Here is a 57,493-nt window from a genome sequence, read left to right as displayed (position 1 = left end):
TTACCGCCTGCGTACCTTAACTCAGGCGCATCTGTGGCTCTCTCCCTTAAACGATGAGACCACGCAGCAGATGGATAAACTGTGGCTGGCGCTGGCGGGGGCAAAACGGGCTCATGCCCCTGAGCTCGAGATTAACCATCGCCCGCTGCAAACCCTGGGTGTCGAAAATCAAACCCTGGCCGTCTCCTTTGCAACGCTCTGTGTGGATGCCCGCAGCCAGCATGACTACATCGCGCTCTCGCGTTTGTTCCATACCGTGATGCTGCTCAACGTGCCGGTCATGACGCCGCTGATGGAAAGCGAAGCGCGCCGCTTCATTGCGCTGGTCGATGAGTTCTATGAGCGTCACGTGAAGCTTGTGGTCAGCGCCGAGGTACCTTTATATGAGGTGTATAAAGGCGAGCGGCTGAAGTTTGAGTTCCAGCGCTGTCTGTCGCGCCTGCAGGAGATGCAAAGCGAGGAGTATCTTAAGCTTCAGCATATGCCATAAATGCGACCTTCTCCCCGTGGGAGAGGGGCTGGGGGTGAGGGCGGCAGACCGCAAAAACCTTACCCCCGAAAAACCCGCCTCGAATCACATTTAAGGGTCGATCTTTGACCTCAACTTCTCTATAATCTTGCGACCCCACGTTACGAGAAGGTTTTTTTCCCGAAACTTTCTATGTGTCGGCATTAGCTATTCGAAGGGGTAGGTTTGCCGGACTTTGTCGTGTGAACCTCAACTGACTAAACGTTTGGGTGTTCACCAACGTGTAACTTATTATTTGGGTAAGCTTTTAATGAAAACTTTTACAGCTAAACCAGAAACCGTACAGCGCGACTGGTATGTTGTTGACGCGACCGGTAAAACTCTGGGCCGTCTGGCTACTGAACTGGCTCGTCGCCTGCGCGGTAAGCATAAAGCGGAATACACTCCGCACGTTGATACGGGTGATTACATCATCGTTCTGAACGCAGATAAAGTTGCTGTAACCGGCAACAAGCGTACAGACAAAATGTACTACCATCACACTGGCCACATCGGTGGTATCAAAGAAGCGACCTTTGAAGAGATGATTGCTCGCCGTCCTGAGCGTGTGATTGAAATCGCGGTTAAAGGCATGCTGCCAAAAGGCCCGCTGGGTCGTGCTATGTTCCGTAAACTGAAAGTTTACGCAGGTAACGAGCACAACCACGCGGCACAGCAACCGCAAGTTCTTGACATCTAATCGGGATTATAGGCAATGGCTGAAAATCAATACTACGGCACTGGTCGCCGCAAAAGTTCCGCAGCTCGCGTGTTCATCAAACCGGGCAGTGGTAAAATCGTAATCAACCAACGTTCTCTGGAACAGTACTTCGGTCGTGAAACTGCCCGCATGGTAGTTCGCCAGCCGCTGGAACTGGTTGATATGGTAGAAAAACTGGATCTGTACATCACCGTTAAAGGTGGTGGTATCTCCGGTCAGGCAGGTGCGATCCGTCACGGTATCACCCGCGCTCTGATGGAGTACGACGAATCCCTGCGTTCTGAACTGCGTAAAGCTGGCTTCGTTACTCGTGACGCTCGTCAGGTTGAACGTAAGAAAGTGGGTCTGCGTAAAGCACGTCGTCGTCCACAGTTCTCCAAACGTTAATCCTTTTCTGCTTACGCAGAAACGATTGGCGAAAAACCCGCTTCGGCGGGTTTTTTTTTATGGATAATGTGCAGGTTATCCACAGCATCACTGCATATATCTTCTCTTTTTCCACATTTCCAGAATCCCCTCACCACAAAGCCATCAAAATCTGGTAAACTATCATCCAATTTTCTGCCCAAATATCGGTGAATACTCGTTTTTTGTTCGATTCTTGAACAATGTGTTTTCTCTGGGATGGGCGATACAACATCTGGCTGGCCCTGTTTGGGCTGGTAGCAGTAAAAATTCTGAATATACCTGGAGGTTTTCATGGCTGTCGCTGCCAACAAACGTTCGGTAATGACGCTGTTTTCTGGTCCTACTGACATTTATAGCCATCAGGTTCGTATCGTGCTGGCCGAGAAAGGTGTCAGTTTTGAGATCGAGCATGTGGAAAAGGATAACCCGCCTCAGGATCTGATCGATCTCAACCCGAGCCAAAGCGTACCGACGCTGGTGGATCGCGAGCTGACCCTGTGGGAATCCCGTATCATTATGGAATATCTGGATGAGCGTTTCCCGCATCCACCACTGATGCCTGTTTACCCTGTTGCACGTGGTGAAAGCCGCCTGTACATGCAGCGTATCGAAAAAGACTGGTACACGCTGATGAACGTTATCGTCAACGGCTCCTCTTCTGAAGCAGACGCTGCACGTAAGCAACTGCGTGAAGAGCTGCTGGCGATTGCCCCTGTGTTTGGTCAGAAACCATTCTTCCTGAGCGATGAGTTCAGCCTGGTAGATTGCTACCTGGCGCCATTGCTGTGGCGTCTGCCAACCCTGGGCGTAGAGTTCAGCGGTCCGGGCGCGAAAGAGCTGAAGGGCTACATGACTCGCGTATTTGAACGCGATTCTTTCCTGGCATCTTTAACTGAACCGGAACGTGAAATGCGTCTCGGCCGAGGCTAATGACTGTGGAAATGTCACAACTTACCCCACGCCGTCCGTATCTGCTGCGCGCCTTCTATGAATGGCTGCTGGATAACCAGCTCACGCCGCACCTGGTTGTGGATGTGACGTTGCCGGGCGTGCAGGTTCCTATGGAATATGCACGTGACGGGCAGATCGTACTGAACATCGCGCCGCGCGCGGTGGGTAACCTTGAACTGGCCAACGACGAAGTGCGCTTTAACGCGCGTTTCGGCGGTGTGCCGCGTCAGGTTTCTGTACCGCTGGCTGCGGTGCTGGCGATTTATGCGCGTGAAAACGGTGCAGGCACCATGTTTGAGCCGGAAGCGGCTTATGACGAGGATGTTGTCGGCCTGAATGACGAAAACGGCGCTTCGGAAAACGAAAGCGAAACGCTGATGTCGGTCATTGAGGGGGACAAGCCCGATCACAATGACGATCCTGATGACGATCCGCCGCCGCGCGGAGGCCGTCCGGCACTGCGCGTTGTGAAGTAGTAAAAGCATTTTTATCGACTATCCAGTTAGTTATTCAGACTAGCTGGATTTTTTTTATGTCTTTTTATGTCAAAACGTTTAATAAAGTAAATTATATACATCCCTTCTTTTTTGCCTGCCCCCACCGTTCGGATAATTTCAAGCTATATCTCCGCTGAATATAATATGTCGTTTTAAAGCTATATGCACTCTTATAAATAAATATCACTTATTGATAACGTTATTCTAAATCCATAAATTAATTTTTCTAAATTGCTTGTATTTATAAAGATTATATTATCTACGCATGCTCTCAAGCATGACGATAAACAGTATGGGGTAAATTTATTTATCCCTGCTGTATTTAATATTGCAATTACTCATATGTTAAGGAATAACAAGTGAAAAAGGTTTTACTCGCTACTGCGCTCTCTCTCTGTGTGACATCCGCTTTTGCGGCTAACCCGACTGCCGTTCTGAAAGTTAAAGGTACGCTGACTAATTCAGCCTGTACGCCTCAGTTAAGCAACGGCGGAACGGTTGACTACGGCACAGTTAGTTTGGGTGGTTTAAGCTCAACGGCAGTTAACCAGCTGGGCCAGAAAGACATCGATCTGACTATTACCTGCACCGCAGCAACAAAAGTGTCCTGGAATATGATTGACGATCGCGCTGATTCTAACGCGAAACTCACCGTTGAGAATGGCATGTTTGGTGGTGGTTCTAATTCGTCTGAAAGCCAGACTTACGGTGTAGGTAAAACAACAGGTGCCACACCAGTGAACATCGGAACTTACTCGCTGTTCGTTAAAACTGACAGCGTAATGGCTGACGGCGCTAAAGTTGACCCAATTTACCAGCAGAATGCTACGGGTAACTGGTCGAAGAGCACCAACGGTACAACTCAGGGCGATAACTATCGTGATTTCACCGTTGCAACTGTTGGCACCCTGGCTCCACTGGCGTTCCAGACCGCAATCTTCCCACTGGTGACCTCTCTGGCGATCCAGGATACCACCACGCTGGCGATCACTGATGACACCCAGCTTGATGGTCAGGTGACTATCAGCCTGCGTTATCTGTAAGACTTTTAATCGAGTAAACGTAATTTAATTAACCGGAGAGTAAATGCGCTGCATTTACTCTCTTTTTAACGGCGCGATAAACATGGACTGTTCTGTTGTTGCTTTCAAGGAGATATTATTATGCATTGTTTAAAATCTACTTTATTTAACACGCTGATTACTGCCGCGTTATTATCTGCCAGTGTTGCTGTACATGCAGAAGGCATGGTGCCTGAAACCAGTCTATTAATCATTGATGAAGCGACGCACAGTGGAACGATTAACGTCAAGAATACCGATTCGCATCCTTCACTTTTATATACAAATGTCGTTGACCTGCCGGACGATATCGGTCTTAAGCTTATTGCAACGCAGCCGGTGGTACGTCTTGAGCCAGGTCAGACGCAGCAGCTGCGCTTTATTCTTCAGAACAAACAGCCATTGGATGTAGAGCATTATAAACGCGTCACATTCGACGGTATTCCGCCTAAAAACGATGATAAAAAAATAAAGATTGGCATTAACATTCGCCAGGATATCCCCGTGCTTATTCGTCCGGCATCCCTGGGTGTGGTCACTGATGCCTGGAAGTTCCTGAAGTGGTCCTCAAACGGCACATCCGTCACCGTAAACAATCCCAGCAAATATGTGGTCCGTCTTGGGCAGAACGTGATGCTGCTGCCTTCAGGGGTGAGTGCCTCTCTGTCCAAAACCTACATTCTTCCTGGCGAAACGCTAACGGCTGATATGAGTAAGAAAGTCAGTGGTGACAGCAGCGTTAAGTTTTTCCCGGCCAGCCGCTATGGCGTTGAGGTCCCGAGCTTTACGTCGGAATTAAATAAATAAAATAGGGATATGACGGTGAGTAAACAAAGCCGCCTTGCACTTTGTGTCCGCGCCATTCTTTGCGGCACATTACCTCTGGTGTTACTTGATTCAACATCCGTTCTGGCGAGGGAGGTCACCTTCGACACGGGGATAATGCAAACGCTGGGGTTGAATAAAGATCTCAACCATTACTTCGCAGAAGCACCGCGCTTTTTACCCGGAACCCACTCCGTTTCGGTGAAGGTTAACGGGAAAGAGCGGGGAATGGCTGCAGTTCGTTTCAACAAAGACGGCATGCTTTGCTTTGATAACGATCTTATGGAGTTTGCTGGGCTGATGCCTGTGTCAATAAAGTCCGGTGAGGAGTGTCATGATATTCGGGATAACTATCCTAAAGCCGTCATCAACGCCTTGCCTAACCAGGAGGCCGTTGAACTCTATCTACCAGCTGAAGCGGTGAACAGTCTGTCGTCGGATATCAAAAACTTTCAGCATGGCGGAACGGCGGCGCTGCTGAACTATTCATTGTTCAGCACCCATAACGACTATGGTGACAATGACAGCAGCCGCTACTCTCAGGCCAGCCTGGAAGCCGGATTCAACACGATGGACTGGGCGCTGCGCAGTCGTTATATCCTGACGGATGACGACGGTAGCCGAAATGCCGAAAGCATTTACACCTATGCAGAGCATGTCTTTACCGCGCAAAAAATGACGATGCAGGTGGGTGAAATCAACGCCATGTCCAACGTGTTGAGCGGGGTGCCGATTACCGGCGTTCAGTTTATGCCGACCAGCGGTCTGGCGAGAGCAAGCTCTGGCGTGAGCGTTTCCGGTATTGCCCAGTCTTCCCAGGCACGTGTCGAAATCCGCCAGAACGGTCAACTGGTCTTCAGTACCCTTGTGCCAGCCGGCCCCTTCACGCTGGATGACGTGCCCGTGGTTCGCAACAATGTAGATCTGGACGTCTCGGTGGTGGAATCCGACGGCGCGACTAACCGTTTCATCGTCCCGGCGTCTCAGGTAAGGGCGCGCAACCTTTCACGCCCGCAGGGTCTAACCCTTTCTGTAGGTCAGGTGCGCAGCATCGACAGCGACTATAACGATCCGCTGGTGATGAACATCTCTGACGGCTGGCGTGTCTCTCCGTGGATGAATCTCCTGGCTTCAGGTGCCGCTGCGGAAAACTATCAGGCGGCAGGCGGCAGGACAGAGTTCCTGATAAGCGATGACTGGACCCTTTCAACGGGTGCGGCAGTCAGCAATGCGAGCTTTGGTGACAGCAGCAGCGGGGTAAAAACCGAGCTGCAAAGTGATTACATCCTGAACGAGTACGTCGGTTTTTCAGGCAGTGCGACGCATTACAGCGGAGAGTATCGCGAACTGGCTGATGCGATGGACGATGATTATCAGGGATATGACAACACCTATTCCGGCAACGTTCGCTTCTCCTCCCCTCTGGCGGGGGTGTTTAGCGCAGGGTTCAACTACAACCAGACCAGCGGTGACGGTGAAGATTCACGTTACCTCTTGCTGTCATGGGGCAAGACCTTTACGTACGCGTCAGTATCCATGAACTGGCAAAGTGCGGTCGGTAATGTCGATGACGATCAGGACAATGAGATGTTCTACGTCAACGTGAGCATCCCGCTCGGCGGCAGTCAGTCCATCAGTACCTATATGCGTAAACAGGGTGATAGCACCTCCTATGGCGCGTCTAACAGCGGCTCGCTGGGAGACAACACGAACTATTACATCTCAGCCGATCGCGATCAGGATTCGAAAGACAACAGCTTCAACGGCAACATCAACACTAACCTGCGCTATACGCAACTGAGCGTGGGGGGCGGAACCAGTGGGGATAATCAGCGGAACTACAATGCGACATTGTCGGGTGGCGTGGCCATGCATAAAGAGGGTGTGACTTTCTCGCCGTATACGATTCAGGACACCTTCGCGATTGCCAGACTGAGCGAGAAGAAGAGCGGTGTTGAAATCTCCACTCCGCAAGGTACCGTCTGGACCGATCCATGGGGCCAGGCCGTGGTACCTTCACTCAACGAATGGCATAACTCCCGCATAGAAATTGATGCTAATAAGCTGCCGCAGAGTATGACGCTGGCTAACGGCACGAAATATATTGCCGCAGGCCATGCCTCGGTCAGCGAGATTGATTTCAAAGTACTCAACAGCCGCCGCGTCATGCTAAGCGTTAAGCAGGCTGACGGTCAGCCCCTGAGTAAAGGGATCTCGATTGTTGATGAGAAAGGTAACTATATCGTGACCACGGTTGATGATGGCCACGTCTTTATTAACGATGCCGATCAGCTGAGCGCGCTCTACGCGCTAGACGGTGACAATAACCGACTGTGTAAGATTGATTACACCCTGGCTGATAAGCGTGACGAAAATGCCTTCTATGAAGAAGTGAACGGAGTCTGCCGATGAACAGTCGACACTTATCGGGCTTAGTGGCCTTGCTGATGCTCGGCGTGACAGGAATAACCCATGCTGAGGAGTGCCAGCTCAGCCTCTCACAGCCGGTGGTGGATTATCATGAGATGCGCCGGGATACGGTCGAAACGACGCAGCAGGACTGGCATAAAATGGCCGATCGTGACATCACGGTAAACGTTTTTTGCCCTCAGTCTCAGCAGATGGCGGTGATACTGCGCGGTACAGCGGGAGATAAGGGGCGGTTTCTTTTTGGGCAGTCCGGCGGTGTCGCAGTCAAAATTGACAACATGACCGTCGATGGCAAAAGTTACATCGTGGGTAAAACGGTCGATCAGCTGAATTTTACGCCGGAAAACGGTACACCGACGCCGTTCTATCTGCGTAATAACGAGGCGGTGATTGCGCTTGAGAATAACCAGGTCCCTTCCGGCCAGCAGATGAGTTTCAACGTAACGCTCTCACCGGTTCTCAATGAAAGCGCGTTCAGCCATCTGACAGATCAAACCACGCTGGAAAGTGATTTGACCTGGAGCTTATTGACGAAGTAACCCTTCTTTTTGCGGCACCACAGAAAAGCGGAGCTGCAGGGGGAAAATCAACGGTGGTTAACCGCATAAAAAAAGCCGGATGGTATTTGCCATCCGGCTTATTTCTTACACTTCCAGGTAGTTCAGAATACCGTCAGCGGCTTTACGGCCTTCGGCAATCGCGGTAACGACCAGATCGGAACCGCGAACGATATCACCGCCAGCAAAGATTTTCGGGTTGCTGGTCTGGAACGCGTTTTCGTTGCCTTCCGGCGCAATAACACGACCCTGAGAGTCCAGCTCTACGCTGTGCTTCGCCAGCCACTCCATGCTGTGAGGACGGAAACCGAACGCCATTACTACGGCATCGGCCGGGATCACATGCTCGGAACCTGCCACGATCTCTGCGCGACGACGACCTTTCGCATCCGGCGCACCCATCTCAGTGCGCGCCATTTTCACGCCGCTCACTTTGCCGTTGGCATTCACTTCAATACCCAGAGGCTGGATGTTGAACTGGAATTCCACGCCCTCTTCACGCGCGTTTTTCACTTCGCGTTTAGAGCCCGGCATGTTCTCTTCGTCACGGCGATAGGCGCAGATCACGTGTGCCGCATTCTGGCGAATGGAGGTACGCACGCAGTCCATCGCGGTATCACCCCCGCCCAGCACCACCACGCGTTTGCCTTCCATGCTGACATACGGCTCATCGGCGGTTTCGCCATAGCCCATGATCTGTTTGGTATTGGCAATCAGGAACGGCAGTGCGTCGAATACGCCCGGCGCATCTTCATTTTCCAGACCACCACGCATGGACTGATAGGTTCCCACGCCCAGGAAGACGGCGTCGTAATCCTTCAGCAGGTCGTCGAGCTGCACGTCGCGACCCACTTCCACGTTCAGTTTGAACTCGATGCCCATACCGGTGAAGATTTCACGGCGGCGGGTCATGACCTCTTTTTCCAGCTTGAAGGCCGGAATTCCGAAGGTCAGCAGACCGCCGATTTCCGGATGGCGGTCAAAGACCACCGCCTTCACGCCGTTACGGGTCAGAACGTCCGCACAGGCCAGGCCCGCCGGGCCCGCACCGATGATCGCCACACGTTTGTCGGTTTGCTTCACGCCGGTCATATCCGGACGCCAGCCCATTTCGAAGGCTTTATCGTTGATATAGCGTTCGATATTACCGATGGTCACCGCGCCAAATTCGTCGTTCAGCGTACAGGAACCTTCACAGAGACGGTCCTGAGGACACACGCGGCCGCACACTTCCGGCAGGGTGTTTGTCTGGTGAGACAGCTCGGCAGCTTCAAAAATACGTCCTTCGTTGGCCAGTTTCAGCCAGTTCGGGATGTAGTTATGGACCGGACATTTCCATTCGCAGTAAGGGTTACCGCAGGACAGGCAGCGGTCTGCCTGTGCTTTGGCCTGGCCTTCTGAAAACGGCTCATAGATTTCTACAAATTCAATTTTACGGATCTTCAGCGGTTTCTTTGGCGGATCAACACGCTGCAGGTCGATAAACTGGTATACGTTCTGGCTCATCTGAATTCCTTACTGCGCCTGCACACGCAGCTCTGCTGCGCTACGACTACGGTGACCCAACAGGGCTTTAACATCGCTGGACTTCGGTTTAACCAGCGCGAATTTCGCAGAGAACGCCGGCCAGTTGGCCAGGATCTCTTCGCCGCGCGAAGAACCGGTATGCTGCACGTGTTCGGTAATCAAACCGCGCAGGTGTTCTTCGTGGATAGCCAGCGTTTCAACGTCCAGCACTTCCACCAGTTCAGGGTTCACGCGTTTGCGGAACTCACCGTCTTCATCCAGGACGTAAGCAAAACCGCCCGTCATGCCTGCGCCAAAGTTCACGCCGGTTTTACCCAGGACGCACACAATCCCGCCCGTCATGTATTCACAACCGTTATCACCGATACCTTCAACCACGGTGATGGCACCGGAGTTACGTACGGCGAAACGTTCACCTGCACGACCCGCTGCAAACAGACGACCACCGGTCGCGCCGTACAGACAGGTGTTACCGATGATGCTGGCATCGCAGCTACGGAAGGCAGAACCGACCGGCGGACGCACCGCCAGCAGACCACCCGCCATGCCTTTACCGACATAGTCGTTGGCATCACCGGTCAGATACAGTTCAACGCCGCCGGCGTTCCACACGCCGAAGCTCTGACCCGCGGTACCGCTGAAGTGCGCGGTAATCGGGTCGGCCGCCAGGCCCTGGTCACCGTGCGTTTGCGCGATGTAACCGGAAAGCGATGCACCGACAGAACGATCAGTGTTGCGAATATCAAACCAGAACGTTTTGCTCTGCTTGTCATCCACGTACGGCTTCGCTTGCTGCAGCAGCTGCGCGTTCAGCACGCCATTGTCGAACGGCGGGTTGTTCTCGGTGCAGTAGACCGCTTTGCCAGGATGTGGCTCGGCAGTTTCCAGCAACTTAGACAGATCCAGCTTCTGCTGTTTGGCTGTGAAACCTTCCAGCTCTTTGAGCAGGTCGGTACGGCCAATCAGATCCACCAGGCGTTTCACGCCCAGCTGTGCCATCAGCTCACGGGTTTCGCGGGCGATGAAATCAAAGTAGTTCGTCACTTTGAACGGCAGGCCGTGGTAATGGTTCTTACGCAGCTTCTCGTCCTGAGTTGCAACACCGGTTGCACAGTTGTTCAGGTGGCAAATACGCAGGTATTTACAGCCGAGCGCGACCATAGGGCCCGTGCCGAAACCAAAGCTTTCCGCACCCAGAATCGCCGCCTTGATAATGTCGAGGCCGGTTTTCAGGCCGCCATCCACCTGCAGACGGATCTTATGACGCAGACCGTTAGCCACCAGCGCCTGCTGGGTTTCCACCAGGCCAAGCTCCCACGGACAGCCCGCGTATTTCACGGAGGAGAGTGGGCTTGCCCCGGTACCACCGTCATAACCGGCGATGGTGATCAGGTCCGCATAGGCTTTTGCCACACCGGTCGCGATGGTGCCAACGCCCGGTTCGGAAACCAGCTTAACGGAGATCATCGCTTTCGGGTTGACCTGTTTCAGGTCGAAAATCAGCTGCGCCAGATCCTCGATAGAATAAATATCGTGATGCGGTGGCGGAGAAATCAGCGTCACACCCGGTACGGAGTAGCGTAATTTGGCGATATACGGCGTGACTTTATCACCCGGTAACTGGCCGCCTTCGCCCGGTTTTGCACCCTGAGCGACTTTAATCTGAATCACGTCGGCGTTGACCAGATACGCTGGCGTGACGCCAAAGCGACCGGATGCAACCTGCTTGATACGTGAGACTTTGTTGGTGCCATACCGGGCAGGGTCTTCACCACCTTCACCGGAGTTTGAATTGCCGCCGATGCTGTTCATCGCTTCAGCCAGCGCTTCGTGAGCTTCCGGGCTGAGCGCACCGATGGACATTGCCGCGGTGTCAAAGCGTTTAAACAGTTCAGTGGCAGGCTCAACGTCGTCAATGCTGACGGCTTCATCACCCGGGTTCAGCGCCAGCAGGTCGCGCAGCGTCGCCGCCGGACGGCTGTTCACCAGTTCAGCATACTGCTGGTAATCGCTGTACTCGCCGCTCTGAACGGCCTGTTGCAGCGTACGCACCACGTCCGGGTTATAAGCGTGATATTCACCGCCGTGGACATACTTCAGCAGACCACCTTGATCCAGCGGCTTACGTGCCAGCCAGGCGCGTTTCGACAGGTTCATCAGATCCTGCTGGAAGTCAGCGAATCCGGCACCGCCGATACGGCTGATAACACCCTGGAAGCAAAGTGTCGCCACGTCGTCATGCAGACCGACCGCTTCAAACAGCTTCGAGCAGCGGTAGGAGGCGATGGTCGAGATGCCCATTTTGGACATGATTTTGTACAGGCCTTTGTTGATGCCGTTACGGTAGTTCAGCATCACCGTGCGGTAATCTTTGTCGATAGCACGGGTATCCACGAGACGCGCCAGCGTTTCGTAGGCCAGGTACGGGTAAATAGCCGTCGCACCAAAGCCTAACAGCACGGCAAAGTGGTGCGGATCGCGGGCGCTGGCGGTTTCAACAATGATGTTGGCGTCGCAGCGCAGGCTCTTATCGACCAGACGCGTCTGGATAGCACCTACCGCCATTGGGGCCGGTACCGGCAGACGGTTTTTCGCAATATTGCGGTCAGAGAGCACCAGCAGAACGGTACCGTTACGCACCATCTGTTCCGCTTTGTCACACAGCGCATTCACCGTCTCTTCGAGGGTCGCTTCGGTCACGTCGAAAGTGATATCGAGCGTGTCGGCGCGGTAGTGATCCTCTTTCAGGGTGGTGAGCTGTTTGAAATCAGAGTACAGCAGGATCGGCGATTTAAAGGTCAGGCGGTGCGCCTGGCCTTCAGCTTCGCAGAAGACGTTCATCTCGCGACCGATGCTGGTGGCCAGTGACATCACGTGTGCTTCACGCAGCGGATCGATTGGCGGGTTGGTCACCTGCGCAAACTGCTGACGGAAGTAATCATAAATGATGCGTGGCTGGCTGGAGAGCACGGCAAACGGGGTATCGTCACCCATGGAGCCGACCGCTTCCTGGCCATTTTCACCGAGTACGCGGATCACGGAATCCAGCTCTTCGGCGCTGTAGTTAAACTGTTTCTGGAAGCTGGCGAGCGTATCGTCGTCCAGCTCACGACTGCCCACTTCTTCATCCGGCAGATCTTCGAATGGCACCAGGCGACGAACGTTTTTCTCCATCCACTCTTTGTACGGATGGCGGCTCTTCAGATCGTTATCGGTTTCAGCAGAGTGCAGAATGCGCCCACCGCGGGTGTCGATAACCATCAGCTCGCCCGGGCCAACGCGGCCTTTCTCAACCACTTCGTCAGGCTGGTAATCCCAGATACCGACTTCAGAGGCGCAGGTGATGAGCTTATCTTTGGTGATGACGTAGCGTGCCGGACGCAGACCGTTACGGTCCAGGTTACAGGCAGCAAAGCGACCGTCGGACATAACGATGCCCGCCGGGCCATCCCACGGCTCCATGTGCATGGAGTTAAAGTCGAAGAACGCGCGCAGCTCTGGATCCATATCCGGGTTGTTCTGCCATGCCGGTGGCACGAGCAGACGCATGGCGCGCACGATATCCATACCGCCTGCCAGCAGCAGCTCCAGCATGTTATCCATGGAGCTGGAGTCAGAGCCGGTTTCGTTAACGAACGGCGCGGCATCGTGCAGGTCAGGGATCAGTGGCGTCTGGAACTTATAGGTACGAGCACGCGCCCACTGGCGGTTACCGGTAATGGTATTGATCTCGCCGTTGTGCGCCAGGTAGCGGAACGGCTGTGCCAGCGGCCAGCGAGGGACGGTGTTGGTGGAGAAGCGCTGGTGGAAGAGGCAGATGGCCGATTCCAGACGCAGGTCCGCCAGGTCCAGGTAGAAGCGCGGCAGGTCAGCCGGCATACACAGACCTTTATAGATGTTCACCAGGTTAGAGAGGCTACAGACGTAGAACTCCTTGTCGTCCTGGAGACGTTTTTCAATGCGACGACGGGCGATAAACAGACGGCGTTCCATATCACGCGGACGCCAGCCCGCAGGGGCATTAACAAAAATCTGTTCAATTCGAGGCAGCGAGGAGAGGGCGATTTCGCCGAGTACCCCTTCGTTGGTTGGCACATCGCGCCAGCCAACAATAGACAGGGTTTCACGTTGAAGTTCTTCTTCGACGATGCGGCGTGAGGCGGCAGCTTTTTCAGGATCCTGATTCAGGAACAGCATACCGACAGCGTAGTTTTTGGCTAAACGCCAGCCGCGCTCTTCCGCAACGATACGGAAGAAACGATCCGGTTTTTGCAGCAGCAGACCGCAACCGTCGCCGGTTTTACCATCAGCAAGGATGGCACCACGGTGCTGCATGCGGGCCAGTGCGTGAATAGCAGTACGCACTACCTTGTGGCTAGGTTCGCCTTCTATGTGGGCGATCAGGCCGAAACCACAGTTATCCTTCTCAAGGGATTTATCGTACAACATATCAGTGAACCTCCCCAGGCTCGTCGGGCTTCCCACTGAACCGTGGCGCACAGGCACAGAAAGAGCATGGCGACGGGGTTTGCGTTTCATACGCGTACCTCGCATTCGCCCTCTTTTTCATCCTTTCGCGCAGGTAAACAAGTTTGAGGACTTGCTTCAGAGGGAATCTCAATTACTGCATAAATATGATGAGCAGGCTGCTCATCCAGAAAGCTTCCAGCGGATTTCCAACTTATCGGGAATTGGTACACAGGTCAAATGGCAATCTTATTTATACAAAAATGTGCTAAAGAGCTATTAACTATTTGTATATAAAAGAAATTCAACTCTATTTACAACGTTTGTAAGCTGTGGTGAGACGCAGCGGAGTGTGATCTGACTCACTATATGAAAGCGGTATTATCGATGTAGCGTGCTGAATAGCCGTTTTTTAGCAGAATAATTCTCTACGATGAAATGCAAACCCGCATAAAGTCACTGTTTTTCAGTGCTGACGCTATAAGTGAAAAAAACAATCAGAACATAAGGAAAAGTAATCACAACTGGCGTGAATGAAATTGCAGTAATCCTGAGTATTTATTCATAGAGATAAAGGCCGTCCAGGGCGATTGATCCAGGTCATCGCCGACAGAGGCTAAAAATGGCAGGCTTGTCCCCTTTCTTTGGGACGGTCTACCAGATTATGCAGTTACAGAAATTAGTCAATATGTTTGGTGGGGATCTTTTGCAGCGTTACGGGCAAAAGGTTCACAAGCTGACGCTGCATGGCGGTTTTAGCTGCCCGAACCGTGACGGGACGATCGGGCGCGGGGGCTGTACTTTCTGTAATGTGGCGTCTTTTGCTGACGAAGCGCAGCAGCATCATTCCATCGTCGAACAGCTGTCCCATCAGGCGAGTCTGGTCAACCGTGCGAAACAGTATCTGGCCTATTTCCAGGCCTACACCAGCACATGGGCGGAAGTACAGGTCTTGCGCTCCATGTATCAGCAGGCGGTAAGTCAGGCCAGTATCGTAGGGCTGTGTGTGGGCACCCGCCCGGACTGCGTGCCGGAAGCGGTACTGGACCTGCTCAGCGAGTACAAGGAGCAAGGGTATGAGATCTGGCTGGAGCTGGGCCTGCAAAGTGCGCACGACAAAACTCTGCACCGCATCAACCGTGGACATGATTTCGCCTGTTACCAGCGCACCACACGTCTCGCGCGTGAGCGTGGGCTAAAGGTGTGCTCGCACCTGATTGTCGGCCTGCCTGGCGAAGGGCAGCAGCACGGTCTTGAGACACTGGAAAAGGTGGTCGAGACCGGTGTGGACGGAATTAAGCTGCATCCACTGCACATCGTAAAGGGCAGTATCATGGCCAAAGCCTGGGAAGCCGGGCGCTTAACCGGTATTGAGCTTGATGCGTATACGATGACGGCGGGGGAGATGATTCGGCACACCCCGCCGGAGATTGTCTACCACCGCATCTCCGCCAGCGCCCGCCGTCCAACGCTTCTTGCACCGCTCTGGTGTGAGAACCGCTGGACGGGGATGGTGGAAATCGACCGTTATCTGCAAGAGCACGGCGTACAGGGGTCGGCGCTTGGTCGCCCCTGGGTTCCCCGCTTACCGGCGACGACCGCCTAACAGGCTCCCCAGCATGCCGCGTACAATCTGATTCGTGACCTGACGCGCTGCACTTTTCGCCATGGTCTGCACGACGCCATCGCGTTTGCCGCCGCGTGGTCCGGTTGTACCAAACAGGATATCCTTAAGCCCGCCCAGGATGCCGTCGTCCACGGCAACAGACTGGCCTTTGGCGGCAGGCGCGTCCTGGGATTCGGTGGTGGCCTGTACCCCTTTTTGCAGCATCTCGAATGCCGACTCGCGATCCACGTCGTCCTCATACTTACCATACAGCGGGGAGCGGTTAATCAGGCCGTTGCGTTCATCGTCCGTCACGGGTCCCATCCGGGAGCAAGGGGCAATCACCATTGCGCGCTCCACAACGGACGGGCTGCCTTTTGCATCCAGGAAAGAGATAAGCGCTTCACCGGTGCCCAACGCCTGGATGGCCGCTTCGGTATCAAATGCCGGGTTCGCTCGCATGGTTTGTGCGGCGGCTTTAACGGCCTTCTGATCTTTCGGCGTAAAGGCGCGCAGGGCATGCTGTACGCGGTTGCCAAGCTGTCCCAGCACGTTGTCAGGAATATCGGACGGGTTTTGCGAAACAAACCAGACGCCGACGCCTTTAGAGCGGATCAGGCGGATCACCTGTTCAATCTTATCCAGAAGAACCTGTGGCGCATCGTTAAACAGCAGGTGCGCTTCGTCGAAGAAGAAGACCAGCTTGGGTTTGTCGAGATCGCCGGCTTCAGGTAACTGCTCGTACAGTTCAGAGAGCATCCACAGCAGGCTGGCGGCGTAGAGCTTCGGCATCTGGTAAAGCTTCTCTGAGCTCAGAATATTGATGATGCCTTTCCCGTTGCTGTCGGTGCGCATCCAGTCCTTGATATCCAGCATCGGCTCGCCAAAGAAATGTTCGGCACCCTGTTGCTCCAGGGTCAGTAACCCGCGCTGGATGGCCCCGACGGAGGCGCTGCTGATATTACCGTACTGGTTCTGGAACGATTTGGCGTTATCACCGATGTACTGGGTAATGGCCCGCAGATCTTTGAAATCAAGCAGCAGAAGACCCTGGTCGTCGGCAATACGGAAGATGATGTTCAGCACACCGGACTGCACGTCGTTGAGGTTGAGCAGACGAGCCAGCAGCAGCGGACCGAGATCAGAGACGGTTGCACGTACCGGGTGACCTTTCTCACCAAAGATATCCCATAACACGACCGGATTGTTGTGCGGTGTCCAGTCCGTGATGCCGATATTTTTGAGTCGGTCGAGCAGTTTTTCGGACGGAGTGCCTTCCTGAGCCACACCGGTTAAATCGCCTTTTACATCGGCCATAAAGACCGGTACGCCAATCTCTGAAAGCGACTCTGCCAGCTTCTGCAGGGTCACGGTTTTCCCCGTCCCGGTGGCCCCGGTGATGAGACCGTGGCGGTTGGCCATCGCGGGCAGTAAAAACAGCTCTTTGTCCAGCGTGCGGGCAATTAACAATGGTGTACTCATAATGCGCTTCCTCTCTTAGTCCTCGGTCGAGTATAGGCAACCTGACGGCAAAATGGCTGAGTAAATTGCTGACTTTGCGGCGCATTATCCAGCGCGGACTATGCTTTTGCATACGGTTCACAAAATTTTGGAAAACTATGTCCAGATTCTTCTTTAACGATCGCAAACAGCTGGTCAACGACGCCATCGAAGGCATACTGATTTCGGCACCACACGCTAATCTCGTCAAACTTGATATCGACCCGGCCATTCGGGTGGTGGCGCGCAGCGACTGGGATAAAAGCCGGGTGGCGGTTATTTCAGGCGGTGGCTCTGGTCACGAACCTGCACACGCCGGGTTTGTCGGCAAAGGGATGCTCACGGCAGCGGTGTGCGGGGATCTTTTTGCTTCGCCGAGCGTTGATGCGGTGCTGAACGCCATTGTGGCGGTAACGGGCGATCGGGGTTGTCTGCTGATCGTGAAAAATTACACCGGCGACCGGCTTAATTTCGGCCTGGCGGCAGAAAAAGCCAAGCGCTATGGCCTGAAGGTCGAGATGGTCATTGTCGCCGATGATATTGCCCTGCCGGATAACAAACAGCCGCGCGGTATCGCCGGTACGGCACTGGTTCATAAAATCGCGGGCTATGCGGCAGAGCACGGCAAATCACTGACCGAGGTGCGCGATATCGCGCAACAGGCTTGCGATAATCTCTGGAGCCTGGGCGTGGCAATGCAAACCTGTAACCTGCCGGGCAGTGATGATGAAGAGGGGCGGATCAAGCAGGGGCACGTGGAGCTGGGGCTTGGGATCCACGGGGAGCCTGGTGCCTCGGTTGTCGATACGCAAAACAGCAAAGCCATCATCGACACGCTGGTCGAGCCGCTCAAAGCGCAGGCCGGTAACGGGCGTTTTGCGGTGCTTATCAATAACCTCGGCGGCGTGTCGGCGCTGGAGATGGCGTTGCTCACCAAAGAGCTCGCCCACTCGGCGCTGAAAGAGAATATCGCTTATCTGATTGGTCCGGCACCGCTGGTGAGTGCCCTGGATATGAAAGGCTTTTCGCTGACGTTGCTGAAGCTTAACGATCTGTTCGAAAAAGCTCTCCATGAAGAGGTGGAGACGTTGGGCTGGCAGAAGCCGGTGGCGTTTGCGCCGCTGCGCGTGCAGGAACATAGCGCGATCCATGACCGCGTGGAATATACCGCCTCGGACAATCCACGGGTCGCAGAGATCGTCTCCACGGTCACGCAGATGCTGATCCAGCTGGAAAACCGCCTCAATGCGCTGGATGCCAAAGTGGGTGATGGCGATACGGGCTCTACCTTTGCGCAAGGGGCGCGGGATATTGCGCAGCGTCTGGAGAAGAAACAGCTTCCGCTAAATGATGTGTCGACGCTGTTGCTGCTGGTTGGCGAGCGGCTGGCAACGGTTATGGGGGGCTCAAGCGGTGTGCTGATGTCGATCTTCTTTACCGCTGCCGGGCAGACGTTGCATGACGGTCAGCCGTTGCCGGAAGCGCTCTTAAGCGGGCTGGCGCAGATGAAGCAGTATGGTGGGGCAGATCTTGGCGATCGCACCTTGATCGATGCCCTGCAACCGGCGCTGGAGGCATTGCAGAAAGGCGACCTTCAGGCTGCTGCGCAGGCTGCGAACGCGGGCGCTGAGGCGACAGCGAATATGGTGAAAGCGGGTGCCGGACGTTCGTCGTATGTCAACAAAGAGAACCTGGAGGGGGTGACCGACCCGGGGGCCGTGGCGGTGGCAGAGGTGTTCAAGGCAATGACCGCAGCAAAACGGTAGCGTTTTGAGTATTACACCCTCTCCCGACGGGAGAGGGTAGAGATGCGTGCAATCAGGCCGCACGCACCCCGCGCGTTCACATCAAAAATCCGCTTTCAACACCACGCGATAACGGGCTTTACCGTCACGCACATGCTGGATAGCTTCGTTGATTTTAGACATCGGATACAGTTCGGTGGTGGGCGCCACTTTAGTGCGTCCGGCAAACTTCATCAGTTTGCGCAATTCGAACGGCGTACCGGTTGCGGAACCGGAGACGCTGCGATCCCCCCCGATCAGCGTAAACGCAGGCACCGGCAGCGGTTTCATCACTGCACCGACGGTGTGGAAGTTACCGCCGTGGGCCAGCGCTTCAAAGTACGGTTGCCAGTCGAGATCGACGTTAACAGTATTGATGATCAGATCAAACTGACCTGCCAGCGATTTAAGCGCTTGCGGATCGCGGCTGTTGACTACCTTATCCGCCCCCATCGCCAGCACTTCTTTCTCTTTGGCCGGGTTCGAGCTAAACGCCGTGACTTCACAGCCCATCGCGTGCAGCAGTTTGATTGCGATATGGCCCAGACCACCAATCCCGATGACACCCACACGGCTGGTGGCGGTGACATGATGCATCAGCAGCGGTTTGAATACGGTGATACCGCCGCACAGCAGCGGACCGGCAGATTCGATATCAATGCTGTCCGGCAGGGGAATAACCCATTGCCAGTCGGCACGCAGTTTATCGGCGAAACCGCCTTTGTTCAGAATGGTAGGGACTGCGCCTTCGAGGCAGTTGATTTGGTTACCGCTGATACAGGCATCGCAGTGACCACAGCTGCGCGCCGTCCAGCCAATCCCCACGCGCTGGCCGATCTTCAGCCCTTTGTCCTGTGCGGCGCTACCGAGCGCCACAACGCGGCCAATGACTTCGTGGCCAGCAATCAGTGGATACTGTGAGAAGCCCCATTCATTGTCGATCATGGAGAGATCGGAGTGGCAGATCCCGCAGTAATCAACCTGCACTTCGACGTCTTCTGCTTTTAGGTCGCCCGCATCGTATTCGTACAGCTCAAGTTCTGCACCCGCCTGCGGTGCGGCGTAGCTTTTTATCTTCGACATCGTGTTTCCCCCGTTATGGTGTGAACTGAGAGTGTAGAGCATTCAGTTTACAGTCGCTTAACAGAAGAGGGCAGGAATGCCCTTTACAGAGTTTTCAGCATCCTGACTTCGCAATCGACGTGGCCGGTACAGCCCAGCGGCGCATCAATATGCGTAAAGCCCAGATGTTCATACAGGCCAATGGCCTCTTTGAGGAAGGCGGTTGTTTCCAGGTAACAGCGTTTAAAACCCTGAGTACGCGCATGTTCAAGGGCGATAAGCGCCAGCTTTTTCGCCAGCCCTTGCCCGCGTACCGACGGCAGGAAATACATTTTTTGCAGTTCGCAGATATCCGGCTCGCTGCAGCTTAAAGGCGCCACGCCACCGCCGCCCACCACCTGACCGTTCTGCTCAATAACCCAATAGGCGTAGCCCGGCTGGCTGTACAGCTGAAACAGCTCATCCAGATTCGGGTCGGCAACGGTATAACCTTTGTCGGCGGTCAGGCCATACTCTGCGGAAACCGTTCGGATAACGGCGGCAATAGCCGGGTTGTCCTGCTCAGTGATCCGACGCATCGTCGTCGCGACGGGGGTAATCACGCTCATAGTCTTACTCATTACAAAAATTGACACACAACTGCTGTTAATAGCACCGCAGTAAAGGGAGCGCAAGCGAGGAGTTTTCAGGAAGGATACCCCTTACGCCCTGAAGCGTAAGGGGTAAAAGCATTACAGGGCTGCAATAACCGCCTGCTGCTCGATCAGTTTGGTCTTAGCATCGGCGAAGGCAACCAGACGCTCACGTTCTTTCGCGATAACCGCTTCCGGCGCGCGGGCAACAAAGCCTTCGTTCGCCAGTTTGCTTTCGATTTTGCCAATTTCCACATCGACCTTAGCCACTTCTTTTGCCAGACGAGCCAGCTCAGCGTCTTTGTCGATAAGACCTGCCATCGGGATCAGCAGCTCGGCGCCGTCGATGATTTTGGTCACGGATACCGGACCTTTGTCATCCGCAGGCAGCACGGTGATGCTTTCCAGACGCGCCATGGTTTTCAGGAAGGTGTTGTTCTCGGTGACACGGCGAACAGCAGCCTCACTGCAACCGCGCAGCAGCAGCTCCAGAGGTTTACCCGGGGCGATGTTCATTTCGGCACGGATATTACGTACCGCCACGATCGCCTGTTTCAGCCATTCGGTATCGGCTGACGCCGCTTCATCGACCTTCGCTGCATCAAATTCCGGGAACGGCTGCAGCATGATGGTGTCGGCGTTGATGCCGGCAATCACTTTCACACGCTGCCAGATGGTTTCGGTGATGAATGGAATAATCGGGTGCGCCAGACGCAGCAGACCTTCCAGAACGGTAATCAGCGTGTTGCGCGTACCGCGCAGTTCCGCTTCAGAACCGCCGTTCATTACCGGTTTTGCCAGCTCCAGGTACCAGTCACAGAACTGGTTCCAGGTGAATTCATACAGAATGCCCGCCGCGATATCGAAGCGGTAGCTGTCCAGCGCTTCGCGGAAGGCTTTTACCGTCTGGTTGAACTCTGCCAGGATCCAGCGATCGGCCAGAGACAGGGTCATCTCGCCGCCGTTAAAGCCGCAATCCTGATCTTCGGTGTTCATCAGCACGAAGCGGCTGGCGTTCCACAGCTTGTTACAGAAGTTACGGTAACCTTCCAGGCGCTTCATGTCCCAGTTGATGTCACGACCGGTTGAAGCCAGTGCCGCCAGAGTGAAACGCAGGGCGTCAGTACCGTGAGGTTCGATCCCACTCGGGAACTGTTTCTCAGTACGCTTGCGGATCTTCTCTGCCAGCTGCGGTTGCATCATGTTGCCGGTACGTTTTTCCAGCAGCTCTTCGAGGGAGATACCGTCAACCATGTCCAGCGGGTCGATAACGTTACCCTTGGACTTGGACATCTTCTGGCCTTCGTCGTCACGAATCAGACCGGTCATGTAGACGGTATGGAACGGAACCTGTGGCTTGCCGTTTTCATCTTTGATGAAGTGCATGGTCATCATGATCATGCGGGCGATCCAGAAGAAGATGATGTCGAAGCCGGACACCATCACGCTGGTTGGGTGGAACTGACGCAGCGCGTCGGTGTTCTCCGGCCAGCCCAGCGTGGAGAAGGTCCACAGTGCGGAGGAGAACCAGGTGTCCAGTACGTCTTCGTCCTGACGCAGGGCGACATCGGCACTCAGGTTGTTTTCCTGACGAACTTCATCTTCGCTGCGGCCAACATAGACGTTGCCTTCGCTGTCGTACCAGGCCGGGATACGGTGGCCCCACCACAGCTGACGGGAGATACACCAGTCCTGAATATCACGCATCCAGGAGAAGTACATGTTTTCATACTGCTTCGGCACGAACTGGATGTCGCCGTTCTCAACCGCTTCAACAGCCGGTTTCGCCAGCACGTCGGCGCGCACGTACCACTGGTCGGTCAGCATTGGCTCGATAACAACACCCCCACGGTCACCGTACGGCACGGTCAGATCGTGAGGTTTGATCTCTTCCAGCAGGCCGAGTGCATCCACTGCAGCGACAATCGCTTTACGCGCGGCAAAACGTTCCATTTTCTGGAATTCAGCCGGAATGTCGCTGGAGTAAACGTCGGATTCGTTACCTTTGGTGTCATACACTTCCGCGCTTTCACGGATATCACCGTCGAACGTCAGAATGTTGATCATTGGCAGGGCGTGACGACGACCCACTTCGTAGTCGTTGAAGTCGTGTGCCGGGGTGATTTTCACACAGCCGGTGCCTTTTTCCATGTCGGCGTGTTCATCGCCCACAACGGGAATGCGGCGGTTAACCAGCGGCAGCACCACGAATTTACCAATCAGATCTTTATAACGCGGATCTTCCGGGTTAACGGCCACGCCGGTATCGCCCAGCAGGGTTTCCGGACGGGTGGTCGCTACCACCAGGTAATCTTTACCGTCTGCCGTTTTAGCGCCGTCGGCCAGCGGATAGCGGATATGCCACATGGAGCCTTTAGACTCACGGTTTTCCACTTCCAGGTCGGAGATAGCGGTGCGCAGTTTAGGGTCCCAGTTTACCAGGCGCTTGCCACGGTAAATCAGGTCTTCTTTGTACAGACGGACAAACACTTCTTTAACGGCGTTGGAAAGACCTTCGTCCATGGTGAAGCGCTCGCGCTCCCAGTCCACGGAGTTGCCAAGACGGCGCATCTGACGGGTGATGGTACCGCCGGATTCTGCTTTCCACTGCCAGATTTTATCGATGAACGCGTCGCGACCGTAGTCGTGGCGGGTTTTACCTTCTTCAGCGGCAATTTTACGCTCAACCACCATCTGGGTCGCGATACCCGCGTGGTCAGTCCCCGCCTGCCACAGGGTGTTTTTGCCCTGCATGCGCTGGTAGCGGATCATGGTATCCATGATGGTCTGCTGGAAGGCATGACCCATATGCAAACTGCCGGTGACGTTCGGCGGTGGGATCATGATGCAGAAGGACTCTTTGCTTTCATCGCCGTTAGGCTTGAAATAGCCCTGCTGTTCCCAGTGCTCGTAAAGCGGCTGTTCGATATCGCGTGGGTTATATGTCTTTTCCATTATTTCCAGGTTGCCGTATTCAGGTTAAAACCAGCCAGGCGGTACGCTTTATAGCGTTCGCGCGCCAGTTGTTTCAAAGATTCTTCGTAAGGGACAAAGTCTACCACTTCTGTGAAAGCGGTGGCAAAATCTGCAAAATCTATCCGCAGGCTAATCAGAATATCGCGCGCGCTGCTGTTGCGCTTTTGCGGCCAGGCAATCTCTACCGGTGCGCCGCCACGAGGGCCTTCGCCAGACAGATTATGCGGAACAAAACTCTCCGGCGGGCGTGCCCAGAGTGCTTCGTCAAGGCGGATGGCCTGCTGCTCATCTTCGCAGGCAATCAGAACGCGTTTACCTGCGCGCCAACGTTCTGCGGCAATTTCACACACCAGCTGTTCAACTGCGCTGAGGCCGTCCTGATGGGTGTCGTTGTCCAGAAGGTAGAACGTTGCATTCTTCATATATGGGGCTTCTTGTTATGGATTTAAATGCAAGGCCGGGCTGACCCGGCCTACAAACGGCATCTTTCCGTAGGCCCGGTAAGCGTAGCGCTACCGGGCATCTGACGGCAATTACTCTTCGCCGTTAAAACCCGCACGATTGAGCAGGAACTGCGACAGTAACGCGACCGGACGACCGGTTGCGCCTTTGGCCTTACCGGAACGCCAGGCGGTACCTGCGATATCCAGATGCGCCCAGTTGTACTTACGGGTAAAGCGCGCCAGGAAGCAGCCCGCAGTAATTGCCCCGCCAGGACGACCGCCGATGTTCGCCATATCGGCGAAATTAGACTCCAGCTGTTCCTGGTACTCGTCACCCAGCGGCAGACGCCATGCGCGGTCACCGGCCTGTTCGGACGCGCCAATCAGCTCGTGCGCCAGAGGATTGTGGTTCGACATCAGCCCGGTAATGTGATGGCCCAGCGCAATCACACAGGCACCGGTCAGCGTGGCCACGTCAATGACCGCTTCAGGCTCGAAGCGCTCAACGTAGGTCAGCACGTCGCACAGCACCAGACGGCCCTCGGCGTCGGTGTTCAGCACTTCAACGGTCTGGCCGGACATGGTTGTCAGAACGTCACCCGGACGGTACGCACGACCGCCAGGCATGTTTTCACAGCCCGCCAGTACGCCAATGACGTTTATCGGCAGCTGAAGTTCCGCCACCATACGCATCACGCCATACACTGCTGCTGCACCACACATGTCGTACTTCATCTCGTCCATGCCTTCGGCAGGCTTGATGGAGATACCGCCGGAATCGAAGGTCAGACCCTTACCAACCAGCACAATCGGACGCGCATCTTCAGACGGGTTACCTTTGTACTCGATAACCGACATCAGCGACTCATTCTGGGAGCCGTTGCCGACTGCCAGATAGGAGTGCATTCCCAGCTCTTTCATCTGCTGTTCGCCGATGACGCGGGTGATGACATTCTTACTGTAGGCGTCAGCCAACTGACGTGCCTGAGAGGCCAGATACGCTGCGTTACAGATGTTAGGCGGCATATTGCCCAGATCTTTTGCGGCTTTAATCCCGGCAGCAATCGCCAGACCGTGCTGGATAGCGCGTTCACCGCTGGTCAGCTCGCGACGGGTCGGTACGTTAAAGACCATTTTACGCAGCGGACGACGTGGCTCGCTTTTGTTGGTTTTCAGCTGGTCGAAGCTGTACAGGCTCTCTTTTGCCGTTTCGACCGCCTGACGCACTTTCCAGTAGGTGTTACGGCCTTTGACGTGCAGCTCGGTCAGGAAGCAAACGGCTTCCATTGAGCCGGTATCATTCAGCGTATTAATCGTTTTCTGAATAACCTGCTTATACTGACGTTCATCCAGCTCGCGCTCTTTACCGCAGCCAATCAGCAGAATACGTTCAGACAGTACGTTTGGAACATGGTGCAGTAACAGCGTCTGCCCAGGTTTGCCTTCCAGTTCGCCACGGCGCAGCAGGGCGCTGATGTAGCCATCACTGATCTTATCGAGTTGCTCGGCGATCGGGGAGAGTCGGCGTGGTTCAAAGACGCCCACAACGATGCAGGCACTCCGCTGTTTCTCCGGGCTACCGCTTTTTACACTGAACTCCATGCACTACGCTCCTGAATCTTAAAGACAACAGCGGCTGCTACAGATAGAATTGAAACCTTTCGTAACTCATGTCCGCTGTTGTGGTGACTTCGTGTTAATCTTACGTTACTACGGTTTCGACACGTCAGAAAAAGTCCTGAAGCGTGAATCCGCCGGATGTTTTAATCTTAGCGATGATTTCGACGACTCAAGAGAATAAATGACGTTTAAGCCATGAAACAAGCGATTTTCCAGCAAAGAGACGGGTTTTTACGGGCGTATTTAAAGTGATAATCATAAGATATCTGGTGCGGGAGACGCTCAAAAGCCAGCTGGCGATCCTCTTCATCCTGCTGCTGATTTTTTTCTGTCAGAAGCTGGTCAGGATCCTCGGTGCGGCCGTTGACGGCGAAATTCCTACGAATCTGGTGCTTTCCCTGCTTGGTTTAGGGATCCCGGAAATGGCGCAGCTTATCCTGCCGCTAAGTCTTTTCCTCGGTCTGCTCATGACGCTCGGCAAGCTTTATACCGAGAGTGAAATCACCGTGATGCACGCCTGCGGCTTGAGTAAAGCCGTACTGGTGAAAGCCGCTATGGTTCTGGCGCTTTTCACAGGTATTGTTGCGGCGGTGAATGTGATGTGGGCGGGCCCAACGTCTTCCCGTCACCAGGATGAAGTGCTGGCAGAAGCCAAAGCAAACCCGGGTATGGCCGCACTGGCGCAGGGCCAGTTCCAGCAGGCGACGGACGGGAATTCTGTTCTCTTTATCGAAAGCGTGGATGGTAGCCGCTTTAACGATGTGTTCCTTGCGCAGCTCCGCACCAAAGGGAATGCCCGTCCTTCCGTCGTGGTGGCCGATTCGGGTCAACTGTCACAGCGTAAAGATGGCTCTCAGGTAGTGACGCTGAATAAAGGCACGCGCTTCGAAGGCACTGCGATGCTGCGCGATTTCCGCATCACCGATTTCCAGAACTACCAGGCCATTATTGGTCACCAGACCGTGGCGCTCGATCCAAGTGATACCGAGCAAATGGATATGCGTACCCTGTTCAATACGGACAACAACCGTGCGCGTGCCGAACTGCACTGGCGTATCACGCTAGTATTCGCCGTATTTATGATGGCTCTGATGGTCGTTCCGCTGAGTGTGGTTAACCCACGTCAGGGACGCGTGCTGTCAATGTTGCCAGCCATGCTGCTGTACCTGGTGTTCTTCCTGTTGCAGACCTCAATTAAGTCTAACGGTGGTAAAGGTAAAATTGACCCGTTCGTCTGGACCTGGGTGGTCAATGGTCTGTATCTGCTGCTGGCGGTGGGACTCAACCTGTGGGATACGGTGCCTGTGCGCCGCATTCGTGCCCGCTTCTCGCGTAAAGGAGCCCTCTAATGCAGGCGTTTGGCGTTCTTGACCGCTATATCGGTAAAACTATTTTTTCCACCATCATGATGACGTTGTTCATGCTGGTGTCGCTCTCCGGCATTATCAAATTTGTCGATCAGTTGAAAAAAGCCGGGCAGGGGAGCTATGACGCGCTGGGTGCGGGCATGTATACCCTGCTCAGCGTGCCAAAAGATGTGCAGATCTTCTTCCCGATGGCAGCCCTGCTGGGTGCGCTGTTGGGCTTAGGGATGCTGGCACAGCGCAGTGAACTGGTTGTTATGCAGGCTTCGGGCTTCACCCGTATGCAGGTTGCGCTGTCGGTGATGAAAACCGCGATCCCGCTGGTGCTATTGACCATGGCAATTGGTGAGTGGGTGGCACCGCAGGGTGAGCAGATGGCGCGTAACTATCGTGCGCAGGCGATGTACGGTGGTTCATTGCTCTCAACGCAGCAAGGGTTGTGGGCAAAAGATGGTGACAGCTTCGTCTATATCGAACGTGTGAAGGGCGATGACGAACTGGGGGGCGTGAGTATTTACACCTTCAATAACGATCGTCGTTTGCTCTCCGTGCGTCACGCCTCTTCGGCCAAGTTTGACGCCGAGCATAAGCAGTGGCGGTTGTCGCAGGTGGATGAGTCAGACCTGACCGATCCAAAACAGATCTCCGGCTCTCAGACGGTGTCGGGCATGTGGAAAACCAAACTCACGCCGGACAAACTCGGCGTGGTGGCGTTGGATCCTGACGCTCTCTCAATCAGTGGTTTGCACAACTACGTGAAATACCTGAAGTCGAGCGGACAGGACGCCGGACGTTATCAGCTCAACATGTGGAGCAAAATCTTCCAGCCGTTGTCCGTGGCGGTGATGATGCTGATGGCACTGTCGTTTATCTTTGGCCCGTTGCGTAGCGTGCCGATGGGCGTGCGCGTGGTGACCGGGATCAGCTTCGGCTTTGTGTTCTACGTTCTCGATCAGATCTTCGGCCCGCTGACGCTGGTTTATGGTATTCCGCCTGTTATCGGCGCGCTGCTGCCGAGCGCCAGCTTCTTCCTGATCAGCCTCTGGCTGATGCTGAAACGCTCCTGACATACCTCTCCTCGCTTCCGGAGAACCGGAAGCGAGGCTAATCTCCTGTTTCACCCCGCACTTTTTCTCACAACCTTCAACGCCCCGCCGCGAATTTGAGTATTATTGAGCGATAAAGTCGTGAAGGGATCCTCTATGAAGCAAATTCGAATGCTGGCCCAGTACTACGTCGATCTGATGATGAAGCTTGGGCTGGTGCGTTTCTCCATGCTGCTGGCACTGGCGCTGGTCGTTCTGGCCATTGTCGTGCAGATGGCCGTAACCATGGTTCTGCACGGTCAGGTCGAGAGTATCGACGTGATCCGCTCCATCTTCTTTGGCTTGCTGATTACACCCTGGGCGGTCTATTTCCTCTCCGTGGTGGTTGAACAACTGGAGGAGTCCCGTCAGCGCCTGTCAAAATTGGTCGATAAACTGGAAGAGATGCGCGATCGCGATCTGAAGCTCAACGTTCAGCTAAAGGATAATATCGCCCAACTGAACCAGGAGATTTCGGATCGTGAGAAGGCGGAGGCTGAGCGCCAGGCGACGCTGGAGCAGCTGAAAATCGAAATGAAAGAGCGTGAGGTGACGCAGATCCAGCTTGAGCAGCAATCCTCTTTCCTGCGTTCGTTCCTTGATGCATCACCGGATCTGGTTTTCTACCGTAATGAAGATAAAGAGTTTTCCGGCTGTAACCGGGCGATGGAACTGCTGACCGGGAAGAGCGAGAAGCAGCTGATTCACCTGAAGCCGCAGGACGTATACTCCGAAGAGGCGGCCGCCAAAGTGATGGAGACGGACGAAAAAGTGTTCCGTCATAACGTCTCACTGACCTATGAACAGTGGCTGGATTACCCCGACGGGCGCAAAGCCTGCTTTGAGATCCGTAAGGTGCCGTACTACGACCGCGTGGGGAAACGCCACGGTCTGATGGGGTTTGGCCGTGATATCACCGAACGTAAGCGCTATCAGGATGCCCTTGAACGTGCCAGCCGCGATAAAACCACCTTCATCTCCACCATCAGCCATGAACTGCGTACGCCACTTAACGGAATTGTCGGCCTGAGCCGCATTCTGCTGGACACCGATCTCACCGCAGAACAGGAAAAATACCTCAAAACCATCCATGTCTCAGCGGTCACGCTGGGGAATATCTTCAACGATATTATCGATATGGATAAGATGGAACGCCGCAAAGTGCAGCTTGATAACCAGCCGGTTGATTTCACCGGTTTCCTTGCCGATCTGGAAAACCTGTCGGGTTTGCAGGCGCAGCAGAAGGGGCTGAGCTTTGTCATGGATCCCACGCTGCCGCTGCCGCACAAGGTGGTTACCGACGGCACGCGTCTGCGCCAGATCCTGTGGAACCTTATCAGCAATGCGGTCAAATTTACCCAGAAGGGGCAGGTCTCGGTACGTATTCGCTATGACCAGGGCGACATGCTGCACTTTGAGGTGGAAGACTCCGGCATTGGTATTCCGCAGGAAGAGCAGGACAAAATCTTTGCGATGTACTATCAGGTGAAGGACAGCAACGGTGGCAAGCCCGCTACCGGCACGGGAATTGGTCTGGCGGTGTCTAAACGCCTTGCGAAGAGCATGGGCGGTGATATTACCGTCGCCAGCCATCCGGGCAAAGGCTCAACCTTCACGCTGACGGTGCACGCGCCGGCGGTGGCGGAAGAGGTGGAAGATACCTTCGAAAACGACGATATGCCGCTGCCTGCGCTGCATGTCCTGCTGGTGGAAGATATTGAGCTTAACGTAATTGTCGCACGCTCTGTCCTGGAAAAACTGGGCAACAGCGTGGATGTGGCGATGACCGGTAAAGCCGCACTGGAGATGTTTAAGCCGGGTGAATATGATCTCGTTCTGCTGGATATTCAGTTGCCGGACATGACCGGGCTGGATATTTCCCGTGAACTGACGAGCCAGTACGCTGCCGACGAACTGCCACCGCTGGTGGCGTTGACGGCGAACGTGCTGAAAGATAAAAAAGAGTACCTCGATGCCGGTATGGATGATGTACTTAGCAAGCCGCTGGCGGTGCCTGCCCTGACCGCCATGATCAAGAAGTTCTGGGATACCCATGATGAAGAGGAGAACACCATGACGTCTGTGGATAGCGCGAAAGCCCAAACGATACTCGATACCGCGATGCTGGAGCAGTACATCGATCTGGTTGGTCCAAAACTGATTACCGACGGTCTGGCGGTATTTGAAAAAATGATGCCGGGCTATCTGAGCGTGCTGGAGTCAAATCTGACAGCGCGGGATCAGAAAGGCATTGTGGAAGAAGGGCATAAAATCAAAGGTGCGGCCGGCTCGGTCGGCTTACGTCACCTGCAGCAGCTGGGACAACAGATTCAGTCACCTGATTTACCTGCCTGGGAAGATAACGTAGGTGATTGGGTTGAAGAGATGAAACAAGAGTGGCAGAACGATGTGGCGGTGCTTAAAGCCTGGGTGGACGCCAGAAAAAAATGACCCCGGCTTAACCGGGGTGCGCGAATACTGCGCCAACACCAGGGAAATTGTGGCTGCGCCTGTTTTTTTGTGTTGTTTTCGTATGGACGCCGCCTGAAAATTTAGGCCGCACGCAAATAAGATAGCAAATCTTAAATGGTTTGTTACAGGAATCAGTGAAATGTGTGAAGCATAGCGTTTTAATCAAAATTAATTATGTGCTTCAGCGAGTTGCAGAGAAGGATCGTCATGATGAAAAAGATTGGTGTCGTACTGAGCGGATGTGGCGTTTACGATGGTTCTGAGATACACGAAGCCGTCATCACATTGCTGGCCCTGGCAAGAGAGGGGGCTGAAGTCATTTGCTTCGCGCCAGACAAAAATCAGGCTGATGTCATTAATCATCTGACCGGGGAGCCGATGGCGGAAACCCGTAACGTCCTGATTGAAGCCGCGCGTATTGCGCGTGGCGATATTCATCCTCTGATTCAGGCGGACGCCGCAGAGCTTGATGCGTTAATTGTGCCGGGTGGGTTTGGGGCGGCTAAAAATCTCAGCACGTTTGCCACGCAAGGCGCCGGGTGTCAGGTTGATCCGCATTTAAAAGCATTATCACAGGCCATGCATGCGGCGGGTAAACCGCAGGGCTTTATCTGCATCGCTCCGGCCATGCTTCCGACAATTTTTGATTTCCCGCTGCGCCTGACCATCGGGACCGATATTGATACAGCGGAAATCATCGAGGAGATGGGAGGCGAGCACATCCCTTGTCCGGTGGATGACATTGTGGTGGATGAAGACAATAAAATCGTCACCACACCTGCGTATATGCTGGCGCAGACTATCGCGGAAGCCGCTTCAGGCATTGAAAAGCTGGTGGCCAGAGTGCTGGTGCTGACTGAATGAGGCGTCAATTCGCCGCAGGCGCCTGGGTAAAACGTATTCTTTGGCGTGCCGTGCTGGTGCTGGCGGTGTTCTGGGGCGGCGGACTGGCATTATTCAGCATTCTGCCGGTTCCGTTTTCTGCCGTGATGGTTGAGCGTCAGCTGAGCGCGTGGTTCACCGGTGACTTCAGCTATGTTGCCCACTCTGACTGGGTGAGCACAGATGAAATCTCCCCGTGGATGGGGCTGGCGGTGATAGCGGCGGAGGATCAGAAATTCCCGGAGCACTGGGGGTTTGACGTGGCGGCAATCGAGAAAGCGCTCGCCCATAATGAACGCCATGAAAACCGCGTGCGCGGCGCATCGACGCTGTCACAACAGACGGCCAAAAACCTGTTTTTGTGGGATGGCCGCAGCTGGGTGCGAAAAGGACTGGAAGCCGGATTGACCCTGGGGATGGAAACGGTCTGGAGCAAGAAACGTATTCTGACGGTCTATCTGAACATTGCCGAGTTTGGTGATGGCGTGTTTGGTGTCGAAGCCGCGTCGCAGCGGTATTTCAATAAACCTGCCAGCCGGCTGAGCCTCTCTGAAGCTGCGCTGTTGGCCGCGGTCTTGCCTAACCCAATTCGCTTTAAGGCTGATGCACCCTCAGGCTATGTGCGAAACCGACAGGCGTGGATCATGCGCCAGATGCGGCAGCTGGGAGGGGAAGGGTTTATGGCGAGAAATAAATTGATGTAAGGCGGGTAAGCGTAGCGCTACCCGCCATGAAAGAGGCGTTAGTCTTCGTCAAACCCGGCGTTAAACAGCGCAATCACCGCCGCCAGCGCTTCCTCTTCCTGTGGACCGGTAGCTTCTACTTCAATCTGGCGGCCTTTGGCGGAGTCCAGCATCAGCAGCGCAATCACGCTGTTCGCTTCCGCCTCGGTACCTTCATCGTTACGCAGCAGAACTTCTGCATCGAAACCCTGCATCAGCTCAAACAGTTTCATCGCCGGACGTGCATGCATGCCCAGCTTATTGGTGATCTCAACGGTTTGTTTTACGGTCATGTTTTACGTTTTTCCAGCGTGCGATGACGGGACTGAACGTTCTTCCCGCGTGAGCGGAAATAGTCGGCCAGCTGTTCGGCGATATAGACCGAACGATGTTTACCGCCGGTACAGCCAATCGCTACGGTCAGGTAGCTACGATTGTTTGTCTCCAGCATAGGTAACCATAGCTCAAGGTAGCTTCGCGTCTGGTAGATAAAATTGTGAACTTCTGTGTGTCTGTCGAGGAAGGCCGCGACGGGCTTATCGAGACCGGTCATTGGACGCAGCTTCGGATCCCAGTGCGGGTTCGGCAGGAAGCGCACGTCGAAAACATAATCCGCATCGATAGGAATACCGTGCTTAAAGCCGAATGACTCGAACACCATCGTCAGTTCACGCTCGCGTTTGCCCAGTAAACGGGTACGCAGCATTTCCGCCAGCTCATGCACGGACATTTCGGACGTATCGACAATCAGGTCAGCACGGGAACGCAGCGGTTCCAGCAGATCGCTCTCTTCGTCGATAGCACTTTCCAGTGAGAGGTTCTTGCTGGAAAGCGGGTGCAAACGACGGGTATCGCTGTAGCGACGGATCAGAGTATTGCGGTCTGCATCGAGGAACAGCAGCTGAGGCGAGAATGAATCAGGCAGGTTGCTCATTGCCTGTTCAAAAATTTCTGGCGATTCAGGCATGTTACGAACGTCGATACTGACGGCGGCAGAGATTTGCCTCTCCGCAAGCGTGCGTGCCAGGTCGGGCAACAGCACGACCGGCAGGTTATCTACGCAGTAAAACCCCATGTCTTCCAGCGCGCGCAGGGCCACGGATTTCCCGGACCCTGAACGGCCACTGACAATCATCAGCACCATGTTCCGTTTCTCCTCAGGACAACAGATGTGAAGGCCATCTCCTGGTTATGCATCATCCTGATTGCCTTCTGCTTCAGTGATAATTTGATATAGCTCTTCATCACTTTGGGCTGCGCGCAGTCGACGGCAAATGGTTTTATCGGCCAGGCGTTTTGCGACCAGCGAAAGCGTATGCAAATGGGTTTTCGTCTGGTCGGCAGGCACCAGCAGCGCGAAGAGGAGATCGACGGGCTGATTATCGATGGCATCGAAGGCGATAGGCGTCTCCAGCTGCACAAACACACCGACGGCACGCAGGGTGTCCTCTTCCAGTTTGCCGTGCGGGATCGCGATGCCGTTGCCGATGCCGGTACTGCCCATTTTTTCACGGGTCAGGATCGCTTCGAACACGACCTGCGGCGGCAGGCCCAGCTGTTTTGCGGCCAGTTCACTGATGATCTCCAGCGCACGTTTTTTGCTCTGGCAGTGAACAGCACTGCGCGTACATTCCTGGTTAAGGACATTGCTCAGTTGAAGAGCGGAATCGTTGTTCATCATAATTTCACCTAAGCGCTAACTGTACAAACGGCCTGTTGTGTTTCACAACAGGCCTTCCTGCACCCGTTAACTGCCCGGACAATTAGTGTTGTTTCAGTTTGTCTTTATGTTTATTGAGCTGTCGTGCAAGCTTATCAATCAAGCCGTCGATAGCAGCGTACATGTCTTGCCCTTCCGCACTGGCATGGAGCTCACCCCCGTTGACATGCAGGGTCGCATCCGAGATATGAGTCACTTTCTCCACTTTCAATACAACATAGACCTGGTTGATCCTTTCGAAATACTGCTCGAGTTTCGCGAATTTAGCATTCACAAAATCACGTAAAGCCTCAGTAATCTCGACGTTATGTCCTGTGATATTGAGCTGCATAGTGTCTTCCTTATCGGTTGTGTCAGACCAGCTGTTTACGCTGGTTAGACGGCGGAATGGATAAAGACTCTCGATACTTCGCAACAGTTCGGCGTGCCACCATAATACCCTGGTCGGACAGTATGGTGGTTAACTTACTGTCGCTCAGTGGCTTCGCGGGGTTCTCCGCGGCGATCAACTTCTTCACCAGGGCGCGAATGGCCGTTGACGACGCTTCACCGCCGCCCTCGGTATTCACATGGCTGGAGAAGAAATACTTAAGCTCAAAAATACCGCGTGGACTGTGCAGATACTTCTGCGTGGTCACGCGGGAAATGGTTGATTCATGCATCTCGACGGCCTGGGCGATATCCGCCAGCACCATCGGTTTCATATACTCTTCGCCCTGCTCAAAGAACGCCTGCTGCTGTTCGACAATACAGCGGCTTACGCGGAGCAGCGTATCATTTCGGCTCTCCAGACTTTTGATCAACCATCGCGCTTCCTGCAAATTGCTACGAATGTATTGATTATCGGAGTCGTTACGCACGCTGGTGCACATGGAGGCATACTGCTGGTTGATTTGCAGGCGAGGGATGCTGTCTGAGTTCAGTTCAACGACCCAGCGGTCATTGTGTTTTCTGACCAGCACATCCGGGATGACGTACTCGGGTTCGCTGGTCTGAATGGACTGACCGGGGCGCGGATCGAGGGACTGAATCAGATTGACCGCCTCTTTCAGCACCTCTTCTTTCAGGCGCGTGACGCGCATCAGGCTGCGGAAATCGTGATTGGCCAGAAGATCCAGATGGTCGCTGATGATCAAGCGGGCTTCATCAAGCCATGGTGTCTCTTTGCTGAACTGAGAAAGTTGGATAAGCAGGCAGTCGCGCAGATCTTTTGCGGCCACCCCAACCGGATCGAAACGCTGAATGCGCTTCAGAACGGCTTCTATCTCCTCGAGTTCAATTTCTTCGTCACCCATGCTTTCCAGAATTTCGTCCAGCGTGACGGTCAGATAACCGGTGTCATCCACGGCATCGACAATGGATGTCGCAATCGCGCGGTCGGTATCGGAGAAGGGGGTAAGTTCCACCTGCCACATCAGGTAATCCTGCAGTGACTGGGTAGTTTCACCCTGATAAACCGGTAGCTCATCGTCCTGGTAGTCTGCACGCGTACCGGAAGGGGTTCCGGCGGTGTAGATTTCATCCCAGCTGGCATCCAGCGGAAGCTCGTCCGGCATCTCTTTTTGTTCGAGCGCATCGGCGGTGTCGAGTGCTTCAGTATCCTGCGACTGCTGGGTATCTACCTCTTCATGAAGATCGGCTTGCTCCAGCAACGGATTGCTATCCAGCGCTTGCTGGAGCTCCTGCTGGAGTTCTAAGGTGGACAGTTGCAACAGGCGAATCGCCTGCTGTAGCTGCGGCGTCATCGCCAGTTGTTGGCTGAGCCGTAATTGCAAACCTTGCTTCATGTTCAGAGCATTTTTCTCCGGTTCGGCGTTACATTACCTCTACCCTATCAGAGTCTGAAGTCTTCCCCAAGGTAGACACGCTTAACATGATCATCTTCGAGGATCTGCTGCGGCGTACCGTGGGCGATCAGATTGCCCTGGCTCACGATGTATGCGCGTTCGCACACGGCCAGCGTTTCACGGACGTTATGGTCAGTGATCAGTACGCCAAGCCCGCTGTCGCGCAGATGCTCAATGATACGTTTAATGTCGATAACGGAGATGGGGTCAACGCCTGCAAACGGTTCATCCAGAAGGATAAATTTCGGGTTTGCAGCCAGCGCACGCGCAATCTCAACGCGACGGCGTTCACCGCCGGACAGCGCCTGACCGAGGCTGTCGCGCAGATGTTCGATATGGAACTCTTCCATCAGCTCGTTAGCCCGGTCCTGACGCTGTTCGCTGGTCAGATCGTCACGAATTTGCAGGACGGCCATCAGGTTATCGAAGACGCTCAGGCGGCGGAAAATGGAGGCTTCCTGCGGCAGATAGCCGATACCGCGACGCGCACGCGCATGCAGCGGCAGAAGACTGATATCTTCATCATCAATGACGATGTTGCCCGCATCGCGCGACACGATACCAACGACCATGTAGAAAGTTGTGGTTTTGCCCGCACCGTTAGGGCCAAGCAGGCCTACAATTTCGCCGGAGTTGACGGTCAGACTGACATCTTCTACGACACGGCGGCCCTTATAGGCCTTCGCGAGATTTTTTGCAGTTAATGTTGCCATAACGAATTAGTTACTCTTCTTCTGTGACGGGGCCTGACCCTTACCTTTGTCCTGCAGCTGCGACGGAACCAGCACGGTGGTTACGCGTTTGCCTTTCTCGCTGGAGGCCTGCATTTTTTGCTCTTTCACCAGATAGGTGATCTGGTCGCCGGTGATGTTGCTGTCCAGCTGTTCCAGATAAGCGTTACCGGTCAGGATGACCAGGTCCTTCGCCAGCTCATAGTGCATATGCGTGGCGCGGCCTTTCACGGGTTTGCCGTTATCCTGCATCTGGTAGAAGGTTGCCGGGTTGCCATAGCCATCAATGATCTCTTTGCCTTGCTCGCCACCGGGACGGGTAACGACCACTTTGTCGGCGTTGATTTTGATGGTGCCCTGGGTCATGACGACGTTACCGGTAAAGGTAACGACATTGCCTTGCATATCAAGCGACTGCGTGTCGGACTCGATATGGATAGGCTGGTCAGTATCGCCCGTTACAGCAAGCGCGGGAAGACTGGTCGCCAGCATCGCACTGGCGATAATTACTTTAAGGCTGAGTTTGTTTGTTTTGAATTTCATAGGAGGTTCTAACCTTTTCAATCAGCTCGGCGTTTTTGCTGCGTAAGTTCCCGCGCATTCTTAAACCGCTGGAATTAAATGTTGTGCCATACAGTGTGACCAGATCCTGCGACGTCACGTCCTGGGTCACGAGGTTGATCTGTGCATTATCCGTCGTGATTTTGCGCAGTTGTGAGTCAGCGGTCAGGGCGTTGACTTCAACGTGGCCATACAGATAAAGCATACGGTCATTCGTCAGTTTTGCCCGGTCAGATTTAATCGACCACGTCGGCACTTTGTCTTTATCAAACGTGGTCATGACTGGCTGGGTAAACCACGAAATACCGTCATCTGAAAAATATTCAACATGCTGGGCAATCAGGCGATAGTTCAGCGCACCTTCCGGGCTGTAGACCACGGTGTCACTGTGATCGCTTTTATAGGTTGGCTCGCTCGTATTGACCACTTCCGTCTGCGTATCGTCGCGATCGGCAAGGTTCACGCCAATCAATACCAGTGCGACAAGCGAAAGCAGAATGATAACCCAACGTCTGGTTTTACTCATATCGATTGCCCTTTGGCCTCATCAAGCTTGCCCTGCGCCAGCAAAAGCAGATCGCAGACTTCACGTACGGCACCACGGCCACCGTTGATATGGGTGACATAGTCAGCGCGCGGGATCAGCAGCGGATGCGCATCGGCCACGGCGATACTCAGACCGACTTCAGCCATCACCGGCCAGTCAATCAGATCGTCCCCGACATAGGCCACGTTTTCCGGCGCGACGGCCAGTTTACCCAGTAAATCGTTGAACGCCGCCATCTTATCGGACTGACCCTGATACAGATGGGTAATGCCTAACGTTTCACAACGGTCTTCAACCAGTTTAGCTTTCCGACCGGTGATGATGGCAACGTCGATGCCTGATGTGAGCGCACAACGAATACCGTAGCCATCGCGAACGTTAAACGCTTTCAGCTCTTCACCATTATTGCCCATGTAAATCAGGCCATCAGAGAGTACCCCATCCACATCCAGGATGAGCAGGCGAATATTTTCCGCCTTTGCCATCATATGGGTACTGACCGGACCATAACAGGTTGCAAGGGATGCACCCGCATTACTCATTGTCTTATCCTTCATTACACTACGCCTGCGCGCAGCAGATCATGCATATGTACCACACCCAGCAACTGGTCGCCATCGGCAACCATCACTGAGGTGATATGACGGGACTGCATCAGGTTCAGCACATCCACCGCCAGCGTGCCAGGACGAACACGGATACCGCCGGACGTCATCACATCAGCGATGCCCAGCGTGCGAACATCAACACCCATGTCGAACACGCGGCGCAGGTCGCCATCGGTGAAGATCCCCTTGATCTTCATCAGGTCGTCGCACACAACCGTCATACCCAGATTCTTGCGGGTGATCTCCAGCAGCGCATCGCGCAGGGAGGCCTCTTTACTGACGTGAGGGATCTCATCGCCAGTGTGCATAATATCGTTAACCCGCAGCAGAAGCTTACGCCCGAGCGCGCCACCTGGGTGGGAAAGCGCGAAATCTTCCGGGGTAAAACCGCGGGCTTCCAGCAACGCAACGGCAAGCGCATCGCCCATGACCAGCGCAGCGGTCGTGCTGGACGTTGGAGCAAGACCCAGCGGGCAGGCTTCTTTAGGCACTTTCACGCACAGGTGAATATCCGCCGCGCGCGCCATGCTACTTTCCGGGCGGCTGGTCATGCAAATAAGCGGAACCCGCAGCCGCTTCAGCACGGGGATCAGCGCCAGGATCTCATTAGACTCACCGGAGTTCGATAGCGCGATGACGATATCCTGCGGCGTTACCATGCCCAGATCGCCGTGCGCGGCTTCCCCCGGGTGTACAAAGAAGGAAGAGGTTCCGGTGCTGGCAAACGTTGCCGCCATTTTGCGCCCAATGTGACCGGACTTGCCCATGCCCATCACCACGACTTTACCGGCACAGTAGAACATCTTCTCACATGCCAGACTAAAATCCTGATTAATGTACTGATCTAACTGCGCCAGACCTTCACGTTCAATCTCCAGAACCTCTTTGCCTGCTTTCTGAAAGTCAAAACCCGGCTGCAATTCTATTTGCGACATAATGCGTTTCCGTTTACCCAGAGAGAAGAGGCGAAAGCCAGTACAGCATCGCCATCCATACGATAAATCCACCCGTCAGCAGCGCCCCTGCGCCTTTGCCGATCTGTCGTTGCCGCCGCCAGCAGAGCAGGGCAAAAATGACGCTGACCAGCAACATCACCCCGTAATCGCGTGAGAATGCCAGGGGGTTAAAAGGCCCGGGCGTTATCAGGGCCGGCAGGCCCATCACGATGGCGATATTAAAAATGTTTGAACCGATAATATTGCCTATGGCAATGTCATCTTCACCTTTACGTGCCCCTGCGAGAGCGGTGGCCAGTTCTGGCAGACTGGTGCCAATGGCAATGACCGTCAGGCCAATGGTGAGCTCACTCATGGCGAAATAGTTCGCCAGCACCGTGGCGTTATCGACGACCATGCGCGTGGCCATCGGCATGATGATCAGCGCGACGCCGAGCCACAGCAGCGCCACAGGCAGCGTGCCTTCACGCGGGAGTTCGGCGACCTGTTCTCGCGTCAGGCTGTCCTGGCCCTGTTTTTCTGCCAGACGGGCGATTTTAACACTATACAATAGCCAGATAACGGCCAGCGCCAGTAAGAAAATGCCGTCACCGTAGCTCAGTACGCCATCATAAAATACGCACCCTGCCAGCAGGCTTACGATTAACATTAGCGGCAATTCACGGCGCAGAACATCAGAATGCACGCGAAATGGATGGAGCAGGGCCGCCAGGCCAAGGATCAGTAAGATATTGACGATGTTGGATCCAATCGCGGTGCCGACGGCAAGGTCTAACTGACCGTGCAGTGATGCCGTGACAGAGACGATGATTTCAGGAAGCGAGGTTCCGACGCTGACCACGGTCATCCCGATGACGACAGGCGGTACGCCAGTCAGGCGGCACAGGATAGATGCAGCAAATACCAAACGGTCAGCACTGTAGACCACCAAAAGTAAACCAATTATTAACAGTGCTGTTGCTAAAAGCATCAAAAGTCCTTTCTTCAGGTATACTCGTCGGTCCATCGCGCAGGAATGGAATGGCAGGACTGCATACAGTCTGAGGCGTAACGAATTCCTAATTTTGACTTTATGCGCCGGAAAAGTAAAACAAATGCCAGCTTTCGCTAACCTCAACGGCTAATATTCTGTAAAAATGCTGAGTTTAGGGCTGATTCAGTCTGCATGCTTAACATGAGCAGGGTAAGAAAGGAACCATAAATGAGCCACACTATGGCGAATTTAGTTGATGTCCGGGGTGTGAGTTTTTCTCGCGCCAACAGATTGATATTCGATGATATTTCGTTGACCGTACCGCGTGGCAAGATCACTGCCATCATGGGGCCGTCCGGGATCGGTAAAACGACCCTGCTGCGCCTTATTGGTGGCCAGATCCCACCTGATAGCGGTGAAATCCTCTTTGACGGCGAAAACATCCCCGAGATGTCACGATCGCGCCTGTATACTGTTCGTAAACGCATGAGTATGCTTTTCCAGTCGGGAGCGTTGTTCACGGACATGAACGTCTTTGATAACGTGGCTTATCCGCTGCGCGAACACACCAGTCTGCCGCCAGAGCTGCTGAAAAGTACGGTGATGATGAAGCTTGAAGCCGTGGGACTGCGAGGGGCTGCAAAACTGATGCCCTCAGAGCTGTCCGGCGGTATGGCACGCCGCGCTGCGCTGGCACGCGCCATCGCCTTAGAACCCGATTTAATCATGTTCGACGAACCGTTCGTCGGGCAGGACCCTATTACGATGGGCGTGCTGGTGAAGCTCATCTCTGAACTGAACAGCGCGCTCGGCGTAACCTGCATAGTGGTTTCTCACGATGTACCGGAAGTGTTGAGCATCGCCGACTATGCCTACATTGTGGCAGACAAAAGGATCGTCGCGCATGGCAGCGCTCAGGCGTTGCAGGAAAACTGCGATCCGCGTGTACGGCAGTTCCTCGACGGCATTGCGGATGGGCCTGTGCCGTTCCGCTACCCGGCGGGCGACTATCGTGACGATTTACTGGGAATAGGGAGTTAAGCCACTGATGCTGTTAAATGCATTGGCCGCTCTTGGACACCGTGGCATAAAAACCATCAGGACGTTCGGGCGCGCCGGATTGATGTTGTTCAACGCGCTGGTCGGCAAGCCGGAATTTCGTAAGCATGCACCGCTACTGGTGCGGCAGCTCTATAATGTCGGCGTGCTGTCGATGCTCATCATCATTGTCTCCGGTCTGTTTATCGGCATGGTGCTGGGGCTGCAGGGCTACCTCGTTCTGACGACCTACAGCGCCGAAACCAGCCTCGGCATGCTGGTGGCGCTGTCGCTGCTGCGTGAACTGGGGCCGGTGGTGGCGGCGCTGTTGTTCGCCGGGCGTGCAGGGTCGGCATTGACCGCTGAAATTGGCCTGATGCGTGCGACCGAGCAGCTTTCCAGCATGGAGATGATGGCGGTCGACCCGCTGCGTCGCGTGATCTCGCCACGCTTCTGGGCGGGGGTGATTTCCTTACCGCTCCTGACGATCCTCTTTGTCGCCGTGGGTATCTGGGGCGGCTCGCTGGTTGGCGTTCACTGGAAGGGCATCGATGCGGGCTTCTTCTGGTCGGCCATGCAGGACGCCATCGATCTGCGAATGGATCTGGTTAACTGTCTGATTAAAAGCGTGGTATTTGCCATTACGGTCACCTGGATCGCCTTGTTCAATGGCTATGATGCGATCCCGACCTCGGCGGGCATCAGCCGTGCAACTACACGTACTGTCGTACATTCGTCGCTGGCCGTACTGGGTCTGGATTTTGTGCTCACCGCACTGATGTTTGGGAATTGAGTTCATGCAAACGAGAAAAAATGAAATTTGGGTCGGCGTGTTCCTGTTACTGGCGTTGCTGGCCGCGCTGTTTATCTGCCTGAGAGCGGCGGATATCACGTCTGTGCGCACCGAGCCGACTTATCGCATTTATGCGACCTTTGATAACATCGGCGGGCTGAAGGCGCGCTCGCCGGTACGTATAGGCGGGGTGGTCATCGGGCGCGTCTCTGACATTACGCTTGATGAGAAAACCTATCTGCCGCGCGTGTCGATGGATATTGAAGAGCGTTACAACCATATCCCGGACACCAGCTCGCTTTCTATTCGCACGTCCGGCCTCCTGGGTGAGCAATATCTGGCGCTTAACGTCGGTTTTGAAGACCCGGAGCTGGGAACGACTATCCTTAAAGACGGTAGCGTAATCCAGGATACGAAGTCCGCGATGGTACTGGAGGATATGATTGGTCAGTTCCTTTATAACAGTAAAGGAGATGATAAGAAGTCCGACGCTGCCCCTGCGCAGAGCGAAGATCCTGCCAGTGTCGCACCGACACCAGGCACGACGAATTAATTTCAGGAGAAGTCATTCATGTTTAAACGACTGTTAATGGTTGCCATGCTGGTCATTGCCCCTCTCACCGCGGCGCATGCTGCGGATCAGAGTAACCCGTACAAACTGATGGATGAGGCTGCGAAGAAGACCTTCGACCGGCTTAAAAACGAACAGCCGAAAATTCGTTCCAATCCTGATTATCTGCGCGACGTGGTTGATCAAGAGCTGCTGCCGTACGTGCAGATCAAATATGCGGGTGCGTTGGTTCTGGGCCGTTATTACAAAGACGCGACCCCGGCGCAGCGCGAAGCCTATTTTGCCGCGTTCCGTGAATACCTGAAACAGGCTTACGGTCAGGCACTGGCGATGTATCACGGTCAGACCTATCAGATTGCGCCAGAGCAGCCGCTGGGCGACGCGACTATCATTCCTATCCGCGTCACGATTATCGATCCTAACGGCCGTCCGCCAGTGCGCCTGGACTTCCAGTGGCGTAAAAACAGCCAGACCGGTCACTGGCAGGCCTATGACATGATTGCGGAAGGGGTGAGCATGATCACCACTAAACAGAACGAGTGGAGTGACCTGCTGCGCACCAAAGGCATTGATGGCCTGACCGCACAGCTACAGTCTATCTCGCGTCAGAAAATCTCTCTGGACGAGAAGAAGTAATGTCGGATCAACTGAGCTGGTCGCGTGAGGGTGAGACGTTGAAGCTGACGGGTGAACTCGACCAGGATCTGCTGAACCCGCTCTGGGACAAACGTTTTGAAGCGATGCAGGGCGTGACGGTTATCGATCTGAGCGGCATTTCACGGGTGGACACGGCAGGCGTCGCGCTGCTGGCCCATCTTGTAGCCGTGGGGAAAAAGCAGGGGACAAGCGTTACGCTGCACGCGGCGAGCGATAATGTGGTCACCCTGGCCCAGCTCTATAATCTCCCTCAGGACGTACTGCCTCGTTAATATTTTCAGTGCGTTACTTCTGAAAGCCCTGACAGATTCATCGTCGGGGCTTTTTGCTTGTTTAAGACGACGCCACTTTGCTCTAAGATGTTGGGCTTGTTTTCACTATCAGATGATTAAGAACCCATGGAAAATCATGAAATCCAGACAGTGCTGATGAATGCACTCTCCCTTCAGGAAGCCCACGTCACTGGCGATGGCAGTCACTTCCAGGTTATTGCTGTGGGTGAGATGTTCGACGGTATGAGCCGTGTGAAGAAACAGCAGGCTGTATACGCGCCGCTGATGGAATACATTGCGGATAACCGCATCCACGCCCTGTCGATTAAAGCGTTCACCCCTCAAGAGTGGGCACGCGATCGCAAACTAAACGGTTTTTGAGTTGTGGGCGACACGCCCGCAGCACGGTTGAATTTATAAGAGAGCACACAATGGATAAATTTCGTGTACAGGGGCCAACGCGTCTCCAGGGCGAAGTCACAATTTCTGGCGCAAAAAATGCCGCGCTGCCCATCCTCTTTGCTGCGCTGCTCGCGGAAGAGCCGGTAGAAATTCAGAACGTACCGAAGCTGAAAGATATCGACACCACCATGAAGTTGCTCAGCCAACTGGGCACCAAAGTTGAGCGTAACGGTTCCGTCTGGATCGACGCCAGCAACGTTAACAACTTTTCTGCACCTTACGATCTGGTGAAAACCATGCGTGCATCCATCTGGGCGCTTGGCCCGCTGGTGGCACGTTTTGGTCAGGGTCAGGTTTCCCTGCCGGGTGGCTGCGCAATCGGTGCACGTCCGGTTGACCTGCACATCTTTGGCCTGGAGAAACTGGGCGCCGAGATCAAACTCGAAGAAGGTTATGTTAAAGCGTCCGTGAATGGCCGCCTGAAAGGCGCGCACATTGTCATGGACAAAGTGAGCGTTGGTGCCACCGTCACCATCATGTCTGCGGCAACGCTGGCAGAAGGTACTACCATCATCGAAAACGCCGCGCGTGAACCGGAGATTGTGGATACCGCGAACTTCCTCGTGGCGCTGGGTGCGAAGATCACCGGCCAGGGCACCGACCGTATCACCATCGAAGGCGTTGAGCGTCTGGGCGGCGGCGTGTATCGCGTCCTGCCAGACCGTATCGAAACCGGGACGTTCCTGGTTGCTGCCGCGATTTCAGGCGGGAAAATTACCTGCCGCAACGCGCAGCCAGATACCCTGGATGCGGTGCTGGCGAAACTGCGTGACGCAGGCGCTGATATCGAAATCGGTGAAGACTGGATCAGCCTGGACATGCATGGCAACCGTCCAAAAGCGGTAAACGTGCGTACAGCTCCGCATCCTGCTTTCCCGACTGATATGCAGGCGCAGTTCACCCTGTTAAACCTGGTGGCGGAAGGGACGGGGTTCATTACCGAGACCATCTTTGAAAACCGCTTTATGCACGTACCGGAACTGATCCGTATGGGCGCACATGCTGAGATCGAGAGTAATACCGTGATTTGCCACGGCGTTGAGAAACTGTCTGGTGCTCAGGTGATGGCAACCGATCTGCGTGCATCTGCAAGCCTGGTGCTGGCGGGTTGTATTGCGGAAGGGACGACGGTCGTTGATCGTATTTATCACATCGATCGTGGCTATGAACGTATCGAAGATAAACTGCGCGCGCTGGGTGCGAATATCGAGCGTGTGAAGGGCGAGTAATCGTTCCGGCAGCCCCCTGCCAGAAATGACCGGGGGGTTGCTGTTCCTGTCAAAAAAACCGCTATTCCTGCGGGTCTTTCTTCACTTTCCTCTGGCGGATCATGCGCGATCTGTCGATAAATTCATGGGTAATGGGATCGTGGTAACGTGAAGGCCAGATCACCCACGGATGCGTATCCAGCGCCGTCGCAATGATCAACTCTCCCTTCGGCCAGGGGCGCGTCAGGGCATTTGCCAGGGTTGAAGAACTCAGGCCATGGCGGCGAGATTCCGCAGCCAGTGATGTGCCTTTTTTGCGCAGTGCCGCAATGATATCTGCTGTGTGCCAGTCGATAAATTTCGTGTCCATAACGCTGTCCTTAAGTTCGGATTCACTTACGCCATTTCGTCTGAAACGACTGGCCTTACTATACCCATTTCAATTTCTTGTTCTAAAAAGTTCGCGTTACTGGTAGGGATATTCAGAATAAGGCATGGCTTTATTCATGCGGTCTGTAAACCGGTGCGTTTACGTGAAAGAGGAATATACAGGTGTGTACTGGAATCTCCCCGCGAGGGCCGCGGGGAGGGGAGAGCAGGATTAACGGTCGCGCTGAACGGCGATATGGGCAAGACCAATGAGCGCATCGCGCCATGGGCTGTCCGGGATGACCTGAAGTGCGGCGATGGCTTTATCCGCCTCTTCTTCGGCACGCTGACGCGTCCAGTCCAGCGATCCGCAAGTGGCCATTGTTTCCAGCACGGGTTCCAGAAGATGACGACCATTTCCCTGCTCGATCGCTTCACGGATCATTTTCGCCTGGTCGGCTGACCCGTTGCGCATCGCATGGAGTAGCGGCAGCGTCGGTTTGCCTTCGTTCAGGTCATCACCCACGTTTTTGCCGAGCGTTTCGCCGTCTGCACTGTAATCCAGCAAATCATCAATCAGCTGGAATGCGGTACCCAGATAACGGCCATAGTCCTGCAGCCCTTTTTCCTGGGCTTCGCTACAGCCAGCCAGAATGCCGGAACACTGTGCAGCCGCTTCAAACAGGCGCGCAGTTTTGCTGTAAATCACGCGCATGTAGTTTTCTTCGGTGATGTCAGGGTCGTTGACGTTCATCAGCTGAAGCACTTCGCCTTCAGCAATCACGTTAACGGCTTCAGACATGACCTCCAGCACTTTCAGCGAACCCAGGCTGGTCATCATCTGGAAGGCACGGGTATAGATAAAATCCCCCACCAGGACGCTGGCAGCATTGCCAAAGGCGGCGTTGGCGGTGGCTTTACCCCGGCGCATGTCTGATTCATCCACAACATCATCATGAAGAAGCGTCGCAGTGTGAATAAATTCGATCAGTGCCGCGATCGTGACGTGAGCATTTCCCTGATAGCCGACGGCTCGGGCAGCCAGGATGGCAATCATCGGGCGAATGCGTTTACCGCCGCCGCTGACGATGTAATAGCCCAACTGATTGATCAGCTGAACGTCAGAATTGAGTTGCTCCAGGATTGCTGCATTCACACCCGCCATATCTTGCGCGGTTAACTCGTTGATTTTTTCTAAATTCATCGCAAAAGCCGGGCTTTTTATCCTGTTTATCCCATCTTCAATGGGGTAACGAAGGGTTAGGTTTATCAATAGTAGTGCTGATTGTACTGAAAAAACGGCTCAGATAAACGTTACCTTACGCGTTGTGTTTTTTTTCTTCATGTATTGATGGTAGCACTTGTCAAAGGCTCGCGTTTTGCGTAATATTCGCGCCCTATTGTGAATATTTATAGCGCACTCTGATTCATACGAGGATGTGCGCGGAAGCGGAGTTTATATGTACGCGGTTTTCCAAAGTGGTGGTAAACAACACCGAGTAAGCGAAGGTCAGACCGTTCGCCTGGAAAAGCTGGACATCGCAACTGGCGAATCTGTTGAGTTCGCAGAAGTTCTGATGATCGCAAACGGTGAAGAAGTCAAAATCGGCGTTCCTTTCGTTGATGGCGGCGTTATCAAAGCTGAAGTTGTTGCTCACGGTCGTGGCGAGAAAGTTAAAATCGTTAAGTTTCGTCGTCGTAAACACTACCGTAAGCAGCAGGGCCACCGTCAGTGGTTCACTGATGTGAAAATTACTGGCATCAGCGCCTAAGACCTGAGGAGAGATTTAAATGGCACATAAAAAGGCTGGCGGCTCCACACGTAACGGTCGCGATTCAGAAGCTAAACGCCTGGGCGTTAAGCGTTTCGGTGGCGAATCCGTTCTGGCGGGTAGCATCATTGTTCGTCAACGTGGCACCAAATTCCACGCTGGCAACAACGTAGGTTGCGGTCGTGACCACACTCTGTTTGCTAAAGCAGACGGTAAAGTGAAATTTGAAGTTAAAGGCCCGAACAACCGTAAATACATCAGCATCGTTGCTGAGTAAGGTTTTCTCGGTCCGGTAACGGATTAAAGCCCCGCAACCTGTTGCGGGGCTTTTTACATTGGAAACCCGGTAATTTTTTCTGTAGGGAAAACGGGCATGAAGCAGCAGGCCGGCATTGGTATTCTTTTGGCGCTCACGACCGCAATGTGCTGGGGTGCGCTGCCAATTGCAATGAAGCAGGTACTGGAAGTGATGGAGCCGCCAACGGTGGTGTTTTATCGCTTTCTGATGGCAAGTATCGGCCTTGGGGCCATCCTCGCGATCAAAGGTAAGCTTCCGCCGTTGCGTATCTTCCGTAAACCGCGCTGGCTGGTGTTGCTGGCTATCGCGACGGGTGGCCTGTTCGGTAACTTCATACTGTTCAGTTCTTCCCTGCAGTATCTTAGCCCCACGGCGTCGCAGGTGATTGGTCAGCTTTCACCGGTCGGCATGATGGTCGCCAGCGTCTTTATCCTCAAGGAGAAGATGCGTGGCACGCAAATTATCGGGGCGAGCATGTTGCTCTGTGGTCTGGTGATGTTCTTCAACACCAGTCTGATAGAGATTTTTACCCGACTGACGGATTACACCTGGGGTGTGATCTTCGGAGTGGGAGCAGCAACGGTTTGGGTGAGTTATGGCGTCGCGCAAAAGGTGTTATTGCGTCGTTTGGCCTCACAGCAGATCCTCTTTTTGCTGTACACTTTGTGTACAATAGCATTATTGCCGTTAGCAAAACCGGGTGTGATTACCCAGCTTAGCGACTGGCAACTGGCGTGCCTCATTTTTTGTGGGCTGAACACGCTGGTCGGTTATGGCGCGTTGGCCGAAGCGATGGCGCGCTGGCAGGCAGCACAGGTGAGCGCACTCATTACGCTTACCCCGCTGTTTACGCTGTTATTTTCAGATTTGTTATCAATGGCCTGGCCCGATGTCTTCGTCAGACCGATGCTCAACATGTTGGGCTATCTCGGTGCGTTTGTCGTGGTTGCGGGCGCGATGTATTCCGCCATTGGTCATCGTCTTTGGGGGCGTTGGCGCAAAAATGAAGCGGTCGTAGTAGTCCCCCGCTCAGGCGAATGAGTTACGGAGAGTAAAATGAAGTTTGTTGATGAAGCGACAATCCTGGTCGTGGCAGGTGATGGCGGCAATGGTTGCGTGAGCTTCCGCCGTGAGAAATATATTCCACGTGGCGGTCCTGACGGCGGTGACGGCGGTGACGGCGGTGACGTGTGGCTGGAGGCGGATGAGAACCTCAACACGCTGATCGACTACCGTTTCGAAAAATCCTTCCGCGCTGAGCGTGGTCAGAACGGTCAAAGCCGTGACTGTACGGGCAAACGCGGTAAAGACGTGACCATTAAGGTTCCGGTCGGTACGCGTGTGATTGACCAGGGGACGGGCGAAACCATGGGCGATATGACCAAACACGGTCAGCGTCTGATGGTGGCGAAAGGCGGCTGGCACGGTCTGGGTAACAGCCGTTTCAAATCGTCCGTAAACCGTACCCCGCGTCAGAAAACGATGGGTACGCCGGGCGACAAGCGCGATCTGCAGCTGGAACTGATGCTTCTGGCCGATGTCGGGATGCTGGGTATGCCAAACGCCGGTAAATCGACGTTTATTCGTGCGGTCTCTGCTGCCAAGCCAAAAGTGGCGGATTATCCGTTTACCACGCTGGTACCAAGCCTGGGCGTTGTCCGTATGGATAACGAGAAGAGCTTTGTGGTTGCTGATATCCCGGGTCTGATTGAAGGTGCTGCAGAAGGTGCCGGTCTGGGTATCCGCTTCCTGAAACACCTTGAGCGCTGCCGCGTACTGCTGCATCTCATCGATATCGATCCAATCGACGGTTCCGATCCGGTAGAAAATGCCCGCATCATTATCGGCGAGCTGGAAAAATACAGCGAAAAACTGGCGAACAAGCCACGCTGGCTGGTCTTTAACAAGATCGATCTGATGGATAAAGCCGAAGCGGAAGCGAAAGCGAAAGCCATTGCTGAAGCGATGGGCTGGGAAGATAAATACTACCTGATCTCCGCGGCAAGCCAGGTTGGCGTGAAAGATCTGTGCTGGGATGTGATGACCTTTATCATCGAGAACCCGGTTGTTCAGGCTGAAGAAGCGAAACAGCCAGAAAAAGTCGAATTCATGTGGGATGACTACCACCGCCAACAGCTCGAAGAGCTGGAAGTGGAAGAGGAAGAAGACTGGGACGACGACTGGGATGAAGACGACGAAGAAGGTGTCGAGTTCATCTACAAGCACTAATTGCTGTTTAAGGCCCCCGGAAGGGGGCTTTTTTTATTGCAGACTGGACGGCAACCAGCAGCTGGCGATTAAGCCGCCCTCAGTACCATTCTCCAGCATCAGCTTGCCGTGGTGGAGCTGCACGATACGTTGCACAATGCTCAGCCCCAGGCCACTGCCACCGTAGCGCTGGTCAAGACGACGGAACGGTTCAGTAATCAACTGGCGGTGCGCTTCATCTATTCCCGGCCCCTGATCGATAACGCTGACCTGTGTCCCCCCGTCAACGTCGGCCAGAGTCACGCGAATCGTTGTGCCTGACGGACTGTAGCGCCCGGCGTTCTCAAGCAGATTGCGCAGCATCAAACGCAGAAGTACCGCATCACCCTGCACCGTGAGCGGGCTTTTGTCCGGCCATATCACCGTATGCTCTTTGGCTTCATGTCCAAGACCGAGCGGCATGATGATATCGTCTGTCCAGTTGACGGTTTCATAGTGACCGCTCGCCATCGCCTGTCCGGCACGGGACAACATCAGCAGTTGCTCAACCGTGTGCATCAGCTGATCGATACGGGTAATTAACGTTGTGGCCTGTGGAGAGCCGGACTGCGCCATCAGTTCCAGATGCAGTCTGATCCCCGCAAGCGGCGTTCGCAGCTCGTGAGCGGCGTCCGCGGTGAAGAGACGTTCCTGTTGAATGGTGTGATCCAAACGGGCGAGGAGCTGGTTGAGCGAGGTTGTGACGGCACCAATTTCTTCCATGTCGGAATAGACAGGGAGTGGGGTTAAGTTATCCGCCGAGCGGTTCGCCAGGCTGACGCGCAGTTGATTCAGCGGCCGGGTTATCCAGGTGACCGCCCAGAATGAGAAGCACAGTGTAAAACCGACCATCACCAGAGAGGGGACCAGCAGCGAGGCAATCGCTTCACGGATCTCTTTCTCGACATGATTATTGCGCGATTTCGCCGAGAGCGTTTCGTTGACCAGAAAACCAATCTGTTCACGGCTTTCATGCCAGAGCCAGATCACGCTTATCAGCTGGAAAAATAACAGAATGACCGCCAGCAGAACCATTAATCGCCGACGCATGCTGTTCATTTCTGGCTCTCCAGACGGTAGCCTACGCCACGGACAGTTTTAATCCGGTCTTTACCCAGTTTGCGACGCAGATTGTGAATATGCACTTCGAGGGTATTTGAGCCGGGATCGTCCTGCCAGGAATAAATATCCTGCTGCAGGGTTTCGCGGTGTACCGTTTGTCCGCTGCGCATAATCAGGCGCGTCAGCAGCGCAAACTCTTTTGGGGTTACTTCAACCGGCAGGGACTGGCACAGCACCTGCTGGGTTTGCAGATTCAGCGTAATATCGCCGTCGGTCAGTAAGTTATCGCTGTGTCCCTGATAACGACGAATCAACGCCCGTACCCGCGCCTGAAGCTCCGCAAGGGCAAACGGTTTCACCAGGTAATCATCAGCGCCAGAATCGAGGCCGTTGATACGATCTTCAATGGCATCCCGTGCCGTCAGGATCAATACCGGATTGGCGATACCCCGGCGGCGCCACTGGCTTAGCTGCGTAGCGCCGTCTTTATCCGGTAAGCCTAAATCGAGGATCACCAGACTGTACTCGCCGCTCTGGATCAGGGCATCCGCCTCAGCCGCCGTGGCGGCGCAGTCTAGGGCATATCCTTCATTGGCCAGCGCCAGAGCCAGCCCTTCCTGCAATAACAGATCGTCTTCAACTATGAGTAGTTTCATCGCTAGTTATTCTGGTAGATGTCCTTATAAAGCCTGCTTTCGAAGCGAACCAGTGGAATACGACGATTACGCTGGTCGGTCGGTTCGACGGCATAGCCGGAAAGATACTGCACGAATGCCATGCGTTGTCCGCTGGCGGTAGTGATGAAGCCTGCAAGGTTATAAACCCCCTGCAGTGAACCAGTCTTGGCTGAAACTTTTCCGTCCACCCCGGCCGCATGAAGGCCGGCACGGTACTGAAGCGAACCGTCATGCCCGGCAAGTGGCAGCATCGAAATAAAGTTTAGCTCAGTGTCATGTTGTGCAATGTACTGAAGTACTTGCATCATCGTTGCCGGGGAGATCAAATTATGCCGCGATAACCCGGATCCATCGACGGCAATGGTGTTGCCAAGATCGATCCCTGCCTGTTGGCGCAGGATCTGACGCACGGCGTCGGAACCCGCACGCCAGGTTCCTGGCACGCCGAAACGCGCGTGACCAATCATGCGGAACACCGTGTCAGCAATCATGTTGTCAGACTTTTTCAGCATAATCCGTAGCAGATCGTGCAGCGGCGCAGATTGTTTGCTGGCGATCACCGTACCGGGTTGATTGACCTGCGTCTGGCGCAGCAGGGTACCGGAATAGGTTATTCCCGCCTGCTTCAGTTCATCCTTGAGAATGGCACCCGCATAGCTTGCGCCATCCTGTATCGCAAAGGCCAGCGGCAATGGGTCGGCGCGCTGTGTCAGGCACCCGGTCAGCGTGAAGCGGTTAAGATCGCCTGGCACCACGTCCAGCTCGCAATACTGCGCATCCGGGGAGCCTTTTGCGAGGGTACGAACCTGGCTGAACATCGTCACCGGGTAGTAAGACGCCACGCGAATAAACGCTAAGTCATCCGGTTTTGGCGCGCTGTAAAGTGAAATGGAGAAGCAGTTACGATCCACAATCGCGGCGGCTGGCGGAGCGCTAAAGCACTGCGTCATGTCGTTCCACGGCCATCCTGGCGCTTTATCGTGGCTGGCAAAAATAGAGGTGTCGATTAACACATTGCCATCAATCTTCTGCACGCCAGATTTTTTCAGCGACGCGACCATGTTGCGGATATCCTGGCGTTTAAACGTAGGATCTCCCCCGAAACGAGCGATAAGATCGCCTTTCAGTTCGCCACCCTCGATGTTGCCTTTGGTCTCGAGCGTGGTGGTAAAACGGAAGTCAGGTCCAAGCTGAAGCAGGGCGGCGAGTGCGGTGATCACCTTCTGGGTACTGGCAGGCAGCGCCATCTGTTGACTGTGATAGTCAATCTCTGGCGACTGCGCCCCGACCTTCTGCACCATCAAGGCAAGGTTGGCACCTGCGGGGAGCTGATTAATGTACTCATCAACATTCGCGGCCTGAACGCTGAACGCTATACTGGTAGTCAATCCGATGATAAATCTGGAAAATCGCATAATCTCGCGCTAACAACCCGAAAACAAACCGTCATACTACGGTGCATAGCACTGCAAAGTAAACGATGACCCATAGTGAACTTCGCGGTAAAATGCGTATCAAATTGAAAATTGTTGCTGACCTGGGGCTTCGCTCCCGGGTCGGTTTTCTTTTTGCTTCTGGCCCGCTCATGGGGGCCGGGGCAGGGAACACTGCTCCCAACAGGAATGTTTAAGAGGTATAACAAATGCAAGCTATTCCGATGACCTTACGTGGTGCCGAAAAACTGCGCGAAGAGCTGGATTTTCTGAAATCCGTTCGTCGCCCTGAAATCATCGCCGCTATCGCGGATGCGCGTGAGCATGGCGACCTGAAAGAGAATGCTGAATACCACGCGGCGCGTGAGCAGCAGGGCTTCTGTGAAGGGCGTATTAAAGATATCGAAGCAAAACTGTCCAATGCGCAGGTTATCGATATCACCAAAATGCCTAACAATGGCCGCGTCATTTTTGGTTCAACCGTTACCGTGCTGAACCTGGACAATGACGAAGAGCAGACTTATCGCATCGTGGGTGATGATGAAGCGGACTTTAAACAGAATCTGATTTCGGTGAACTCCCCGATTGCTCGCGGCCTGATTGGCAAAGAGCAGGATGATGTTGTCACTATCCGCACCCCGGGTGGCGAAGTGGAATACGAAATTATTAAGGTTGAATACCTGTAATTCGCATCTCGACTAAGATGTTGATACATTGTAAAGAAAAGAAAAAGGCCGCATAGCGGCCTTTTATCAACTCAAGGAGCGTGGCATTTTGCTCACCTGCTGACAGAAATCCCTCGTTTTACACAGAAAATGTGTTCGATTCAGGATATCCTTAGCGTGGCAGCGAGATTTTACGCTCTTTAGATGGGCGATAGAGCACCAGCGTTTTACCGATGACCTGTACATTACAGGCACCCGTTTCACGCACGATGGCTTCCACGATCAGGTTTTTAGTGTCTCGGTCTTCAGAGGCGATTTTCACCTTGATCAGCTCGTGGTGTTCCAGCGCTTGTTCAATCTCGGCAAGCACCCCTTCGGTCAAACCATTGTTGCCAAGCATGACTACAGGCTTGAGCGGATGTGCCAGACCTTTAAGGTGCTGTTTTTGTTTAGTACTCAGATTCATCGTATATTTTTGCTTACGTTGGGATTGAAAACGGTTCATTCTACCGCCATCTCCCTTATATCGCCAAATAGCTGCGTAGAAATTTACGTCACAGGCAAGTAACGATGAACCAGGACGGAAATGTTAAATGACAGGTAAAAAGCGTTCTGCCAGCTCCAGCCGCTGGCTTCAGGAACACTTTAGCGATAAATATGTTCAACAGGCACAGAAAAAGGGGTTGCGTTCCCGTGCCTGGTTTAAACTTGATGAAATACAGCAAAGTGACAAACTTTTTAAGCCGGGAATGACGGTTGTCGATCTCGGTGCAGCACCTGGCGGATGGTCCCAGTATGCGGTTACGCAGATCGGCGGAACGGGCCGAATCATCGCATGCGACCTTTTACCAATGGATCCCATCGTCGGTGTCGACTTCCTTCAGGGCGACTTTCGTGATGAATTAGTGCTGAAAGCGCTACTTGAGCGTGTAGGTGATAGTAAGGTCCAGGTTGTCATGTCAGATATGGCACCAAATATGTGTGGAACACCGGCGGTGGATATCCCCCGCGCCATGTATTTGGTGGAGCTAGCGTTAGAAATGTGTCGTGATGTACTAGCGCCTGGTGGTAGTTTTGTTGTGAAGGTGTTTCAGGGCGAAGGTTTCGAGGAGTATCTTAAGGAAATTCGCTCCCTGTTTGCGAAGGTTAAAGTTCGTAAGCCGGACTCTTCCCGGGCCCGTTCCCGAGAAGTGTATATTGTAGCGACCGGGCGAAAATGATAACCCGCGTCTTTCAGACGAAAGTTTGAATGACACGGGATATAGAGTATCCTGACGCTGTTTTTAACACAGTTGTAATATGAGGTTAATCCCTTGAGTGACATGGCGAAAAACCTAATACTCTGGCTGGTCATTGCCGTTGTGCTGATGTCAGTATTCCAGAGCTTTGGGCCCAGCGAGTCGAATGGCCGCAAGGTGGATTATTCTACCTTCCTGCAGGAGGTCAATCAGGACCAGGTTCGCGAAGCGCGTATCAACGGACGTGAGATCAACGTTACCAAGAAAGATAGTAACCGTTACACGACTTACATCCCGGTGAACGATCCTAAGCTGCTTGATAACCTTCTGACCAAAAACGTCAAGGTGGTAGGTGAGCCGCCAGAAGAACCAAGCCTGCTGGCTTCTATCTTCATCTCCTGGTTCCCGATGCTGCTTCTTATTGGCGTCTGGATCTTCTTTATGCGCCAGATGCAGGGCGGCGGTGGCAAAGGTGCCATGTCGTTCGGTAAGAGCAAGGCGCGTATGCTAACGGAAGATCAGATCAAGACCACGTTTGCCGACGTTGCAGGTTGCGACGAAGCAAAAGAAGAAGTGGGCGAACTGGTTGAATACCTGCGCGAGCCGAGCCGTTTCCAGAAACTGGGCGGTAAGATCCCGAAAGGCGTTCTGATGGTGGGGCCTCCGGGTACCGGTAAAACCCTGCTGGCGAAAGCCATCGCGGGTGAAGCGAAGGTGCCGTTCTTTACTATTTCAGGTTCTGACTTCGTTGAAATGTTCGTGGGTGTTGGTGCATCTCGTGTGCGTGACATGTTCGAGCAGGCCAAGAAGGCAGCACCGTGCATTATCTTCATCGATGAAATCGACGCCGTAGGCCGCCAGCGTGGCGCAGGCCTGGGCGGTGGTCACGATGAACGTGAACAGACGCTTAACCAGATGCTGGTTGAGATGGATGGCTTCGAAGGTAACGAAGGTATTATCGTTATCGCGGCGACTAACCGTCCGGACGTTCTTGACCCTGCGTTGCTGCGTCCAGGCCGTTTCGACCGTCAGGTTGTGGTTGGTCTGCCGGATGTACGTGGTCGTGAACAGATTCTGAAAGTTCACATGCGTCGCGTACCGCTGGCACCGGATGTCGACGCGGCGATCATCGCGCGTGGTACGCCGGGCTTCTCCGGTGCTGACCTGGCAAACCTGGTCAACGAAGCTGCACTGTTTGCTGCTCGCGGTAACAAACGCGTTGTGTCGATGGTGGAGTTCGAGAAAGCGAAAGACAAAATCATGATGGGTGCGGAACGTCGCTCCATGGTGATGACGGAAGCGCAGAAAGAGTCCACGGCTTACCACGAAGCCGGTCACGCGATTATCGGTCGCCTGGTGCCGGAACACGATCCGGTGCATAAAGTGACGATTATTCCGCGCGGTCGTGCGCTGGGTGTGACGTTCTTCCTGCCGGAAGGCGATGCCATCAGCGCCAGTCGTCAGAAGCTGGAAAGTCAGATTTCAACCCTTTACGGCGGTCGTCTGGCAGAAGAGATTATTTACGGCGCGGAACATGTTTCGACCGGTGCGTCCAACGACATTAAAGTCGCGACCAACCTGGCACGTAACATGGTGACCCAATGGGGCTTCTCCGAGAAGCTGGGTCCCCTGCTGTATGCGGAAGAAGAAGGTGAAGTGTTCCTGGGCCGCTCCGTGGCGAAAGCGAAACACATGTCCGATGAAACCGCACGTATCATTGACCAGGAAGTGAAGCTGCTGATCGAGCGTAACTACAATCGCGCCCGTCAGATCCTGAACGATAACCTGGACATTCTGCATTCGATGAAAGATGCGCTCATGAAATATGAAACCATCGATGCTCCGCAGATTGACGACTTGATGGCTCGCCGCGAAGTGCGTCCGCCAGCGGGTTGGGAAGACCCAGGCGCTTCCAACAATTCTGACAACAATGGCACACCGCGTGCGCCGCGTCCGGTCGATGAACCGCGTACGCCGAACCCGGGCAACACCATGTCAGAACAGTTGGGCGACAAGTAAGTCACTGCTGTTGAAGTCTATGTTTGCACCTCAAACCCTGGAGCTTGCTCCGGGGTTTTTCTTTTCTGTAAAACCATATTGATACCAGGGATTTGACCATGAAACTATTCGCCCAGGACTCGCATCTCGATCTCTCACATCCGCATGTGATGGGTATCCTGAATGTCACGCCTGACTCCTTCTCTGACGGCGGCACGCATAACACGCTTATCGAGGCTGTGAAGCACGCAAATTTGATGATTAACGCGGGCGCCACCATCATTGACGTAGGCGGGGAATCGACGCGCCCTGGGGCGGCAGACGTTTCGGTGGAAGAAGAACTGGCGCGCGTGGTGCCTGTGGTTGAAGCTATCGCACAGCGGTTCGAAGTGTGGATCTCCGTCGATACGTCTAAACCTGAAGTGATCCGTGAAGTCGCGAGAGTGGGTGCTCACATCATCAATGATATTCGCTCGCTGACGGAGCCTGGCGCACTGGAGGCGGCCGCGGAGACCGGGCTACCGGTTTGCCTGATGCACATGCAAGGACAGCCGAAAACCATGCAGGAAGCGCCAAAGTATGACGATGTTTATGCCGACGTAAATCGCTTCTTTATTGAGCATATTGCACGTTGTGAACGTGCGGGTATCGCAAAAGAGAAATTGCTGCTCGACCCGGGGTTCGGTTTCG

General features: G+C 54.2%; 57 protein-coding genes (2 of these 57 cut by a window edge). 31 read left to right on the top strand and 26 right to left on the bottom strand.

Annotation, left to right across the window (positions count from 1 at the left end):
• The 3 genes from zapE to rpsI all read left to right on the top strand — a co-directional run.
• On the top strand, positions 1-490 hold the 3' portion of the coding sequence (gene zapE / locus BJ887_RS11410; RefSeq protein WP_032679064.1) for a cell division protein ZapE. 635 nt of this gene lie to the left of the window's left edge; 490 of the gene's 1,125 nt are visible here — the last part of the coding sequence; its start codon lies off the left edge, out of view; it ends in the stop codon at positions 488-490.
• Between the two features lie 289 nt (positions 491-779).
• On the top strand, positions 780-1,208 hold the full coding sequence (gene rplM / locus BJ887_RS11405; RefSeq protein WP_003860434.1) for a 50S ribosomal protein L13: 429 nt from the start codon (positions 780-782) through the stop codon (positions 1,206-1,208).
• A 15-nt stretch (positions 1,209-1,223) separates the two neighbouring features.
• Positions 1,224-1,616: a 30S ribosomal protein S9 gene (gene rpsI / locus BJ887_RS11400; protein WP_003860436.1), complete on the top strand. Its 393-nt coding sequence runs from the start codon at positions 1,224-1,226 to the stop codon at positions 1,614-1,616.
• Between the two features lie 11 nt (positions 1,617-1,627).
• Here rpsI and BJ887_RS11395 read toward each other — a convergent pair whose 3' ends face one another.
• Complete coding sequence (locus BJ887_RS11395) at positions 1,628-1,930, bottom strand: hypothetical protein (protein ID WP_136342246.1); 303 nt, start codon at positions 1,928-1,930, stop codon at positions 1,628-1,630.
• On the opposite strand from BJ887_RS11395, the gene sspA reads away from it, so the two are divergent.
• From sspA to BJ887_RS11365, 6 genes are all read left to right on the top strand, one after another.
• Positions 1,929-2,567 (top strand): stringent starvation protein SspA, encoded by a 639-nt coding sequence (gene sspA / locus BJ887_RS11390; RefSeq protein ID WP_014071978.1) that lies wholly within the window; start codon positions 1,929-1,931, stop codon positions 2,565-2,567. The two genes, BJ887_RS11395 and sspA, sit on opposite strands and share 2 nt — an antisense overlap.
• Before the next feature lie 5 nt (positions 2,568-2,572).
• Positions 2,573-3,064: a ClpXP protease specificity-enhancing factor gene (sspB, locus tag BJ887_RS11385; protein ID WP_025202910.1), complete on the top strand. Its 492-nt coding sequence runs from the start codon at positions 2,573-2,575 to the stop codon at positions 3,062-3,064.
• Positions 3,065-3,444: 380 nt separating this feature from the next.
• Positions 3,445-4,128 (top strand): DUF1120 domain-containing protein, encoded by a 684-nt coding sequence (locus BJ887_RS11380; RefSeq protein ID WP_121339887.1) that lies wholly within the window; start codon positions 3,445-3,447, stop codon positions 4,126-4,128.
• Between the two features lie 120 nt (positions 4,129-4,248).
• Positions 4,249-4,953, top strand: coding sequence for a fimbria/pilus chaperone family protein (locus BJ887_RS11375; protein WP_079231636.1), 705 nt, complete (start codon positions 4,249-4,251; stop codon positions 4,951-4,953).
• 9 nt (positions 4,954-4,962) lie between these two features.
• Complete coding sequence (locus tag BJ887_RS11370; protein WP_079231637.1) at positions 4,963-7,383, top strand: fimbrial biogenesis usher protein; 2,421 nt, start codon at positions 4,963-4,965, stop codon at positions 7,381-7,383.
• A complete protein-coding gene (locus BJ887_RS11365) occupies positions 7,380-7,940 on the top strand; it encodes a hypothetical protein (protein ID WP_079231638.1) in 561 nt (186 codons plus the stop codon). Before BJ887_RS11370 ends, BJ887_RS11365 begins: the two co-directional genes overlap by 4 nt.
• Before the next feature lie 105 nt (positions 7,941-8,045).
• Here BJ887_RS11365 and BJ887_RS11360 read toward each other — a convergent pair whose 3' ends face one another.
• The gene (locus tag BJ887_RS11360; RefSeq protein ID WP_014171835.1) at positions 8,046-9,464 is read right to left on the bottom strand and encodes a glutamate synthase small subunit; all 1,419 of its coding nucleotides are present in this window, start codon (positions 9,462-9,464) and stop codon (positions 8,046-8,048) included.
• Positions 9,465-9,473: 9 nt separating this feature from the next.
• Positions 9,474-13,934 carry a glutamate synthase large subunit gene (gene gltB / locus BJ887_RS11355; protein WP_229216840.1) on the bottom strand — a complete coding sequence of 1,487 codons (4,461 nt, stop codon included), beginning with the start codon at positions 13,932-13,934 and terminating at the stop codon, positions 9,474-9,476.
• 682 nt (positions 13,935-14,616) lie between these two features.
• On the opposite strand from gltB, the gene BJ887_RS11350 reads away from it, so the two are divergent.
• Complete coding sequence (locus BJ887_RS11350; RefSeq protein ID WP_121339897.1) at positions 14,617-15,558, top strand: TIGR01212 family radical SAM protein; 942 nt, start codon at positions 14,617-14,619, stop codon at positions 15,556-15,558.
• On the opposite strand, the gene BJ887_RS11345 is transcribed toward BJ887_RS11350, so the two are convergent.
• Positions 15,538-17,040 (bottom strand): helicase HerA-like C-terminal domain-containing protein, encoded by a 1,503-nt coding sequence (locus tag BJ887_RS11345; protein WP_025202916.1) that lies wholly within the window; start codon positions 17,038-17,040, stop codon positions 15,538-15,540. The genes BJ887_RS11350 and BJ887_RS11345 overlap by 21 nt on opposite strands.
• A gap of 137 nt (positions 17,041-17,177) precedes the next feature.
• Here BJ887_RS11345 and BJ887_RS11340 point away from each other — a divergent pair, with 137 nt between their 5' ends.
• A complete protein-coding gene (locus tag BJ887_RS11340) occupies positions 17,178-18,824 on the top strand; it encodes a dihydroxyacetone kinase subunit DhaK (RefSeq protein ID WP_121339885.1) in 1,647 nt (548 codons plus the stop codon).
• Between the two features lie 81 nt (positions 18,825-18,905).
• On the opposite strand, the gene BJ887_RS11335 is transcribed toward BJ887_RS11340, so the two are convergent.
• The 5 genes from BJ887_RS11335 to pepA all read right to left on the bottom strand — a co-directional run bounded on the left by BJ887_RS11335 (position 18,906) and on the right by pepA (position 25,557).
• Positions 18,906-19,925 (bottom strand): NAD(P)-dependent alcohol dehydrogenase, encoded by a 1,020-nt coding sequence (locus tag BJ887_RS11335; RefSeq protein WP_032680192.1) that lies wholly within the window; start codon positions 19,923-19,925, stop codon positions 18,906-18,908.
• Between the two features lie 83 nt (positions 19,926-20,008).
• The gene (locus BJ887_RS11330; protein WP_020883521.1) at positions 20,009-20,512 is read right to left on the bottom strand and encodes a GNAT family N-acetyltransferase; all 504 of its coding nucleotides are present in this window, start codon (positions 20,510-20,512) and stop codon (positions 20,009-20,011) included.
• 123 nt (positions 20,513-20,635) lie between these two features.
• Complete coding sequence (locus tag BJ887_RS11325) at positions 20,636-23,491, bottom strand: valine--tRNA ligase (RefSeq protein ID WP_121339884.1); 2,856 nt, start codon at positions 23,489-23,491, stop codon at positions 20,636-20,638.
• Positions 23,491-23,934, bottom strand: a complete 444-nt coding sequence (gene holC, locus BJ887_RS11320; protein ID WP_008502815.1) for a DNA polymerase III subunit chi — start codon at positions 23,932-23,934, stop codon at positions 23,491-23,493. Before holC ends, BJ887_RS11325 begins: the two co-directional genes overlap by 1 nt.
• 111 nt (positions 23,935-24,045) lie before the next feature.
• Positions 24,046-25,557 (bottom strand): leucyl aminopeptidase, encoded by a 1,512-nt coding sequence (gene pepA, locus BJ887_RS11315; protein ID WP_014171826.1) that lies wholly within the window; start codon positions 25,555-25,557, stop codon positions 24,046-24,048.
• A 266-nt stretch (positions 25,558-25,823) separates the two neighbouring features.
• Between pepA and lptF the strand changes: the two genes are divergently transcribed.
• From lptF to mtgA, 5 genes are all read left to right on the top strand, one after another.
• A complete protein-coding gene (lptF, locus tag BJ887_RS11305; protein ID WP_014171825.1) occupies positions 25,824-26,924 on the top strand; it encodes an LPS export ABC transporter permease LptF in 1,101 nt (366 codons plus the stop codon).
• Positions 26,924-28,006 (top strand): LPS export ABC transporter permease LptG, encoded by a 1,083-nt coding sequence (gene lptG, locus BJ887_RS11300; RefSeq protein ID WP_014171824.1) that lies wholly within the window; start codon positions 26,924-26,926, stop codon positions 28,004-28,006. Before lptF ends, lptG begins: the two co-directional genes overlap by 1 nt.
• Before the next feature lie 135 nt (positions 28,007-28,141).
• Entirely contained in the window at positions 28,142-30,475 is a 2,334-nt protein-coding gene (gene arcB, locus BJ887_RS11295; RefSeq protein WP_032679053.1) for an aerobic respiration two-component sensor histidine kinase ArcB, read from the top strand.
• Between the two features lie 231 nt (positions 30,476-30,706).
• On the top strand, positions 30,707-31,360 hold the full coding sequence (gene elbB / locus BJ887_RS11290) for an isoprenoid biosynthesis glyoxalase ElbB (protein ID WP_121339883.1): 654 nt from the start codon (positions 30,707-30,709) through the stop codon (positions 31,358-31,360).
• Positions 31,357-32,082 carry a monofunctional biosynthetic peptidoglycan transglycosylase gene (mtgA, locus tag BJ887_RS11285; RefSeq protein ID WP_014171821.1) on the top strand — a complete coding sequence of 242 codons (726 nt, stop codon included), beginning with the start codon at positions 31,357-31,359 and terminating at the stop codon, positions 32,080-32,082. The genes elbB and mtgA overlap by 4 nt, the downstream gene beginning before the upstream one ends.
• Positions 32,083-32,120: 38 nt before the next feature.
• Here the strand turns inward: mtgA and npr are convergent, their stop codons facing one another.
• From npr to BJ887_RS11230, 11 genes are all read right to left on the bottom strand, one after another.
• Positions 32,121-32,393, bottom strand: coding sequence for a PTS phosphocarrier protein NPr (npr, locus tag BJ887_RS11280; protein ID WP_003861872.1), 273 nt, complete (start codon positions 32,391-32,393; stop codon positions 32,121-32,123).
• Positions 32,390-33,244, bottom strand: coding sequence for an RNase adapter RapZ (gene rapZ / locus BJ887_RS11275; protein WP_014171820.1), 855 nt, complete (start codon positions 33,242-33,244; stop codon positions 32,390-32,392). Before rapZ ends, npr begins: the two co-directional genes overlap by 4 nt.
• 45 nt (positions 33,245-33,289) lie before the next feature.
• Complete coding sequence (gene ptsN, locus BJ887_RS11270; protein WP_014171819.1) at positions 33,290-33,781, bottom strand: PTS IIA-like nitrogen regulatory protein PtsN; 492 nt, start codon at positions 33,779-33,781, stop codon at positions 33,290-33,292.
• A gap of 82 nt (positions 33,782-33,863) precedes the next feature.
• Positions 33,864-34,151 (bottom strand): ribosome hibernation promoting factor, encoded by a 288-nt coding sequence (gene hpf, locus BJ887_RS11265; RefSeq protein ID WP_014171818.1) that lies wholly within the window; start codon positions 34,149-34,151, stop codon positions 33,864-33,866.
• A 22-nt stretch (positions 34,152-34,173) separates the two neighbouring features.
• Positions 34,174-35,607: an RNA polymerase factor sigma-54 gene (gene rpoN, locus BJ887_RS11260; protein ID WP_014171817.1), complete on the bottom strand. Its 1,434-nt coding sequence runs from the start codon at positions 35,605-35,607 to the stop codon at positions 34,174-34,176.
• A gap of 47 nt (positions 35,608-35,654) precedes the next feature.
• Entirely contained in the window at positions 35,655-36,380 is a 726-nt protein-coding gene (lptB, locus tag BJ887_RS11255; RefSeq protein WP_014171816.1) for an LPS export ABC transporter ATP-binding protein, read from the bottom strand.
• A 6-nt stretch (positions 36,381-36,386) separates the two neighbouring features.
• Positions 36,387-36,941 carry a lipopolysaccharide ABC transporter substrate-binding protein LptA gene (gene lptA / locus BJ887_RS11250; protein ID WP_121339882.1) on the bottom strand — a complete coding sequence of 185 codons (555 nt, stop codon included), beginning with the start codon at positions 36,939-36,941 and terminating at the stop codon, positions 36,387-36,389.
• A complete protein-coding gene (gene lptC, locus BJ887_RS11245; protein WP_014171814.1) occupies positions 36,910-37,485 on the bottom strand; it encodes an LPS export ABC transporter periplasmic protein LptC in 576 nt (191 codons plus the stop codon). The genes lptA and lptC overlap by 32 nt, the downstream gene beginning before the upstream one ends.
• Positions 37,482-38,048, bottom strand: a complete 567-nt coding sequence (kdsC, locus tag BJ887_RS11240; protein WP_014171813.1) for a 3-deoxy-manno-octulosonate-8-phosphatase KdsC — start codon at positions 38,046-38,048, stop codon at positions 37,482-37,484. Before kdsC ends, lptC begins: the two co-directional genes overlap by 4 nt.
• 14 nt (positions 38,049-38,062) lie before the next feature.
• Positions 38,063-39,049: an arabinose-5-phosphate isomerase KdsD gene (gene kdsD, locus BJ887_RS11235; protein WP_121339881.1), complete on the bottom strand. Its 987-nt coding sequence runs from the start codon at positions 39,047-39,049 to the stop codon at positions 38,063-38,065.
• A 13-nt stretch (positions 39,050-39,062) separates the two neighbouring features.
• Positions 39,063-40,040, bottom strand: a complete 978-nt coding sequence (locus BJ887_RS11230; protein ID WP_121339880.1) for a calcium/sodium antiporter — start codon at positions 40,038-40,040, stop codon at positions 39,063-39,065.
• A 231-nt stretch (positions 40,041-40,271) separates the two neighbouring features.
• Between BJ887_RS11230 and mlaF the strand changes: the two genes are divergently transcribed.
• From mlaF to murA, 7 genes are all read left to right on the top strand, one after another.
• Positions 40,272-41,084 carry a phospholipid ABC transporter ATP-binding protein MlaF gene (gene mlaF, locus BJ887_RS11225; protein ID WP_068795052.1) on the top strand — a complete coding sequence of 271 codons (813 nt, stop codon included), beginning with the start codon at positions 40,272-40,274 and terminating at the stop codon, positions 41,082-41,084.
• Positions 41,085-41,091: 7 nt separating this feature from the next.
• Positions 41,092-41,874, top strand: a complete 783-nt coding sequence (gene mlaE, locus BJ887_RS11220; RefSeq protein ID WP_010436044.1) for a lipid asymmetry maintenance ABC transporter permease subunit MlaE — start codon at positions 41,092-41,094, stop codon at positions 41,872-41,874.
• A gap of 4 nt (positions 41,875-41,878) precedes the next feature.
• Positions 41,879-42,427, top strand: coding sequence for an outer membrane lipid asymmetry maintenance protein MlaD (mlaD, locus tag BJ887_RS11215; RefSeq protein WP_025202923.1), 549 nt, complete (start codon positions 41,879-41,881; stop codon positions 42,425-42,427).
• 18 nt (positions 42,428-42,445) lie between these two features.
• Positions 42,446-43,081, top strand: coding sequence for a phospholipid-binding protein MlaC (gene mlaC, locus BJ887_RS11210; RefSeq protein WP_047956163.1), 636 nt, complete (start codon positions 42,446-42,448; stop codon positions 43,079-43,081).
• A complete protein-coding gene (gene mlaB, locus BJ887_RS11205; protein WP_014171806.1) occupies positions 43,081-43,374 on the top strand; it encodes a lipid asymmetry maintenance protein MlaB in 294 nt (97 codons plus the stop codon). Before mlaC ends, mlaB begins: the two co-directional genes overlap by 1 nt.
• Positions 43,375-43,500: 126 nt before the next feature.
• Complete coding sequence (gene ibaG / locus BJ887_RS11200) at positions 43,501-43,755, top strand: BolA family iron metabolism protein IbaG (protein ID WP_008501458.1); 255 nt, start codon at positions 43,501-43,503, stop codon at positions 43,753-43,755.
• Between the two features lie 50 nt (positions 43,756-43,805).
• Entirely contained in the window at positions 43,806-45,065 is a 1,260-nt protein-coding gene (murA, locus tag BJ887_RS11195; protein ID WP_020883531.1) for a UDP-N-acetylglucosamine 1-carboxyvinyltransferase, read from the top strand.
• 61 nt (positions 45,066-45,126) lie between these two features.
• Here the strand turns inward: murA and sfsB are convergent, their stop codons facing one another.
• Entirely contained in the window at positions 45,127-45,414 is a 288-nt protein-coding gene (gene sfsB / locus BJ887_RS11190) for a DNA-binding transcriptional regulator SfsB (protein ID WP_014171802.1), read from the bottom strand.
• A 231-nt stretch (positions 45,415-45,645) separates the two neighbouring features.
• Complete coding sequence (gene ispB, locus BJ887_RS11185) at positions 45,646-46,617, bottom strand: octaprenyl diphosphate synthase (protein WP_121339879.1); 972 nt, start codon at positions 46,615-46,617, stop codon at positions 45,646-45,648.
• Between the two features lie 256 nt (positions 46,618-46,873).
• On the opposite strand from ispB, the gene rplU reads away from it, so the two are divergent.
• The 4 genes from rplU (at position 46,874) to cgtA (ending at position 49,712) form a co-directional block, all read left to right on the top strand.
• Positions 46,874-47,185: a 50S ribosomal protein L21 gene (gene rplU, locus BJ887_RS11180; RefSeq protein WP_003025032.1), complete on the top strand. Its 312-nt coding sequence runs from the start codon at positions 46,874-46,876 to the stop codon at positions 47,183-47,185.
• 19 nt (positions 47,186-47,204) lie between these two features.
• Complete coding sequence (gene rpmA / locus BJ887_RS11175) at positions 47,205-47,462, top strand: 50S ribosomal protein L27 (protein WP_004385076.1); 258 nt, start codon at positions 47,205-47,207, stop codon at positions 47,460-47,462.
• A gap of 96 nt (positions 47,463-47,558) precedes the next feature.
• A complete protein-coding gene (locus BJ887_RS11170) occupies positions 47,559-48,524 on the top strand; it encodes a DMT family transporter (RefSeq protein WP_014171799.1) in 966 nt (321 codons plus the stop codon).
• Between the two features lie 15 nt (positions 48,525-48,539).
• Positions 48,540-49,712, top strand: a complete 1,173-nt coding sequence (gene cgtA, locus BJ887_RS11165; protein ID WP_014171797.1) for an Obg family GTPase CgtA — start codon at positions 48,540-48,542, stop codon at positions 49,710-49,712.
• 33 nt (positions 49,713-49,745) lie between these two features.
• On the opposite strand, the gene pmrB is transcribed toward cgtA, so the two are convergent.
• Genes pmrB through dacB form a run of 3 tightly spaced genes read right to left on the bottom strand, consistent with a single transcriptional unit; the run spans position 49,746 to position 52,884 of the window.
• Positions 49,746-50,789 carry a two-component system sensor histidine kinase PmrB gene (pmrB, locus tag BJ887_RS11160; protein ID WP_121339878.1) on the bottom strand — a complete coding sequence of 348 codons (1,044 nt, stop codon included), beginning with the start codon at positions 50,787-50,789 and terminating at the stop codon, positions 49,746-49,748.
• Positions 50,786-51,448, bottom strand: a complete 663-nt coding sequence (gene pmrA / locus BJ887_RS11155; RefSeq protein WP_014171795.1) for a two-component system response regulator PmrA — start codon at positions 51,446-51,448, stop codon at positions 50,786-50,788. The genes pmrB and pmrA overlap by 4 nt, the downstream gene beginning before the upstream one ends.
• A 2-nt stretch (positions 51,449-51,450) precedes the next feature.
• On the bottom strand, positions 51,451-52,884 hold the full coding sequence (gene dacB / locus BJ887_RS11150; RefSeq protein WP_025202924.1) for a serine-type D-Ala-D-Ala carboxypeptidase: 1,434 nt from the start codon (positions 52,882-52,884) through the stop codon (positions 51,451-51,453).
• Between the two features lie 227 nt (positions 52,885-53,111).
• Between dacB and greA the strand changes: the two genes are divergently transcribed.
• On the top strand, positions 53,112-53,588 hold the full coding sequence (greA, locus tag BJ887_RS11145; protein ID WP_014171793.1) for a transcription elongation factor GreA: 477 nt from the start codon (positions 53,112-53,114) through the stop codon (positions 53,586-53,588).
• A 151-nt stretch (positions 53,589-53,739) separates the two neighbouring features.
• On the opposite strand, the gene yhbY is transcribed toward greA, so the two are convergent.
• Positions 53,740-54,033: a ribosome assembly RNA-binding protein YhbY gene (gene yhbY / locus BJ887_RS11140; RefSeq protein ID WP_003861814.1), complete on the bottom strand. Its 294-nt coding sequence runs from the start codon at positions 54,031-54,033 to the stop codon at positions 53,740-53,742.
• A gap of 127 nt (positions 54,034-54,160) precedes the next feature.
• Here yhbY and rlmE point away from each other — a divergent pair, with 127 nt between their 5' ends.
• The 3 genes from rlmE to folP all read left to right on the top strand — a co-directional run.
• Complete coding sequence (gene rlmE, locus BJ887_RS11135) at positions 54,161-54,787, top strand: 23S rRNA (uridine(2552)-2'-O)-methyltransferase RlmE (RefSeq protein ID WP_014171792.1); 627 nt, start codon at positions 54,161-54,163, stop codon at positions 54,785-54,787.
• A 102-nt stretch (positions 54,788-54,889) separates the two neighbouring features.
• Positions 54,890-56,824: an ATP-dependent zinc metalloprotease FtsH gene (ftsH, locus tag BJ887_RS11130; protein WP_025202925.1), complete on the top strand. Its 1,935-nt coding sequence runs from the start codon at positions 54,890-54,892 to the stop codon at positions 56,822-56,824.
• A gap of 98 nt (positions 56,825-56,922) precedes the next feature.
• Positions 56,923-57,493, top strand: the 5' portion of a protein-coding gene (gene folP, locus BJ887_RS11125) for a dihydropteroate synthase (protein ID WP_020883535.1). Its footprint extends 278 nt past the window's final position; 571 of the gene's 849 nt are visible here — the first part of the coding sequence; the start codon lies at positions 56,923-56,925; its stop codon lies off the right edge, out of view.

It is taken from the genome of Enterobacter sp. WPR_3_1 (assembly GCF_003635055.1).
Taxonomy (GTDB): Bacteria; Pseudomonadota; Gammaproteobacteria; order Enterobacterales; family Enterobacteriaceae; genus Enterobacter; species Enterobacter ludwigii.
This window is presented reverse-complemented; position numbering and strand designations above follow the sequence as displayed.

Coding starts and splice junctions, on each gene's coding strand:
- elbB (WP_121339883.1), top strand. CDS start 30,707: ATGAAAAAGATTGGTGTCGTACTGAGCGGATGTGGCGTTTACGATGGT.
- rpoN (WP_014171817.1), bottom strand. CDS start 35,607: ATGAAGCAAGGTTTGCAATTACGGCTCAGCCAACAACTGGCGATGACG.
- npr (WP_003861872.1), bottom strand. CDS start 32,393: ATGACCGTAAAACAAACCGTTGAGATCACCAATAAGCTGGGCATGCAT.
- lptB (WP_014171816.1), bottom strand. CDS start 36,380: ATGGCAACATTAACTGCAAAAAATCTCGCGAAGGCCTATAAGGGCCGC.
- kdsC (WP_014171813.1), bottom strand. CDS start 38,048: ATGAGTAATGCGGGTGCATCCCTTGCAACCTGTTATGGTCCGGTCAGT.
- rpsI (WP_003860436.1), top strand. CDS start 1,224: ATGGCTGAAAATCAATACTACGGCACTGGTCGCCGCAAAAGTTCCGCA.
- lptG (WP_014171824.1), top strand. CDS start 26,924: ATGCAGGCGTTTGGCGTTCTTGACCGCTATATCGGTAAAACTATTTTT.
- pmrB (WP_121339878.1), bottom strand. CDS start 50,789: ATGAACAGCATGCGTCGGCGATTAATGGTTCTGCTGGCGGTCATTCTG.
- lptC (WP_014171814.1), bottom strand. CDS start 37,485: ATGAGTAAAACCAGACGTTGGGTTATCATTCTGCTTTCGCTTGTCGCA.
- BJ887_RS11365 (WP_079231638.1), top strand. CDS start 7,380: ATGAACAGTCGACACTTATCGGGCTTAGTGGCCTTGCTGATGCTCGGC.
- BJ887_RS11170 (WP_014171799.1), top strand. CDS start 47,559: ATGAAGCAGCAGGCCGGCATTGGTATTCTTTTGGCGCTCACGACCGCA.
- BJ887_RS11360 (WP_014171835.1), bottom strand. CDS start 9,464: ATGAGCCAGAACGTATACCAGTTTATCGACCTGCAGCGTGTTGATCCG.
- BJ887_RS11370 (WP_079231637.1), top strand. CDS start 4,963: ATGACGGTGAGTAAACAAAGCCGCCTTGCACTTTGTGTCCGCGCCATT.
- ibaG (WP_008501458.1), top strand. CDS start 43,501: ATGGAAAATCATGAAATCCAGACAGTGCTGATGAATGCACTCTCCCTT.
- arcB (WP_032679053.1), top strand. CDS start 28,142: ATGAAGCAAATTCGAATGCTGGCCCAGTACTACGTCGATCTGATGATG.
- kdsD (WP_121339881.1), bottom strand. CDS start 39,049: ATGTCGCAAATAGAATTGCAGCCGGGTTTTGACTTTCAGAAAGCAGGC.
- pmrA (WP_014171795.1), bottom strand. CDS start 51,448: ATGAAACTACTCATAGTTGAAGACGATCTGTTATTGCAGGAAGGGCTG.
- mlaD (WP_025202923.1), top strand. CDS start 41,879: ATGCAAACGAGAAAAAATGAAATTTGGGTCGGCGTGTTCCTGTTACTG.
- BJ887_RS11330 (WP_020883521.1), bottom strand. CDS start 20,512: ATGAGCGTGATTACCCCCGTCGCGACGACGATGCGTCGGATCACTGAG.
- rpmA (WP_004385076.1), top strand. CDS start 47,205: ATGGCACATAAAAAGGCTGGCGGCTCCACACGTAACGGTCGCGATTCA.
- BJ887_RS11350 (WP_121339897.1), top strand. CDS start 14,617: ATGCAGTTACAGAAATTAGTCAATATGTTTGGTGGGGATCTTTTGCAG.
- mtgA (WP_014171821.1), top strand. CDS start 31,357: ATGAGGCGTCAATTCGCCGCAGGCGCCTGGGTAAAACGTATTCTTTGG.
- yhbY (WP_003861814.1), bottom strand. CDS start 54,033: ATGAATCTGAGTACTAAACAAAAACAGCACCTTAAAGGTCTGGCACAT.
- holC (WP_008502815.1), bottom strand. CDS start 23,934: ATGAAGAATGCAACGTTCTACCTTCTGGACAACGACACCCATCAGGAC.
- hpf (WP_014171818.1), bottom strand. CDS start 34,151: ATGCAGCTCAATATCACAGGACATAACGTCGAGATTACTGAGGCTTTA.
- greA (WP_014171793.1), top strand. CDS start 53,112: ATGCAAGCTATTCCGATGACCTTACGTGGTGCCGAAAAACTGCGCGAA.
- BJ887_RS11340 (WP_121339885.1), top strand. CDS start 17,178: ATGTCCAGATTCTTCTTTAACGATCGCAAACAGCTGGTCAACGACGCC.
- lptA (WP_121339882.1), bottom strand. CDS start 36,941: ATGAAATTCAAAACAAACAAACTCAGCCTTAAAGTAATTATCGCCAGT.
- BJ887_RS11325 (WP_121339884.1), bottom strand. CDS start 23,491: ATGGAAAAGACATATAACCCACGCGATATCGAACAGCCGCTTTACGAG.
- rapZ (WP_014171820.1), bottom strand. CDS start 33,244: ATGGTGCTGATGATTGTCAGTGGCCGTTCAGGGTCCGGGAAATCCGTG.
- rlmE (WP_014171792.1), top strand. CDS start 54,161: ATGACAGGTAAAAAGCGTTCTGCCAGCTCCAGCCGCTGGCTTCAGGAA.
- rplU (WP_003025032.1), top strand. CDS start 46,874: ATGTACGCGGTTTTCCAAAGTGGTGGTAAACAACACCGAGTAAGCGAA.
- mlaF (WP_068795052.1), top strand. CDS start 40,272: ATGAGCCACACTATGGCGAATTTAGTTGATGTCCGGGGTGTGAGTTTT.
- sspA (WP_014071978.1), top strand. CDS start 1,929: ATGGCTGTCGCTGCCAACAAACGTTCGGTAATGACGCTGTTTTCTGGT.
- dacB (WP_025202924.1), bottom strand. CDS start 52,884: ATGCGATTTTCCAGATTTATCATCGGATTGACTACCAGTATAGCGTTC.
- mlaC (WP_047956163.1), top strand. CDS start 42,446: ATGTTTAAACGACTGTTAATGGTTGCCATGCTGGTCATTGCCCCTCTC.
- BJ887_RS11335 (WP_032680192.1), bottom strand. CDS start 19,925: ATGTCGAAGATAAAAAGCTACGCCGCACCGCAGGCGGGTGCAGAACTT.
- BJ887_RS11375 (WP_079231636.1), top strand. CDS start 4,249: ATGCATTGTTTAAAATCTACTTTATTTAACACGCTGATTACTGCCGCG.
- sfsB (WP_014171802.1), bottom strand. CDS start 45,414: ATGGACACGAAATTTATCGACTGGCACACAGCAGATATCATTGCGGCA.
- gltB (WP_229216840.1), bottom strand. CDS start 13,934: ATGTTGTACGATAAATCCCTTGAGAAGGATAACTGTGGTTTCGGCCTG.
- cgtA (WP_014171797.1), top strand. CDS start 48,540: ATGAAGTTTGTTGATGAAGCGACAATCCTGGTCGTGGCAGGTGATGGC.
- pepA (WP_014171826.1), bottom strand. CDS start 25,557: ATGGAGTTCAGTGTAAAAAGCGGTAGCCCGGAGAAACAGCGGAGTGCC.
- ispB (WP_121339879.1), bottom strand. CDS start 46,617: ATGAATTTAGAAAAAATCAACGAGTTAACCGCGCAAGATATGGCGGGT.
- BJ887_RS11395 (WP_136342246.1), bottom strand. CDS start 1,930: ATGAAAACCTCCAGGTATATTCAGAATTTTTACTGCTACCAGCCCAAA.
- mlaE (WP_010436044.1), top strand. CDS start 41,092: ATGCTGTTAAATGCATTGGCCGCTCTTGGACACCGTGGCATAAAAACC.
- mlaB (WP_014171806.1), top strand. CDS start 43,081: ATGTCGGATCAACTGAGCTGGTCGCGTGAGGGTGAGACGTTGAAGCTG.
- rplM (WP_003860434.1), top strand. CDS start 780: ATGAAAACTTTTACAGCTAAACCAGAAACCGTACAGCGCGACTGGTAT.
- BJ887_RS11230 (WP_121339880.1), bottom strand. CDS start 40,040: ATGCTTTTAGCAACAGCACTGTTAATAATTGGTTTACTTTTGGTGGTC.
- ftsH (WP_025202925.1), top strand. CDS start 54,890: ATGGCGAAAAACCTAATACTCTGGCTGGTCATTGCCGTTGTGCTGATG.
- BJ887_RS11345 (WP_025202916.1), bottom strand. CDS start 17,040: ATGAGTACACCATTGTTAATTGCCCGCACGCTGGACAAAGAGCTGTTT.
- ptsN (WP_014171819.1), bottom strand. CDS start 33,781: ATGATGAACAACGATTCCGCTCTTCAACTGAGCAATGTCCTTAACCAG.
- murA (WP_020883531.1), top strand. CDS start 43,806: ATGGATAAATTTCGTGTACAGGGGCCAACGCGTCTCCAGGGCGAAGTC.